The 57,104-nt window shown below is 62.8% G+C and carries 51 protein-coding genes and 2 pseudogenes (1 of these 53 running past the window's edge); 14 read left to right on the forward strand and 39 right to left on the reverse strand.

Translation table 11 applies throughout. The annotated features are described in order from the left end of the window. Positions 1–137, forward strand: a pseudogene (locus BVH06_RS25435) (IS4 family transposase); the annotation flags it as partial. Positions 138–181: 44 nt separating this feature from the next. Here the strand turns inward: BVH06_RS25435 and BVH06_RS13730 are convergent. Next, the gene (locus tag BVH06_RS13730; RefSeq protein ID WP_075929957.1) at positions 182–766 is read right to left on the reverse strand and encodes a YajG family lipoprotein; all 585 of its coding nucleotides are present in this window, start codon (positions 764–766) and stop codon (positions 182–184) included. 143 nt (positions 767–909) lie between these two features. On the opposite strand from BVH06_RS13730, the gene BVH06_RS13735 reads away from it, so the two are divergent. Together BVH06_RS13735 and mqo are read left to right on the forward strand one after the other, a co-directional pair. Beyond that, the gene (locus BVH06_RS13735) at positions 910–1,104 is read left to right on the forward strand and encodes a hypothetical protein (protein WP_075929956.1); all 195 of its coding nucleotides are present in this window, start codon (positions 910–912) and stop codon (positions 1,102–1,104) included. A 480-nt stretch (positions 1,105–1,584) separates the two neighbouring features. Further along, on the forward strand, positions 1,585–3,087 hold the full coding sequence (mqo, locus tag BVH06_RS13740) for a malate dehydrogenase (quinone) (protein WP_075934412.1): 1,503 nt from the start codon (positions 1,585–1,587) through the stop codon (positions 3,085–3,087). Positions 3,088–3,206: 119 nt separating this feature from the next. Here mqo and rpoS read toward each other — a convergent pair whose 3' ends face one another. The 7 genes from rpoS to ispF all read right to left on the reverse strand — a co-directional run bounded on the left by rpoS (position 3,207) and on the right by ispF (position 9,122). Then, positions 3,207–4,217, reverse strand: a complete 1,011-nt coding sequence (gene rpoS / locus BVH06_RS13745) for an RNA polymerase sigma factor RpoS (protein WP_075929954.1) — start codon at positions 4,215–4,217, stop codon at positions 3,207–3,209. A gap of 109 nt (positions 4,218–4,326) precedes the next feature. After that, entirely contained in the window at positions 4,327–5,184 is an 858-nt protein-coding gene (locus BVH06_RS13750; protein ID WP_371915292.1) for a peptidoglycan DD-metalloendopeptidase family protein, read from the reverse strand. 52 nt (positions 5,185–5,236) lie between these two features. After that, entirely contained in the window at positions 5,237–6,166 is a 930-nt protein-coding gene (locus BVH06_RS13755) for a DUF368 domain-containing protein (protein ID WP_075929952.1), read from the reverse strand. A 22-nt stretch (positions 6,167–6,188) separates the two neighbouring features. Then, on the reverse strand, positions 6,189–6,824 hold the full coding sequence (locus BVH06_RS13760; protein ID WP_168172916.1) for a protein-L-isoaspartate(D-aspartate) O-methyltransferase: 636 nt from the start codon (positions 6,822–6,824) through the stop codon (positions 6,189–6,191). A gap of 29 nt (positions 6,825–6,853) precedes the next feature. Then, complete coding sequence (surE, locus tag BVH06_RS13765; protein WP_075929951.1) at positions 6,854–7,606, reverse strand: 5'/3'-nucleotidase SurE; 753 nt, start codon at positions 7,604–7,606, stop codon at positions 6,854–6,856. Next, positions 7,594–8,652, reverse strand: coding sequence for a tRNA pseudouridine(13) synthase TruD (gene truD / locus BVH06_RS13770; RefSeq protein ID WP_075934413.1), 1,059 nt, complete (start codon positions 8,650–8,652; stop codon positions 7,594–7,596). Before truD ends, surE begins: the two co-directional genes overlap by 13 nt. Further along, a complete protein-coding gene (ispF, locus tag BVH06_RS13775) occupies positions 8,649–9,122 on the reverse strand; it encodes a 2-C-methyl-D-erythritol 2,4-cyclodiphosphate synthase (RefSeq protein WP_075929949.1) in 474 nt (157 codons plus the stop codon). Before ispF ends, truD begins: the two co-directional genes overlap by 4 nt. Before the next feature lie 79 nt (positions 9,123–9,201). Between ispF and BVH06_RS25735 the strand changes: the two genes are divergently transcribed. Together BVH06_RS25735 and BVH06_RS13780 are read left to right on the forward strand one after the other, a co-directional pair. Next, positions 9,202–9,342, forward strand: a complete 141-nt coding sequence (locus BVH06_RS25735) for a hypothetical protein (protein WP_168172913.1) — start codon at positions 9,202–9,204, stop codon at positions 9,340–9,342. 30 nt (positions 9,343–9,372) lie between these two features. Next, complete coding sequence (locus BVH06_RS13780) at positions 9,373–9,930, forward strand: Dps family protein (protein ID WP_075934680.1); 558 nt, start codon at positions 9,373–9,375, stop codon at positions 9,928–9,930. Positions 9,931–10,114: 184 nt separating this feature from the next. Here BVH06_RS13780 and fghA read toward each other — a convergent pair whose 3' ends face one another. Further along, positions 10,115–10,960: an S-formylglutathione hydrolase gene (fghA, locus tag BVH06_RS13785; RefSeq protein WP_075934414.1), complete on the reverse strand. Its 846-nt coding sequence runs from the start codon at positions 10,958–10,960 to the stop codon at positions 10,115–10,117. Between the two features lie 59 nt (positions 10,961–11,019). Then, positions 11,020–12,132 carry an S-(hydroxymethyl)glutathione dehydrogenase/class III alcohol dehydrogenase gene (locus BVH06_RS13790; protein ID WP_075929947.1) on the reverse strand — a complete coding sequence of 371 codons (1,113 nt, stop codon included), beginning with the start codon at positions 12,130–12,132 and terminating at the stop codon, positions 11,020–11,022. A 121-nt stretch (positions 12,133–12,253) separates the two neighbouring features. Here BVH06_RS13790 and BVH06_RS13795 point away from each other — a divergent pair, with 121 nt between their 5' ends. Next, on the forward strand, positions 12,254–13,141 hold the full coding sequence (locus BVH06_RS13795) for a LysR family transcriptional regulator (protein WP_075934415.1): 888 nt from the start codon (positions 12,254–12,256) through the stop codon (positions 13,139–13,141). 128 nt (positions 13,142–13,269) lie between these two features. Beyond that, positions 13,270–13,593, forward strand: coding sequence for an HPF/RaiA family ribosome-associated protein (locus BVH06_RS13800; protein WP_075929945.1), 324 nt, complete (start codon positions 13,270–13,272; stop codon positions 13,591–13,593). Between the two features lie 232 nt (positions 13,594–13,825). Here the strand turns inward: BVH06_RS13800 and ispD are convergent, their stop codons facing one another. The 23 genes from ispD to rpsB all read right to left on the reverse strand — a co-directional run bounded on the left by ispD (position 13,826) and on the right by rpsB (position 40,034). Further along, entirely contained in the window at positions 13,826–14,536 is a 711-nt protein-coding gene (ispD, locus tag BVH06_RS13805) for a 2-C-methyl-D-erythritol 4-phosphate cytidylyltransferase (protein ID WP_075934416.1), read from the reverse strand. After that, complete coding sequence (gene ftsB, locus BVH06_RS13810; protein WP_075929943.1) at positions 14,533–14,811, reverse strand: cell division protein FtsB; 279 nt, start codon at positions 14,809–14,811, stop codon at positions 14,533–14,535. The genes ispD and ftsB overlap by 4 nt, the downstream gene beginning before the upstream one ends. Positions 14,812–14,968: 157 nt before the next feature. Then, positions 14,969–16,258, reverse strand: a complete 1,290-nt coding sequence (gene eno, locus BVH06_RS13815) for a phosphopyruvate hydratase (protein WP_075934417.1) — start codon at positions 16,256–16,258, stop codon at positions 14,969–14,971. Positions 16,259–16,399: 141 nt separating this feature from the next. Then, positions 16,400–17,245 (reverse strand): 3-deoxy-8-phosphooctulonate synthase, encoded by an 846-nt coding sequence (gene kdsA / locus BVH06_RS13820; RefSeq protein ID WP_075934418.1) that lies wholly within the window; start codon positions 17,243–17,245, stop codon positions 16,400–16,402. Positions 17,246–17,248: 3 nt separating this feature from the next. Next, positions 17,249–18,880 (reverse strand): CTP synthase, encoded by a 1,632-nt coding sequence (locus tag BVH06_RS13825; protein ID WP_075934419.1) that lies wholly within the window; start codon positions 18,878–18,880, stop codon positions 17,249–17,251. Between the two features lie 291 nt (positions 18,881–19,171). Continuing rightward, positions 19,172–20,482 (reverse strand): tRNA lysidine(34) synthetase TilS, encoded by a 1,311-nt coding sequence (tilS, locus tag BVH06_RS13830; RefSeq protein ID WP_075934420.1) that lies wholly within the window; start codon positions 20,480–20,482, stop codon positions 19,172–19,174. A 75-nt stretch (positions 20,483–20,557) separates the two neighbouring features. After that, positions 20,558–21,508, reverse strand: coding sequence for an acetyl-CoA carboxylase carboxyl transferase subunit alpha (accA, locus tag BVH06_RS13835; RefSeq protein ID WP_075929938.1), 951 nt, complete (start codon positions 21,506–21,508; stop codon positions 20,558–20,560). 241 nt (positions 21,509–21,749) lie between these two features. Next, a complete protein-coding gene (gene dnaE / locus BVH06_RS13840; protein WP_075934681.1) occupies positions 21,750–25,289 on the reverse strand; it encodes a DNA polymerase III subunit alpha in 3,540 nt (1,179 codons plus the stop codon). Positions 25,290–25,365: 76 nt separating this feature from the next. After that, positions 25,366–25,974, reverse strand: a complete 609-nt coding sequence (rnhB, locus tag BVH06_RS13845; protein WP_075934421.1) for a ribonuclease HII — start codon at positions 25,972–25,974, stop codon at positions 25,366–25,368. Then, positions 25,974–27,107 carry a lipid-A-disaccharide synthase gene (gene lpxB / locus BVH06_RS13850; protein WP_075929936.1) on the reverse strand — a complete coding sequence of 378 codons (1,134 nt, stop codon included), beginning with the start codon at positions 27,105–27,107 and terminating at the stop codon, positions 25,974–25,976. Before lpxB ends, rnhB begins: the two co-directional genes overlap by 1 nt. Before the next feature lie 3 nt (positions 27,108–27,110). Then, entirely contained in the window at positions 27,111–27,887 is a 777-nt protein-coding gene (lpxA, locus tag BVH06_RS13855) for an acyl-ACP--UDP-N-acetylglucosamine O-acyltransferase (protein ID WP_075929935.1), read from the reverse strand. After that, positions 27,884–28,324: a 3-hydroxyacyl-ACP dehydratase FabZ gene (fabZ, locus tag BVH06_RS13860; RefSeq protein WP_013792507.1), complete on the reverse strand. Its 441-nt coding sequence runs from the start codon at positions 28,322–28,324 to the stop codon at positions 27,884–27,886. The genes lpxA and fabZ overlap by 4 nt, the downstream gene beginning before the upstream one ends. Before the next feature lie 44 nt (positions 28,325–28,368). Further along, a complete protein-coding gene (gene lpxD / locus BVH06_RS13865; RefSeq protein WP_139315640.1) occupies positions 28,369–29,430 on the reverse strand; it encodes a UDP-3-O-(3-hydroxymyristoyl)glucosamine N-acyltransferase in 1,062 nt (353 codons plus the stop codon). Then, positions 29,430–29,933, reverse strand: coding sequence for an OmpH family outer membrane protein (locus tag BVH06_RS13870; protein WP_075929934.1), 504 nt, complete (start codon positions 29,931–29,933; stop codon positions 29,430–29,432). The genes lpxD and BVH06_RS13870 overlap by 1 nt, the downstream gene beginning before the upstream one ends. A gap of 48 nt (positions 29,934–29,981) precedes the next feature. After that, a complete protein-coding gene (gene bamA / locus BVH06_RS13875; protein WP_075934422.1) occupies positions 29,982–32,342 on the reverse strand; it encodes an outer membrane protein assembly factor BamA in 2,361 nt (786 codons plus the stop codon). Positions 32,343–32,415: 73 nt separating this feature from the next. After that, a complete protein-coding gene (gene rseP, locus BVH06_RS13880) occupies positions 32,416–33,768 on the reverse strand; it encodes a sigma E protease regulator RseP (RefSeq protein WP_075934423.1) in 1,353 nt (450 codons plus the stop codon). Continuing rightward, entirely contained in the window at positions 33,765–34,958 is a 1,194-nt protein-coding gene (gene ispC, locus BVH06_RS13885) for a 1-deoxy-D-xylulose-5-phosphate reductoisomerase (protein WP_075934424.1), read from the reverse strand. The genes rseP and ispC overlap by 4 nt, the downstream gene beginning before the upstream one ends. Further along, positions 34,955–35,770, reverse strand: a complete 816-nt coding sequence (locus tag BVH06_RS13890; protein WP_075934425.1) for a phosphatidate cytidylyltransferase — start codon at positions 35,768–35,770, stop codon at positions 34,955–34,957. Before BVH06_RS13890 ends, ispC begins: the two co-directional genes overlap by 4 nt. Then, complete coding sequence (uppS, locus tag BVH06_RS13895) at positions 35,770–36,534, reverse strand: polyprenyl diphosphate synthase (RefSeq protein ID WP_075929929.1); 765 nt, start codon at positions 36,532–36,534, stop codon at positions 35,770–35,772. The genes BVH06_RS13890 and uppS overlap by 1 nt, the downstream gene beginning before the upstream one ends. Before the next feature lie 16 nt (positions 36,535–36,550). Further along, positions 36,551–37,108 (reverse strand): ribosome recycling factor, encoded by a 558-nt coding sequence (frr, locus tag BVH06_RS13900; protein WP_075929928.1) that lies wholly within the window; start codon positions 37,106–37,108, stop codon positions 36,551–36,553. After that, the gene (pyrH, locus tag BVH06_RS13905; protein ID WP_013792516.1) at positions 37,105–37,848 is read right to left on the reverse strand and encodes a UMP kinase; all 744 of its coding nucleotides are present in this window, start codon (positions 37,846–37,848) and stop codon (positions 37,105–37,107) included. The genes frr and pyrH overlap by 4 nt, the downstream gene beginning before the upstream one ends. A 450-nt stretch (positions 37,849–38,298) precedes the next feature. Then, positions 38,299–39,162, reverse strand: a complete 864-nt coding sequence (tsf, locus tag BVH06_RS13910; protein WP_070884114.1) for a translation elongation factor Ts — start codon at positions 39,160–39,162, stop codon at positions 38,299–38,301. Positions 39,163–39,290: 128 nt separating this feature from the next. Further along, positions 39,291–40,034, reverse strand: coding sequence for a 30S ribosomal protein S2 (gene rpsB / locus BVH06_RS13915; RefSeq protein ID WP_075929927.1), 744 nt, complete (start codon positions 40,032–40,034; stop codon positions 39,291–39,293). A gap of 263 nt (positions 40,035–40,297) precedes the next feature. On the opposite strand from rpsB, the gene map reads away from it, so the two are divergent. Both map and BVH06_RS13925 read left to right on the forward strand, forming a co-directional pair. Then, positions 40,298–41,098 (forward strand): type I methionyl aminopeptidase, encoded by an 801-nt coding sequence (map, locus tag BVH06_RS13920; RefSeq protein ID WP_075934426.1) that lies wholly within the window; start codon positions 40,298–40,300, stop codon positions 41,096–41,098. A 37-nt stretch (positions 41,099–41,135) separates the two neighbouring features. Further along, positions 41,136–43,832, forward strand: coding sequence for a [protein-PII] uridylyltransferase (locus BVH06_RS13925; RefSeq protein WP_075934427.1), 2,697 nt, complete (start codon positions 41,136–41,138; stop codon positions 43,830–43,832). Between the two features lie 171 nt (positions 43,833–44,003). Here BVH06_RS13925 and BVH06_RS26325 read toward each other — a convergent pair whose 3' ends face one another. Both BVH06_RS26325 and BVH06_RS26330 read right to left on the reverse strand, forming a co-directional pair. Further along, positions 44,004–44,768 carry a methyl-accepting chemotaxis protein gene (locus BVH06_RS26325; protein ID WP_371915295.1) on the reverse strand — a complete coding sequence of 255 codons (765 nt, stop codon included), beginning with the start codon at positions 44,766–44,768 and terminating at the stop codon, positions 44,004–44,006. 90 nt (positions 44,769–44,858) lie between these two features. Further along, positions 44,859–45,896 (reverse strand): annotated as a pseudogene (locus tag BVH06_RS26330) (cache domain-containing protein); the annotation flags it as partial. Positions 45,897–46,241: 345 nt separating this feature from the next. Between BVH06_RS26330 and dapC the strand changes: the two are divergent. Then, a complete protein-coding gene (dapC, locus tag BVH06_RS13935) occupies positions 46,242–47,438 on the forward strand; it encodes a succinyldiaminopimelate transaminase (RefSeq protein ID WP_075934428.1) in 1,197 nt (398 codons plus the stop codon). Between the two features lie 45 nt (positions 47,439–47,483). On the opposite strand, the gene BVH06_RS13940 is transcribed toward dapC, so the two are convergent. The 4 genes from BVH06_RS13940 to BVH06_RS13955 form a co-directional block, all read right to left on the reverse strand. After that, a complete protein-coding gene (locus tag BVH06_RS13940; protein ID WP_075934429.1) occupies positions 47,484–48,440 on the reverse strand; it encodes a class I SAM-dependent methyltransferase in 957 nt (318 codons plus the stop codon). Positions 48,441–48,457: 17 nt separating this feature from the next. Then, positions 48,458–49,834 (reverse strand): iron-containing redox enzyme family protein, encoded by a 1,377-nt coding sequence (locus tag BVH06_RS13945; RefSeq protein ID WP_075934430.1) that lies wholly within the window; start codon positions 49,832–49,834, stop codon positions 48,458–48,460. A gap of 254 nt (positions 49,835–50,088) precedes the next feature. After that, positions 50,089–52,491: a hybrid sensor histidine kinase/response regulator gene (locus BVH06_RS13950; protein WP_075934431.1), complete on the reverse strand. Its 2,403-nt coding sequence runs from the start codon at positions 52,489–52,491 to the stop codon at positions 50,089–50,091. Between the two features lie 147 nt (positions 52,492–52,638). After that, positions 52,639–53,490: an ABC transporter substrate-binding protein gene (locus BVH06_RS13955; RefSeq protein ID WP_075934432.1), complete on the reverse strand. Its 852-nt coding sequence runs from the start codon at positions 53,488–53,490 to the stop codon at positions 52,639–52,641. Between the two features lie 263 nt (positions 53,491–53,753). Between BVH06_RS13955 and BVH06_RS13960 the strand changes: the two genes are divergently transcribed. The 4 genes from BVH06_RS13960 to BVH06_RS13975 form a co-directional block, all read left to right on the forward strand. Next, the gene (locus BVH06_RS13960) at positions 53,754–54,587 is read left to right on the forward strand and encodes a bifunctional hydroxymethylpyrimidine kinase/phosphomethylpyrimidine kinase (RefSeq protein ID WP_075929918.1); all 834 of its coding nucleotides are present in this window, start codon (positions 53,754–53,756) and stop codon (positions 54,585–54,587) included. Then, positions 54,587–55,228 carry a thiamine phosphate synthase gene (gene thiE, locus BVH06_RS13965; RefSeq protein WP_075929917.1) on the forward strand — a complete coding sequence of 214 codons (642 nt, stop codon included), beginning with the start codon at positions 54,587–54,589 and terminating at the stop codon, positions 55,226–55,228. Before BVH06_RS13960 ends, thiE begins: the two co-directional genes overlap by 1 nt. A 24-nt stretch (positions 55,229–55,252) precedes the next feature. Beyond that, positions 55,253–56,542: a glutamate-1-semialdehyde 2,1-aminomutase gene (hemL, locus tag BVH06_RS13970; protein WP_075934433.1), complete on the forward strand. Its 1,290-nt coding sequence runs from the start codon at positions 55,253–55,255 to the stop codon at positions 56,540–56,542. A gap of 245 nt (positions 56,543–56,787) precedes the next feature. Continuing rightward, positions 56,788–57,104: the 5' portion of a tetratricopeptide repeat protein gene (locus BVH06_RS13975; RefSeq protein ID WP_075929915.1), read on the forward strand. Its footprint extends 232 nt past the window's final position; only the first 317 of its 549 coding nucleotides appear in the window; the start codon lies at positions 56,788–56,790; its stop codon lies beyond the right edge, outside the window.

Consider the following 57,104-nt stretch of genomic DNA (forward strand, 5'->3'; position numbering starts at 1 on the left):
GCAGAAGGTTGGCTGAGCTGCGGGGAGGTATCGGAGGAATGTTTCTGGATCACCGTCCAAGGCCGGGAAGACCCAGGACGGTGAAGATTTCCAAAACCCGATATCCAGTGGATCGTAAGGCTGCTCCGCTTAAGTGAACAGCATTACGACGTGTCGGGGCTTTTTCTTGTCTGCCGTCAGATCACTGACCGCTGAGAATCTGCCCCAGGGTCGGATCCTTGAAGGCTCGGGTCAGGGCATCGCTCAGCACGTCGCTGACCAGCTTGGTGTTGGTTTCCTGGTTAGGCGCCATGCCGAAACGCTGGTTCAGCGAAGCGCCATAACGGCCACTGTAACGACGGTTGCTGTTCTGCACATCGGCACGGAAGCTGGCGGTCATATCGGCCTCTGTCACGTACATGCCTTCCTTGGGCGACTGATACTTCAGTTCGGCCAGGGTCAGGGTCAGTTGCGGCGCGTTGTAGGCATTGGCCGACGGGGTGAAGCCCAGTAGGCGTACGGCTGCCTCGGCCTGAGCCTGCAGCTTGGGCAACACGTCCTGGCCCGATACGCTGATGGCGCTGGTCTCCGGATACAGACCGCCGCGAGTGCCCAGTACCGGAGAAGGACGCCCATCCACCACGCGCACCACCACCGGCTGGCCTTGGCCAACGGGAGTAAGTGACCCAATCAGCCTGGGCTGTGGGCTGAGCTGTTGCGGGCTGTGGGCACAACCGACAAGAGCCAGACTGATAACGGCAACCAGACCAAACAACAGGCGATTCATACTCGGTTCTCCATGAGGGGCGCTTAAGGCTCGCGAAGTATAACGAATCGACCTGCAAACGGTGAGCGCGGTTCCGCGTCACGCTCTCGTCACATGCTGGAGGTATAAGACTTTGGTCGCTTTGCATGAACGGAGCTTGTTTGATGCGCGCACTTCTGCAGAAATTTGCCGCCACCCCGAACCCACGCATTTACGCCTGCCTGGATGAGCATGGCATCTGCCGCGCGTTTCGCCAGAGTGCCCAGCCACCGGGCCCCGCGGGCTGGCACGAGGTCAAGGAGCAGCGTCTGACCTGGCTCGGCGCGCCCTTGCCGAAAAGCGCATTTGCCCGCCATTGAGCGCCAGCTCGGGCATCCGCCTGCTTCGCTGCATGTGCAATAAAAGTCACACGCACCTGATCACTTCCCCCGCTTTCGCCTTATAATCGCGCCCCGATTATAAGGACGCCTCCTGATCGGCATCGCCGTACCGCTGATGCAGTCATGCCATCGGCAACGCCACAGAGAGTCGCCCACTTCGTGCTGCTCGATATCGAAGGCCCTCCTCCATGCGATGGCCGCGTTTTCGCGGAACATCTGCCGGCTGGAACGGCCCAACAGGCACATGAACTTTTGAGGTTCGCGTTCCAAAAGGACGTGAAAAAACGGTTTCAATAACTTCACAAGAGTGTGGCGAACATATGAATCATCTTGCGGCAGGACACGGCGACCTCCTCCCGTTATCCCAATCCTCAATACAGCTCGGCAACCGCTGACAGGCGCCTTTGCCGCCCAGGCCGACGGCCTATGACTGGACGCTGATTTTTTGGAGATGTGGTAATGGCGCAGAACGATTACGAAGCTGTAGATGTAGTGCTGGTCGGTGCCGGCATCATGAGCGCAACGCTGGCGGTGCTGCTCAAGGAGCTCGATCCGGGTATCAAACTGGAAGTCGTCGAGGCAATGGACTTCGGTGCGGCAGAGAGTTCCAATCCGTGGAACAACGCGGGTACCGGGCACGCCGGCCTGTGCGAACTCAACTACACCCCCGAGTCTGCCGACGGCTCCATCGATATCAAGAAGGCAGTGAGCATCAACGCGCAGTTCGAGGAGTCCAAACAGTTCTGGGCCTACCTGGTCAAGAAAGGCACCTTCGGCTCGCCCAAGTCCTTTATCAATCCCGTTCCGCACTTGAGCTTCGTCCGCGGCCAGAAAGGCATCGACTACCTCAAGAAGCGCTTCGAGGCGCTGCATGTGCACCACGCCTTCGAAGATATGGTGTACAGCGAAGACCGCGCCACCATGAACGAATGGATGCCGCTGATGATGCCGGGCCGCGACCCGAACGAGCCAATCGCAGCAACCCACGTGGCCAACGGCACGGACGTCAATTTCGGCGCGCTCACCAAGAGCCTGCTCGACCATCTGGTTCAGCAGAACGAGGCTCGGGTGACCTTCAACCAGCGCGTTACCGACCTCACTCGTAATGAGCACGGCTGGCGCGTGAGCACCAAGGATCAGAAGAGCGGCAATCACCGCCAGATCCAGGCCCGCTTCGTGTTCCTCGGCGCTGGCGGCGGCGCTCTGCCCCTGCTGCAGATGTCCGGCATCGCCGAAGGCAAGGGTTTCGGCGGTTTCCCGGTCAGCGGACAGTGGCTGCGCTGCGACAACCCGGAAGTGGTGAACCAGCATCAGGCCAAGGTGTACAGCCAGGCTGAAGTCGGCTCGCCGCCCATGTCGGTGCCGCACCTGGATACGCGCGTGGTCGACGGTAAGAAATCGCTGCTGTTCGGGCCCTATGCCGGCTTCACCACCAAATTTCTTAAGAAGGGCTCGTTCCTCGACCTGCCGATGTCGGTGCGCCTGAACAACATTGGCCCGATGCTGGCGGTGGCCCGCGACAACTTCGACCTGACGCGTTACCTGGTCAAGGAAGTCATGCAGTCCCAGGAGCAGCGCCTCAATACCCTGCGCGGCTTCTACCCGCAGGCCAAGGCCAGCGACTGGCGCCTGGAGATTGCCGGCCAACGCGTGCAGATCATCAAGAAGGACGCCAAGAAAGGCGGCATCCTGCAATTCGGTACCGAGCTGGTGGCCGCCCAAGATGGCTCCATTGCCGCCCTGCTCGGCGCTTCCCCTGGCGCCTCGGTGACCGTCTCGATCATGCTCGACCTGATCCGCCGCTGCTTCCCCGAGCAATCGGCGTCAGCTGAGTGGAGCAGCAAGCTGAACGAGATGTTCCCGGTACCCGCCGCGACGCTTGTCAGTGACGCCGAGCAATACCGCGCCGTTCAGGCACAGTCGGATACGCTGCTGCAGTTGCGAGATGCCCTGCCGGCCTGATCAAGGCCTGTCGAAAACGGCGCCCTGGAGGCGCCGTTTTCATTTCTTCAGTTCAGTGCCCGCGACAATAAAAAAGCCAGTCAGCAAGCTGACTGGCCGAGGGCCTGGCAGGCCGGGTGTTACTGGAACAGCGAGTCGGCGGAAAGGCCGTTCTTCTCGAGTATCTCGCGCAGTCGCTTGAGTGCTTCGACCTGAATCTGCCGCACGCGCTCACGCGTCAGGCCGATCTCCTGGCCAACCTCCTCGAGCGTGCAGCTTTCGTGGCCACGCAGACCGAAGCGTCGTACCACAACCTCGCGTTGCTTCTCGGTCAGCTCCGACAGCCATTGGTCGATGCTCTGGGATAGATCGTCGTCCTGCAGCAACTCGCAAGGATCGGTGGGGCGATCATCGGTAAGGGTGTCGAGTAGCGTCTTGTCGGAGTCTGGCCCCAGGGATACATCCACCGAAGACACCCGCTCGTTGAGGCCAAGCATGCGCTTGACCTCGCCCACCGGTTTTTCCAGGAGATTGGCGATTTCCTCGGGGGAAGGTTCGTGATCGAGCTTCTGGGTCAGCTCCCGCGCAGCACGCAGGTAGACGTTGAGTTCCTTGACCACATGAATGGGCAAACGAATGGTGCGGGTCTGATTCATGATCGCCCGCTCGATGGTCTGCCGGATCCACCAGGTGGCGTAGGTGGAGAAGCGGAAGCCGCGCTCCGGGTCGAATTTCTCGACGGCGCGAATCAGGCCGAGATTGCCTTCTTCGATCAAGTCCAACAGCGACAACCCGCGATTCACGTAGCGCCGGGCGATCTTCACCACCAGCCGCAGGTTGCTTTCTATCATGCGTTTGCGCCCGGCGGGATCGCCCTTCTGCGCCAAACGCGCGAAGAACACCTCTTCTTCAGGAGTGAGCAGTGGAGAGAAACCGATTTCGTTGAGGTACAGCTGAGTGGCGTCGAGCGCCCGGGTGTAGTCGATGTACTTGTGCTGCTTGCTGCCGGTAGGCTGCTTGGCCTTGCTACGCGTGGCGACCTTGGCAGTAGCCGCCTTGTCGTTAGCCTCGTCAAGATCGATGTCCGGCTCCATCAGGAGCACTTCGTCATCGATGTCAAACTCCGGCGCTGCCTTGGTATTGAGTGCCATTTTATTGTTCCGTCCCTTGCTGAGTTCGACCAGCAAGCTCCGATGTGCGCTTGTCCTTGGCAACATCAGAGCCCGTCCATCCCACGTGAGCGGGTGAACGAGCGACAGATCAACGACGTGGCAGGTATTGCATTGGATCTACAGGCTTACCCTGGCGGCGAATTTCGAAGTGAAGCTTCACCCGGTCAGTTCCCGTGGAACCCATCTCGGCAATCTGTTGCCCGACTTTGACCTGCTGCCCCTCACGTACCAGCAGCCTGCGGTTGTGACCGTAGGCACTCACGTAGGTATCGCTGTGCTTGATGATCACCAATTCGCCGTAGCCCCGTAACCCACTCCCGGCGTAGACAACGGATCCACCAGACGCAGCAAGGACAGGCTGTCCCAATTCACCTGCTATATCAATGCCTTTATTCAAACTACCGTTTGAGGAAAAACGGCCGATAATCGCACCGCTCGCCGGCCACGCCCAACCTGTTGCGGAACGCTGAACCGGCTCCACGGGGGTGGTGGCAGGAGTCGTCACGATCGGCGTCGTTGGACGAGTGGTGGTTTGTGCCGGAGGCGCTTGCACCGGCGTGGAAGGCCGACCTGGCGTGGTTGCGACGGGTCTCGAGGCAGGCGGCGTGGAGGCGGTGACGGGCCCGCCAGAACTGCCGGAACCGAAGCGAATCACTTGGCCCACGCGGATCATGTACGGAGGCGCGATGGCATTGTGCGCAGCCAGTGCTTTCCAGTCCCATCCATAGCGGAAGGCGATGGAGTAAAGTGTGTCCCCACGTTGCACTCGGTATTGGCCAGAGGTGACCGGCTGGCGCTGCGAAGCAGCGCTATTGCGATCGACGACCTGCACACCACCCGATGGCGAGCTGGCGCAGCCGGCCAGCAGCGCACCTACGGCAGTCATCACCAGCAGGTTGCGCAGCATGCCCGAGGAACGATGTCCTTGTTTGGCTGTGGAACTCACCCCAATCTCCCTTGCAGACGGCCTCGAGCGACCGGTAAAGAACGCCGAAACGTCACACCTCTTCAACCTGGCGGCGGCGCGCCAGCCACTCAACGCCCAATACCAACGCGATAGCGCACAGGCTCAACACGATGGCCAGCAGCAATTGCGCGTCGTCTCCACTGACATCGGCGAACTGCCACGGCAATAGATTGACCTGTTCGAGTGGAAACGATTCACCATGACGATTGGTTTGCCATGTGAGGGTTTGTTTCCAGGGCCAGACCTTGACCAGCGAGCCGAGCATCAACCCGGCCAGAAAGGCCATGGTCAGGTCGCGCATGTTGGCGAGCAGCCAGCTCAACACCTTCGAGAAGGTCAGCAGACCTAGCACGCAACCGGCGCAAAACACCGCCAGCACGGCCAGATCGAAATTCTTCACGGCCCCTAGCACTACCGGGTAAAGACCGAGCAGCACCAGGATGAAGCTGCCCGAGATACCCGGCAGGATCATCGCGCTGATGGCGATGGCACCGGCGAAGAACAACATCAGCGGGTCGGCGGACAGTTGCATGGGCACTGCGAGGGTAATCCACAATGCGAATGCCAGGCCGACGGCAAAGCCGACCAACCGGTTACCGCGCCAGGCCTGCACCTCGCGCCCCACCAGATAGACGGATACCAGCACCAGCCCGAAGAAGAACGCCCAGAGCGGCACCGGGTGCTCGTTCATCAGGTAGCTGATGGCCCGAGCCAGGGTGAAGATACTGCTGAGAATGCCCAGCAAAACCACCAGCAGAAAACTGGCATTGCAAGCCTGCCACGCCGCGGCGATGCGCCCGCGTGCGAGCAGCATCAAGGCCTGGGGCATGGCGGCGAACGAGGCGAGAAGCTTGTCGTATATACCGGTGATCAGGGCAACGGTGCCGCCGGAGAAACCAGGCACTACATCGACCGCGCCCATCGCCATTCCTTTGGTATACAGCAGCAAGGTCTTCTTCATGCATCCTTCCGTTCGATTCGAATCAGGCCAGCGGGCCGTTAAGCAGGGGCACGAACCGTACTGCGTCGAGTACGTGCCGGGAGAAACCCTGCTCCTCGCGAATGATCAATAACAATTGCTGAACGTCACCTGAACCGACGGGAATCACCAGACGGCCGCCTGGAGCCAGCTGATCCAGCAGCGCCTGGGGCACTTCCGAGGCCGCGGCGGTAACGATGATCCCGTTGTAGGGCGCCAGCGCCGGCCAGCCTTCCCAGCCATCGCCCCAGCGAAAGACCACGTTGCGCAGGCTGAGTTTGACCAATCGTTCCTTCGCCCGTTCCTGCAGCCCCTGAATGCGCTCGACGGTGAACACCCGCTCGACCAGTTGCGCCAGGATGGCCGTCTGGTAACCGGAGCCCGTACCGATCTCCAACACCTTGTCCAGCGGGCCGGCGGCGAGCAGCAGCTCGCTCATGCGCGCCACCATGTAGGGTTGCGAGATGGTCTGGTTGTGCCCAATCGGCAGCGCCGTATCTTCATAGGCGCGATGGGCCAGGGCTTCGTCGACGAACAGATGACGCGGCGTGCGCCTGATCACCTCGAGCACGCCGGCGTTGGACAAGCCTTCTTCGTAGAGTCGCTGGATCAGGCGTTCGCGCGTGCGCTGCGAGGTCATGCCAATCCCGTGGCGGTCATGCTCCCGATTCATTTCATCAACCCCTCCAGCCAGGGTTTGAGGCGGTTGAGTCCATCCTGATAAGTGCGGTCGAGCTGCAACGGCGTGACCGACACGTAGCCCTGCATGACGGCGTGGAAGTCGGTGCCTTCAGCGCCATCCTCGACATCCCCGGCAGCAGCGATCCAGTAGCCGGCCTTGCCTCGCGGGTTGACGTCCTTGACCGGTGCGGCGGCGCGGGCACGATGGCCCAGGCGGGTCAGCTGCACACCACGGATACGCTCGAGCGGCAGGTTAGGCACGTTGACGTTCAGCACCGTACGAGGCGGCAGATCGAGCTGTTCGTGAGCCTCGACCAGCTTGCGGGCGAAATGAGCCGCGGTGGGCAGATTCTCGGCCGAACGGGAGACCAGCGAAAAGGCGAATGCCGGGCGGGCTAGAAAGCGGCCCTCGAGCGCGGCGCCTACGGTGCCGGAATACAACACGTCATCACCCAGATTGGCGCCCATGTTGATGCCCGACACGACCAGATCCGGCACATCGGGCAGCAGGCCGTTAATGCCCAGGTGCACGCAGTCGGTGGGCGTGCCATTGAGGCTGATATAGCCATTGGCCTGGGTGCAGGGGTGCAGCGGGCGATCCAGGGTCAGCGCGCTGCTGGCGCCGCTGCGGTCGCCGTCGGGGGCGATCACCGTGCAGTCGGCGTAATCAGCCAGCGCAGCGTGCAACGCGGCGAGGCCCGGTGCGGCCACGCCGTCATCGTTAGAAATCAGAATACGCATGGGTTGTCCGTCTGCCCTGCCGGTAAAAGCTCGACGATTTCGCGCACCAGAGCGGTGGCGAAACATCCAGCCGGCAGGACGAATTCCAGTTGCAGAATGTCAGGCTCGGGATAATGCCACGTCAAACCGCTAATGGGGAGGCGCAGGATACGCCGTTCGTGCGCCATGTCCGCTTGTGCGAGCCAGTGCGTGAGCTGTGCCTCAGCAGTGGCGATACGCTGTTCGAGATCGCCCGTCGCGCCCTGAGCAGGCGAAGCGCCCTCACCCCATAAAGGCCCGGTGGAATGCAGATCGAGCGCATCCAGGCGGGGATCCTTGCATTCGGCCTCACCAGCGGCGAAAAAGCTGCGGCTGTCGGTGAACGCCAGAAGATCGCCAGGCAACGCCTGGTTCCAGGTGCCGGCTGCAACACGCTCGGCGAGCACCCGATTGAACACGAAGCTGCGCGCCGCCGAGAGCACCCGCGAACGCACGTTACGCTTTTCCGGCAACTCACCGCGCTCGGCGAAATGCCGCGCATGGGCCACGTTGCCGCCGTCGAAACCGAAGCGCTGGGCACCATAGTAGTTGGGAATGCCCTGCTCGCGAATGATGTGCAGGCGCTGGTCCAGGGTGGCCTTGTCGGCCTGCAACCCGGTCAGGCGCAGAGTGAAGCCATTGGCGGCATGAGCACCGCGCTGCAGCTTGCGGGTATGTCGCACCTGCTTGAGGATCGCCAGGGTTTCGTCCTGAGCCGTCGCCAAGTCAGGGTCTTGCTTGCCCGGCAGATGCAGGCTGAACCACTGCCGGGTCAGCGCCTGTTTGTCCTTCAAACCGGCGTAACTGATCATCCGGATCGGCACACCTGCGGCCCGCGCCAGGCGACGCGCAGCATCCTCGGTATTCAGCCCGCGCTTTTCGACCCACAGCCACAGGTGCTCGCCCACCCCGGACAACTCGATGTCGAGCACCTCGTCGACCTGAAAATCCTCGGCGGTGGCCTTGAGCACGGCATGCCCGCAGGGTTCGCCATGGGCGCGCGGGCCGAGCAGTTCCAGTTCCGTCATGCGCTGACCAGCAGCGCGACGGCGTGTACGGCGATGCCTTCCTCGCGGCCCACAAAACCTAGCTTCTCGGTCGTCGTGGCCTTGACGTTGACCTGATCGAGCTCGACCTGCAGGTCTTCGGCGATCAACGCACGCATGGTCTCGATGTGCGGCGACATCTTCGGCGCCTGGGCTTCGATGGTGGCGTCGACATTGCCGACCTTCCAGCCCTTGGCATGCACCAGACCAAGCACATGGCGAAGCAGCACACGGCTATCGGCGCCCTTGAAGTTCGGGTCGGTGTCGGGAAAATGCTTGCCGATGTCACCGAGCGCCACGGCGCCAAGCAACGCATCGCTCAGCGCGTGCAGCACCACGTCGCCATCGGAATGAGCGACCAGGCCGAACTTGTGGGGAATGCGTACGCCGCCCAGGGTGATGAAATCCCCGTCGCCGAAGCGATGCACGTCGTAACCATGGCCGATCCGCATGAGCCGTTGCCCTCGCAAAAAGGTCGATTCTACCCGAAACCGCGGGCCGAGGCGGACTTGCCCGGCAAGCGAGGAGGCCATGAACCTGGAAATCTCCGGCCGCCGGCGATCTGCCGGCAAGCGCGGCGCCATCAGCCCGCACCTACGCCATACGCCGCGAATGGGCCACGATGAAAAACATGGGAATGTTTTGCCGTTTGCAGGAGTCGACAAGAGGTAGCAGAGATTTCCCGCAACCATGGAGAACATCATGGCCGTAGCAAAGAAACCGGCAGTAGCTAAACCCAAGGCAAAAGCAGCGCCGAAAACCGCACCATCGAAACTCAAGGGCGATGGCCTGAGCATCAACACCAGCGTCGACCGCGGTGCGCGCGAGAAAGTCGCCGAGGCTCTGACCAAGGCAGTGGCCGACAGTTACACCCTGTACGTGAAGACATTGGGCGTGCACTGGAACGTGCAGGGCGGCAACTTCTATGGCCTGCACAAGCTGACCGACGAGCAGTACAACGAGCTACACCAGGCCGCCGACGAGATCGCCGAACGCATTCGTGCGCTGGGCAAGCTGGTACCGACTGGCGGGGAAACCTTCCGCTCGCTGACGGTGATCGACAACGAGGCGCCCCACGGCACCACGCCGCAGATGATCAAGCAACTGGTGCTGGACAACGAGACCCTTGCCAGACGCATGAGCGAGTTTGCGGAGTTGGCCGAAGAGGCTGGCGACCTGTTCACACATGACATGCTGGTAGCGCGCATCGGCGTGCATGAACAGAACGCCTGGATGCTGCGTTCTAGCCTGGGCGAATAATCGTCCGGCGATAGAAAAAGGGCGCTGCAGATCTGATCTGCAGCGCCCTTTTTTCGTTCTATGCCTTCGCTATCGCTTCGCGCGCATGGTGCACTCCCACAAAAGCCACTCAGCAACAATCTGTGGGAGCGGGTGGGGACGCCTATTTCATGCCCGAGAAAGTCTCTCCTATCGAAGAACTACTTCAGCCAGCCAACGCTTCGGCATGGTGACGCAAATGATCCTCGATGAAGCTGGCAATGAAGTAATAGCTGTGGTCGTAACCCGGCTGCAGGCGCAGCGTCAGCGGGTGATTCGCTGCCTTCGCCGCCGTTTCGAGCGCATGGGGTTTTAGCTGGCCGTCGAGGAAATCATCGCGATCGCCCTGATCAACCAGAATCGGCAGCTTCTCCGAGGCCTCGGCGATCAGCACGCTGGCATCCCACTCGCGCCAGCGCGAGCGGTCCTCACCCAGGTAGTTGCTGAAGGCTTTCTCGCCCCACGGGCAATTGACCGGATTGGCGATCGGTGAAAACGCCGAAACCGACCGATAGCGCCCCGGATTCTTCAGCGCACAGATCAGCGCGCCGTGGCCACCCATGGAGTGACCGGCGATACCGCGTTTGTCCGAAACCGGGAAGTTGGCCTCAATCAGCGCCGGCAATTCCTGCACGACATAGTCATACATGCGGTAATGGCGGGCCCAGGGCTCCTGGGTGGCGTTGACATAAAAGCCGGCGCCAAGGCCGAAGTCATAAGCACCATTGGCGTCATCCGGCACGCCCTCGCCCCGCGGGCTGGTGTCCGGCGCGACGATGATCAACCCCAGCTCGGCGGCCATGCGCTGGGCGCCGGCCTTCTGCATGAAGTTCTCGTCGGTGCAGGTCAGGCCGCTCAGCCAATACAGCACCGGCAACCTGGCGCCCTGCTCGGCCTGGGGCGGCAGATAGACGGCGAACACCATGTCGCAGTTGAGGCTGGAAGAGCGGTGCTTGTAGCGCTTGTGCCAGCCGCCGAAGCTCTTGTTACTGGATACGATTTCCAAAGTCATGGCAAATCCTCACGGGCGGTGGGCAAGCCGTCCTGGGACGGCGTTGCCTACCCCACTGATCAGTAGTGGATGACGGTGCGGATGCTCTTGCCTTCATGCATCAGGTCGAAGGCGTCATTGATCTTGTCCAGGCCCATGGTGTGGGTGATGAACGTATCCAGCGGAATCTCGCCGCTCTGCGACTTCTCGACGTAGGTCGGCAGCTCGGTACGGCCTTTGACGCCACCAAAGGCGCTACCGCGCCAGACGCGACCGGTCACCAGCTGGAACGGACGGGTGCTGATTTCCTGCCCAGCGCCGGCCACGCCGATGATCACGCTCTCGCCCCAGCCCTTGTGCGCGCACTCCAGCGCAGCACGCATCAGTTGCACGTTGCCGACGCACTCGAAGCTGTAGTCCACGCCGCCGTCGGTGAGCTCGACGATGACGTCCTGGATCGGCTTGTCGTAATCCTTGGGATTGACGAAATCGGTCGCACCCAACTCCCGAGCCACGTCGAACTTAGCCGGGTTGATGTCGACGGCGATAATGCGCGAGGCCTTGGCCATCTTGGCGCCGATGATGGCCGCCAGGCCGATGCCGCCCAGGCCAAAGATCGCCACGGTGGCGCCCTCTTCCACCTTGGCGGTGTTGAGCACGGCGCCAATGCCGGTGGTCACGCCGCAACCGAGCAGGCAGACCTTTTCCAGCGGCGCTTCTTTCGGGATGACGGCCAGGGACACTTCCGGCAGCACGGTGTACTCGGAGAAGGTCGAGCAGCCCATGTAGTGATAGATCGGCTCGCCGTTGTAGCTGAAACGCGTGGTGCCATCGGGCATCAGGCCCTTGCCTTGGGTGGCGCGCACCGAACTGCACAGATTGGTCTTGCCGGACAGGCAGAATTTGCACTTGCGACATTCGGCGGTATACAGCGGGATCACATGATCGCCGACAGCCACCGAGGTCACGCCCTCGCCGATGGCTTCGACGATGCCGCCGCCTTCATGGCCGAGGATAGACGGGAACACGCCTTCGGAGTCAGCACCGGACAGGGTGTAGGCATCGGTGTGGCAAACGCCGGTGGCGACGATGCGCACCAGCACTTCGCCGGCCTTTGGCGGCTCGACATCCACTTCGACGATTTTCAACGGCTCATTGGGGGCGAAGGCTACAGCGGCGCGCGACTTGATCATGTTCCGGCTCTCCAGATGAATTGCGATAGCGACGAGTGTAGTAGAGCCATCGACTGAGATAATCAGGCAGAATGCAAAACATTATTGCCCTACAGGGATAATCCATGAAGCGAGAGATGCGTTGAACCGCTGGGAAGGGCTGGATGAATTCGTCGCCGTTGCCGAATGCGGCCAGTTCACGGCAGCGGCAGAACGCCTGGGCTTGTCGTCCTCACAAGTGAGCCGGCAGATCGCCCGCCTCGAAGAACGCCTGCACACCCGCCTGTTCTACCGCACCACGCGCAAGGTGGCCTTGACCGAGGCCGGCCATACCTTCTTGCAACACTGCCAGCGCTTGCAGGACGCTCGCGAAGAAGCGTTGAACGCTATGGGCGATCTAGGCAGCGAGCCCAAAGGCCTGCTGCGCATGACCTGTGCGGTGGCCTACGGCGAGCGCTTCATCGTGCCGCTGGTGACCGCATTCATGGCGCTTCACCCGCGTCTTTGCGTGGAAATCGAGCTGAGTAATCGCACTCTCGATCTGGTGCAGGACGGTTTCGACATCGCCATTCGCCTGGGCCGCCTGCAGGACTCGCGCATGCTGGCAACCCGACTGGCGCCAAGGCGCATGTACCTGTGCGCGTCGGCGGACTACCTGCAACGCTACGGACGCCCGCACAGCCTGTCGGAACTGGCTCGGCACAATTGCCTGATCGGCAGTAGTGACGTCTGGACCTTCCAGCTGGAAGGCCGCGAAGCTTCACAGCGAATCAATGGCAACTGGCGCTGCAACAGCGGCCAGGCCGTTCTGGATGCTGCGCTGGCTGGGCTCGGCCTGTGCCAGTTGCCGGATTACTACGTGCTCGAGCATCTGCGCAGCGGCGCCCTGGTTTCGCTGCTCGACAATCATCAACCGCCCAACACCGCAGTGTGGGCGCTGTATCCCCAGCAGCGGCACCTGTCGCCCAAGGTCAGGCAACTGATCGACGCATTACGTTACGGTCTCGCTCAGCGCCCGGAATACGCCTGAAAGCCTGGTTTCGCGCACCGCGCTCATAGAATGTCACAACCGCCAGCGAACCCTGCCGGTGAGGTTCCGTCGTAACCCATGAGGCCCCTTTTCGGGTCGATGCGAACCCCCAGCATGAGGACATGGTTATGCAAGTCATGGTCAACAGCGGAAAACACGTCGACACCTCAATGGCATTCAAGACTGACATTCGCAGTCGAGTGCGCGACAAACTCCAGCGCTACGAAGAGCATCTCACCCGGGTGGAAATCCACCTCTCGGACGAAAACGCTCTCAAAAGCGGCCCCCAGGACAAGCGCTGCAAGGTCGAAGCACGAATGAAGGGTCGCGACCCGATGTCGGTTTCCTATGACGCCTGCGAGCTGCAGCAGGCCATCGATGGCGCCATGAACAAGCTGACGTCGGTGCTGGAGCGCAACATCGGCAGGAATGCCAAGAAATGGATTCACTGAGAGCGGTCCACCTGCGCCTACAGGAGCGTCGCCCCGGTACTAATTGAAGGAGGCTTTGCCGCATTTCGGCGCCGCCTGCACCATTCGCCCCGGGACGGAGCTCCTACAAGATAGAGCAGCGGTGATTGCGTGAGAGCGTCGCCCTCGGCGCGAATCGGTGGAGGCCTTACCGCGGTGCCTGCGTCGCCTGCACCATTCCGAGGGTAGGGATCCTACAAGTAGGGCAGCGGCGTCAGTGACGGCCTCGCCAGAGGCGCTCCAGGTAATGCAAGTCTTCCGGGCGGGTGACCTTAAGGTTGTCCGCCCGGCCTTCGATCAGCCGCGGCGACTGCCCCGCCCACTCCATGGCCGAGGCCTCGTCGGTGACCGCCACATCCGACACCAAGGCTTCGGCCAGTGCCTGATGCAGGGCACCGAGACGGAACATCTGCGGCGTATAGGCTTGCCAGATAACTGAACGATCGATGGTCTCACGCACGCGACCATCACTGCCCACGCGCTTGAGCGTATCGCGGGCCGGCACGGCGAGCAGCCCGCCCACGGCATCGTCAGCCAGTTCGGCGAGCAGAAGGTCGAGGTCGGCTTGCGCCAGGTTAGGCCGGGCGGCGTCGTGCACCAGCACCCAGTCCTGTTCACCGGCGCCCAGTTCGGTCAAGCGCAACAAGGCGTTGAGCACCGAGTCGGCGCGCTCGGCACCGCCGGCGGCCGTATGGATTCGCCCGTCACGGGCGTATTCGAGCGATGGCCAGAAGGGATCGTCCTCGGCCAGGCTGACCACCACGCCATGCAGGCATGGATGACCTAGAAAACAGTGTAGGGTGTGTTCGAGAATGCTCTTGCCGGCCAGTTGCAGATACTGCTTGGGCCTGTCGGCACGCATGCGGCTACCGATGCCGGCGGCCGGAATCACCGCCCAGAACGACGGCAGATCAGGTTTGTTCATTCTGCCAACTGATAGAGGGTTTCGCCGTCCTTGACCATACCCAGCTCATGGCGGGCACGCTCCTCGACGGTCTCCATGCCTTTCTTCAGCTCCATCACCTCGGCTTCGAGGATGCGGTTGCGTTCGAGCAGGCGTTCGTTTTCGCCTTGCTGATCGGCAATATCCTGCTGAAGCTCGGTTACCTGCGCCAAGCTGCCCTCACCCACCCACAGACGGTACTGCAAGCCAGCAAGCACGAGGATCAGAACGAGAAACAGCCAGTAAGGACTACGCATGGCAGGTGATGCACTCGGGTAGGAAATGGTCGCTGCGGCGGACATCCGTGGATTCTCCCTGCGTCATCGATATCCGGCAAGGCCGCCAGTGAGACCAGCGGAGCTCCAGAGAAGCCCGCGCGGCGACAGATACTCATCTGCGCCGCGCGCCCCCGACTCAGCCGCGGAACTCGCTGCGACCGCGGTACGGCGCCTTGGCGCCCAGTTGCTCTTCGATACGCAGCAGCTGGTTGTACTTGGACACGCGGTCGGACCGGCACAGCGAACCGGTCTTGATCTGACCAGCGGCAGTACCAACGGCGAGGTCGGCGATGGTGCTGTCTTCGGTTTCGCCCGAACGGTGAGAGATCACCGCGGTGAAGCCGGCGGCCTTGGCCATCTGGATGGCTTCCAGGGTTTCGGTCAGCGAGCCGATCTGGTTGAACTTGATCAGGATCGAGTTACCGATGCCTTTGTCGATGCCCTCCTTGAGAATCTTGGTGTTGGTCACGAACAGGTCGTCGCCGACCAACTGGACCTTCGCGCCGATCTTGTCGGTGAGGATCTTCCAGCCCGCCCAGTCGGATTCGTCCAGGCCATCTTCGATGGAGATGATCGGGAAACGCTCGGTCAGGCCCTTGAGATATTCGGCGAAACCTTCGGCGTCGAACGATTTACCTTCGCCGGAGAGGTTGTACTTACCGTCCTCAAAGAACTCGGAAGCCGCGCAGTCCAAGGCCAGGGTCACGTCGCTGCCCAGTTTGTAGCCAGCATTGGCCACGGCTTCGGCGATCGCGGACAGAGCGTCTTCGTTGGACGCCAGGTTCGGCGCGAAACCGCCCTCGTCGCCCACCGCCGTGTTCAGGCCACGAGCCTTGAGTACGGCCTTGAGGTGATGGAAGATTTCGGTGCCCATGCGCAGGCCGTCGGAGAAGGTCTTGGCGCCAACCGGCTGCACCATGAATTCCTGGATGTCGACGTTGTTGTCGGCGTGCTCGCCGCCATTGATGATGTTCATCATCGGTACCGGCATGGAGTACTGGCCCGGGGTACCGTTGAGGTTGGCGATGTGCGCGTACAGCGGCAGGTCCTGATCTTGAGCGGCAGCCTTGGCGGCGGCCAGGGACACGGCGAGAATGGCGTTGGCGCCCAGCTTGGCCTTGTTCTCGGTGCCGTCGAGATCGATCATGGTCTTGTCGAGGGCTTTCTGGTCAACCGGGTCCTTGCCCAGCAGCGCATCGCGGATCGGGCCATTGATGTTGGCCACGGCCTTCAGTACGCCCTTGCCCAGGTAACGGCTCTTGTCGCCATCACGCAGTTCCAGCGCTTCGCGCGAACCGGTGGAGGCACCAGACGGCGCACAGGCGCTGCCAACGATGCCATTGTCGAGGATTACGTCCGCTTCCACGGTGGGGTTGCCACGGGAGTCGAGAACCTCACGACCCTTGATGTCGACGATCTTTGCCATTCTTGTAAGCTCTCCAGAAGTTATCGAAAACGCACTGCAGCATTCGGCGCCCGCCAACGGCCATGCTCGATGGCGGTCAGGCGGACATACAAACCCGGCCAACAGGCCGGGCGGTGGAACAGACGAAACCGGGAAACGCCATCAGGCGGTTTCGATCGGATCCTGACTCTTGATCAGATCATCCAGCTGCTTGAGCTGGGCGAGGAAAGGCTCCAACTTGTCCAGGCGCAGCGCACAAGGGCCGTCGCACTTGGCGTTTTCCGGATCCGGATGCGCTTCGAGGAACAAACCTGCCAAGCCCTGGCTCATACCGGCCTTGGCCAGCTCGGTGACCTGGGCGCGACGCCCACCGGCGGAGTCAGCTCGGCCGCCCGGCATCTGCAGGGCGTGGGTGACATCGAAGAACACCGGGTATTCGAAGGCCTTCATGATGCCGAAGCCGAGCATGTCCACCACCAAGTTGTTGTACCCGAAAGAGGAGCCGCGCTCGCAGAGGATCAACTGATCGTTCCCGGCTTCGACACATTTGGCGAGAATATGTTTCATCTCCTGGGGAGCGAGAAACTGCGCCTTCTTGATGTTGATCACCGCGCCGGTCTTGGCCATGGCGACAACCAGGTCGGTTTGCCGGGACAGGAAGGCCGGTAGCTGGATGATGTCGCAGACATCGGCCACCGGTTGCGCTTGGTCGGGTTCGTGAACGTCGGTGATCACCGGCACACCGAAGGTCTTCTTCACTTCCTCGAAGATCTTCATGCCTTCTTCCAGGCCAGGGCCGCGGAAGGAAGTCACCGAGGAGCGGTTGGCCTTGTCGAAACTGGCCTTGAACACGTAAGGGATGCCGAGCTTGTCAGTGACCCGCACGTACTCTTCGCAGGCACGCATGGCCAGGTCACGAGACTCCAGCACGTTGATGCCGCCGAACAGCACGAAAGGCTTGTCGTTGGCGACGTCGATCTTGCCGACACGGACGGTCTTCTGTGCCATGGATCAGGCCTTCTTCGCTTGATGGGCGAGCGCCGCGTTGACGAAACCGCTGAACAGCGGATGACCGTCACGGGGCGTGGAAGTGAATTCCGGGTGGAACTGGCAGGCCACGAACCACGGATGGTCGGCGCTCTCCACCACTTCGACCAGCGCGCCGTCACCGGAGCGGCCGGTCACCTTGAGGCCCGCTTCGATGAGCTGCGGCAGTAGGTTGTTGTTCACTTCGTAGCGATGGCGATGGCGCTCGACGATCACGTCCTTGCCGTAGCAGGCATGCACCTGCGAGTTCGGCAGTAGCTGGCAATCCTGGGCACCCAGGCGCATGGTGCCGCCCAGATCGGAGGCCTCGGTGCGCGACTCGGTGACGCCGGTCGCGTCCTGCCATTCGGTAATCAGGCCGACCACCGGGTGGCCACTGGCGATGTCGAATTCGGTGGAGTTGGCGTCGCTCCAGCCCAGCACGTTACGGGCGAATTCGATCACCGCCACCTGCATGCCGAGGCAGATGCCCAGGTACGGAATCTTGTTCTCACGGGCATATTTGACCGTGGTGATCTTGCCTTCCACGCCGCGCAGGCCGAAACCGCCCGGCACCAGAATCGCGTCGACGCCTTGCAGCAGATCGGTGCCCTGGTTCTCGATGTCTTCGGAATCGATGTAGCGAAGGTTGACCTTGGTGCGGTTCTGGATGCCAGCATGGCTCATCGCTTCGATCAGCGACTTATAGGCGTCCAACAGCTCCATGTACTTGCCGACCATGGCGATGGTGACTTCGCTCGAAGGGTTCAGCTTGGCATCCACCACGCGGTCCCACTCGGAAAGGTCGGCGCCGCGGCAATCCAGGCCGAAACGTTCGACGACGAAGTCATCCAGGCCCTGGGCATGCAGCACACCCGGGATCTTGTAGATGGTATCCACGTCTTCCAGGCTGATCACCGCACGCTCTTCGACGTTGGTGAACAGGGCGATCTTGCGGCGCGACGACACATCGATCGGGTGATCGGAGCGGCATACCAGTACGTCGGGCTGCAGGCCGATGGAGCGAAGCTCCTTGACCGAATGCTGAGTCGGCTTGGTCTTGGTCTCGCCGGCGGTGGCGATGTACGGCACCAGGGTGAGGTGCATCAGCATGGCGCGCTTGGCGCCCACTTCCACGCGCAGTTGGCGGATGGCTTCCAGGAACGGCTGGGACTCGATGTCACCGACCGTGCCGCCAATCTCGACCATGGCCACGTCGGCGTCGCCAGCACCCTTGATGATGCGGCGCTTGATCTCGTCGGTGATGTGCGGGATTACCTGGATGGTCGCACCCAGGTAATCACCACGGCGCTCCTTGCGCAGCACGTCTTCGTAAACGCGGCCGGTGGTGAAGTTGTTGCCCTTGGTCATGGTGGTGCGGATGAAACGCTCGTAGTGACCCAGATCGAGGTCGGTCTCGGCGCCATCGTGGGTGACGAACACCTCACCATGCTGGAACGGGCTCATGGTGCCCGGATCGACGTTGATGTACGGATCCAGTTTGAGCATCGTGACCTTCAGGCCCCGCGCCTCCAGGATTGCCGCCAAGGATGCCGAGGCGATGCCTTTCCCCAATGAAGAAACAACACCACCCGTGACGAAAATGAAGCGCGTCATGAAAAACCCTAAGAAGTCAGCAGTGGCGGTCGAGCCGCCGGGGAGCAGAGAAGGCCTTGGTTCACCTTAGCAAACATGGCGAACCATGCCGGCAAATAGCAAACATCCACCGCTTCTGGAAGAAGCAGCGAATACCTGAATAGAGACGGGAGCGTAGTCTACCGGAAACGTGCTGAGGGGGGAAGAACGGCAAGCCAGTGCAGCGCTAAAACGGCTGCCGACAGAATACGGATTTCGCAGGAAATACCCAGCGAATCAAAACCTTGCATGCTGACTCGAGCTGTTCCGTGATCAGCTTGACGCGACTGGCCGCACCCACGATAAAAACTGCCAACGCAGTTCACCGCAAGCGGGATCGAGCGGCAAATTGGCGACCGCTATCACCTGACCATCGCGCCGCAACAACGGCAGCCGGGGTCGAATGAACCCGGGTATACCGGCCTCCTGCAGCAAGCGCTTGAGATCACGCCGACCTCGCCCCGGAAGATCGAGCACCTCACCACCCTGCCGGTAAGCGATGCTCAACCGCCCAGCAGGAACCTGCCCGATAAATTCGACCATGCCGTTGCCGGGCAACTGGAGCGGCTGCCGACCATCCAGCCAAGGTTGCTCCTGGTTCGCCCAGGGAGCGTTCCACGCTGCCTCCAGCCACAACAACCGCTCACCATGGCGACGCAGCTCGCCGCTTTCCAGCCGCCAGACCGGCGACGCATCCGCAGCAGCATCACGCAAATCAGCCCAACCCTGCCAATGCCGGCTGTCCGGCAGGCGAGTCCGGTCGCCCAGCCAGTGCCTGAGCAGATTGCGCTGGCGAGCCTCGGAGAGTTGGCGAAGCAGCTGCAAGTCGAGACAGGGGATGCTCAACCATGGAAGACCGAGCGAAGCGCATGAACGCTGCAGATCGATGTCAGCGAGCTCATCGAGCAGAGCCTGGGCCTCGGCCTGGTGGGCTGCCGCACGGGCCAGCACCGTAGACGCGCCAGGCCAGTGGCCGGCCAGACGCGGCAGAATGTCCTGACGCAGGAAGTTGCGGGCGAAGCCACTGTCGCCGTTCGAGGGGTCTTCCACCCAGTGCAGCCCATGACGAGATGCATAGGCCTCGAGCGTCTTGCGGGGCACATCCAACAGCGGCCTCACGGCATGCCCCCGCCCCAGCGGACGACTCTGTGCCATGGCCGCCAGCCCACGCACCCCGGCTCCGCGCAGCAGCCGATAAAGCAGGGTTTCCGCCTGGTCATCCTGATGCTGGGCCAGCACAAGCGCCTCGCCCGGCACCATGAGCGCGGAAAAAGCCGCATAGCGCGCCTCGCGAGCGGCGCGCTCCACGCTGGCGCCCGGCTCGACCTGTACATGCCGGACATCCAGGGCGACACCCAGGCTGTCGCACACCCGCTGACAGTGCGCAGGCCACTGCTCGGCAGCCGCCTGCAACCCATGATGAACATGGACAGCGCGAATGGTTGGCAGACCATGGCGCCGGGTAGCACTGGCCAGCACGTGTAACAGGACTGTGGAGTCGAGCCCACCAGAGAAGGCTACACGCCAGGCAGGTGCATCTCGCCACGCCTCGAGGCGTGACAGCACGGCGGATTCGAGAGACATGCAGAGATCAGTGAAGCGACCCCGCAAGCATGGCGGCCATCGGGGCGATTGGCCTGCTTGCGGGGTGAAACGGCATCAGGCGATACCGTAGCTCATCAGGCGCTCGTAACGACGGGCCAGCAGCGCGTCGGTATCGAGTTTGTTCAGGTCCTCGAGCTGAGCGACCAGTGTCTGACGGATCGATTCGGCAGCGGCGGCCGGATCACGGTGTGCGCCACCCAGGGGCTCGGCGATCACCTTGTCGACGATACCCAGGCCTTTCAGGCGCTCGGCGGTGATGCCCATGGCTTCGGCGGCTTCCGGCGCCTTCTCGGCGGTCTTCCACAGAATCGAGGCACAGCCTTCCGGCGAGATCACCGCATAGGTCGAGTATTCGAGCATATTGAGGTTGTCGCACACACCGATGGCCAATGCGCCGCCGGAGCCGCCCTCACCGATCACGGTGGAGATGATCGGCGTTTTCAGGCGTGCCATGACGCGCAGGTTCCAGGCGATCGCCTCGCTCTGGCCACGCTCTTCGGCGTCGATGCCAGGGTAGGCGCCCGGGGTGTCGATGAAGGTCAGGATCGGCATCTTGAAGCGCTCGGCCATTTCCATCAGGCGGCAGGCCTTGCGGTAACCTTCCGGGCGCGGCATGCCGAAGTTGCGGCGCACCTTCTCGCGGACTTCGCGGCCCTTCTGATGGCCGATGACCATCGCTGGCTGACCATTCAAACGCGCGACGCCACCGACGATGGCCGCGTCGTCGGAGAAGTGGCGGTCGCCATGCAGCTCGTCGAACTCGGTGAAGATGTGCTGCAGGTAATCCAGGGTATACGGACGCTGCGGATGACGCGCGAGGCGAGCGATCTGCCAGCTGGTCAGATTGCTGAAGATGCTCTCGGTGAGCGTGCTGCTCTTGTCCTGCAGGCGGGCGATTTCGTCGCCGATGTTCAGAGAGTTGTCGTTACCAACCAGACGAAGCTCTTCGATCTTGGCTTGCAGGTCGGCAATCGGCTGTTCGAAATCGAGATAATTCGGGTTCATAGGCATCCGTCATGCGTCGACGGCCAAAAAGGCCGGGGAGCGTGTATCCAATTGGCGCCTACCTTATAGGAACAGGCGCCTTCAGGTCGACACCTGCTGTGCACTTCCGGCGAAAATGCCGGCAAATGCGCCAGGCATTCGCTCGGCAGCCAGATCACGCGGATCTGGTCGCAGCGGAGGCAAGCATGCGGTGTCAGGGCCGAAAGACAGGGCCTGAGCCCGGACTTTCAGCGCCGCTATTCTAGCGGTATTGCAGGAAGACGTTTTCTCGCCCGAACTGGTCACGCAAAGCTTGAATCAAGCTGTCGGCCGGGTCGATTCGCCAGTCCTCACCGAACTGCAGCAGCGCCTTGGCATCGGCGCCGGTGTAGTCCAGGGTGATCGGGCAGGCACCGCGATGGCGCTGGCACAACTCGCCCAGCCAGCGCAGCCGGTCGCCCTTGAGCGCCGTGGCCTGCACCTTGACGCGCAGGCTTTCGGCCAGGCCGGTACGCGCTTCTTCCAGGCTCATCACCCGCTTGGCGCGCAGGCGCATGCCACCGGAGAAGTCGTCGTTACTGACCTCGCCCTCCACCACCACCAGGGCGTCGCTCTGCAACAAGGCCTGGTTGCTGGCGAAGGCATCGGCGAACAGCGAGGCTTCGATACGCCCGGAGCGGTCGTCCAGGGTAATGAAGCCCATCTTGTCGCCCTTCTTGTTCTTCATCACCCGCAGGTTGACGATCAGACCGGCGATCGTCTGGGTGTCACGGGCCGGTTTGAGATCGACGATGCGCTGGCGAGCGAAACGCCGCACCTCGCTTTCGTATTCGTCGATCGGGTGGCCGGTCAGATACAGGCCCAGGGTGTCCTTCTCGCCCTTGAGGCGCTCCTTGAGGGACAGCTCGCGCGCCTTGCGATGGTTGGCATAGACGTCCGCTTCGGGGCTGGCGAACACGCCACCGAACAGGTCCATATGGCCGCTGTCGTGGCTGCGTGCGGTCTGCTCGGCGGCCTGTACCGCCTCTTCCATCGCCGCCAGCAGCACGGCACGGTTGCGGTCGATGTTGGCTTGGTAGGCCTTGATCTCGTCGTGGAAGTGCGGGCCGAGGCGATCCAGCGCGCCGCTGCGAATCAGCGCCTCCATGGTGCGTTTGTTGATGCGTTTGAGGTCGACACGCGAGCAGAAGTCGAACAGGTCCTTGAACGGGCCGTCCTGACGAGCCTCGACGATGGCCTCTACCGGGCCTTCGCCCACACCCTTGACCGCGCCGAGGCCATAGAGGATGCGCTGGGTCTGATTCGCGTCGTGGCTGACAGTGAACTTGAACTCCGAGGCGTTCACATCCGGCGGATCGATGCGCAGCTTCATGCTGCGGCATTCCTCGATGAGGATCACCACCTTGTCGGTGTTGTGCATGTCCGCCGACAGCACCGCGGCCATGAAGGGCGCTGGGTAATGCGCCTTGAGCCAGGCGGTCTGGTAGGACACCAGGCCATAGGCGGCGGAGTGGGATTTGTTGAAGCCGTAACCGGCGAACTTTTCCACCAGGTCGAAGATGTTACCCGCCAGATCGGCATCGATACCGTTATTGGCGCAACCTTCGATGAAGCCGCCGCGCTGCTTGGCCATTTCCTCGGGCTTCTTCTTGCCCATGGCGCGGCGCAGCATGTCCGCCTGGCCGAGGGTGTAACCGCCCATGACCTGGGCAATCTGCATGACCTGTTCCTGGTAAAGGATGATTCCGTAGGTCGGCTTGAGCACCGGCTCCAGGCCCGCGTACTGGTAATCAGGGTGCGGATAGGACAGCTCGGCGCGACCGTGCTTACGGTTGATGAAGTCGTCCACCATGCCGGACTGCAACGGGCCGGGGCGGAACAGCGCCACCAGTGCGATCATGTCTTCCAGGCAGTCGGGCTTGAGCTTCTTGATCAGCTCCTTCATACCGCGCGATTCGAGCTGGAAGACTGCCGTGGTCTCGGCCTTCTGCAGCATCTGGTAAGTCGGCTTGTCATCGAGCGGGATGAAGTCGATGTTGACCAGATCCTCTTCGGCGACGCCGACCGCGCGCTGGTCGCGGTGAATGGTTTCCAGTGCCCACTTGATGATGGTCAGGGTGCGCAGGCCGAGGAAGTCGAACTTCACCAGACCGGCCTGCTCGACGTCGTCCTTGTCGAACTGGGTCACCAGGCCGGCGCCCTCCTCGTCACAGGCGATCGGCGCGAAATCGGTCAGTTTGGTCGGCGCGATCACCACGCCGCCGGCGTGCTTGCCGGTACCGCGCACGATGCCCTCGAGTTTGAGGGACATGTCCCAGATCTCGGCGGCCTCTTCGTCGACCTTGAGGAAGTCGCGCAGCGGCTCTTCCATCTCGAAGGCCTTTTCCAGAGTCATGCCGACTTCGAAGGGGATCATCTTCGACAGGCGATCCGCCAACCCGTAGGACTTGCCCTGCACCCGCGCAACGTCGCGCACCACCGCCTTGGCCGCCATGGAACCGAAGGTGATGATCTGGCTCACCGCATTACGCCCGTACTTCTCGGCAACGTAATCGATGACCCGGTCGCGACCGTCCATGCAGAAGTCGACGTCGAAGTCGGGCATGGAAACCCGCTCGGGGTTGAGGAAGCGCTCGAACAGCAGGTCATAGGCCAGCGGATCGAGGTCGGTGATCTTCTGTACGTAGGCCACCAGCGAACCGGCACCTGAACCACGTCCCGGCCCAACTGGCACGCCATTGCTCTTGGCCCACTGGATGAAGTCCATCACGATCAGGAAGTAACCGGGGAAGCCCATCTGGATGATGATATCCAGCTCGAAATTCAAACGGTCGATGTACACCTGCTTCTTGGCGTCGTAATCCGGCGTGTCCTTGGGCAGCAGTACCTCAAGGCGCTCCTCGAGGCCGTCGAACGAAACCTTGCGGAAATACTCATCGATGGTCATGCCTTCCGGTACCGGGAAGTCCGGCAGGAAGTATTTGCCCAGCTGCACCTCGATGTTGCAGCGTTTGGCAATCTCGACGGTGTTCTGCAGGGCGTCGGGCAGGTCGCTGAACAGCTCGGCCATTTCCTCTGGCGATTTCAGGTACTGTTGGTCGGAGTAGATGCGCGGGCGGCGTGGGTCGTCGAGGATGCGCCCCTCACCGATGCACACGCGGGTTTCGTGAGCTTCGAAATCGCTCTGCTTGAGAAAGCGAACATCATTGGTGGCCACCAGCGGCGCGCCGGTCTTGTCGGCCAGGGCCACGGCGGCGTGAAGGTGTTCTTCGTCATTGACACGGCTGGTGCGCTGTACCTCAAGGTAGAAGCGCTCGGGAAACACTGCCTGCCATTCTTGCAGCAGCGCTTCGGCCTTGGCCGACTCGCCATCGAGCAGCTCATGGCCAATCTCGCCTTCCTTGGCGCCGGACAGGGCGATCAACCCTTCGCTGGCGGCTTTCACCCAGTCGCGCTGGATGATCACCAGGTCGTTGCTCTGCCCCTCGCTCCAGCCGCGCGAGATCAGTTCGGTCAGGTTGCGGTAACCCTTGGGATTCATCGCCAGCAGGGTCATGCGCGTCAGCGGGCCGTCTTCGTAGGCGCTGGCCAGCCAGATGTCGGCACCGCAGATCGGTTTGATGCCGGCGCCCATGGCCGCTTTGTAGAACTTCACCAGCGAGCACATGTTGCTCATGTCGGTGACCGCCACGGCGGGCATGCCGCCACCGGCCACGGCTTTGACCAGAGGTTTGACGCGAACCAGGCCATCGACCAGGGAGTACTCGGTGTGCAGGCGAAGATGAACGAAGGAAACAGCCATGAAGAAGCCCTGCAGGAAAAGCGACAAAACGCGGATTGTACCGTAACTGGAAGGATGGACAGCGGCCTGAGTACGCTCAGTTGTCGCTCGTGGCTTCCAGCAGGCGGCGGACCGGCGCGAAGGAGCGCCGGTGGATGGGAGTCGGCCCCAGACGGGTCAGGGCCTCAAGGTGAACGGGCGTCGGATAGCCCTTGTGCAGCGCAATGCCGTACCCCGGGTAGAGGGCGTCCAATTCGCGCATTTCGCGATCGCGGCTGACCTTGGCGAGGATCGAAGCCGCAGCGATGGCTGGCACCTGAGCATCGCCGCCGACCACCGGCGCGCTGGGCACCGAGAGTTTAGGGCAACGATTGCCGTCGATCAGCGCCAGTTTCGGCTGCACGCTCAGACCTTCGACCGCGCGCTGCATGGCCAGCATGGTGGCGTGCAGAATATTGAGCCGATCGATCTCTTCCACCTCCGCGCGTGCGATGCACCAGGCCAACGCCTTTTCGCGGATTTCATCGAACAGTTTCTCGCGCCGCGCCTCGGTCAGTTTCTTGGAGTCGTTGAGCCCGAGGATCGGCCGCGCCGGGTCGAGAATCACCGCAGCGGTCACCACCGCACCACAGAGCGGGCCGCGGCCCACTTCGTCGACGCCGGCAACCAGCTCCTCGACGGTAGCGAAATCCAGCCCCAGCTGCATCAGCCACGCCCCAGCAGATCGAGCACCGCCGCCGCAGCACGCTCGGACGCGTCACGGCGCAGGGTACGGTGGATGGCATCGAACCCTTCGGTCTGCACCTCGCCGTCCACCAGCAGCGGCGCCACCGTCTGCGCCAGGGCATCGGCAGTAGCCGCGTCCTGGATCAGCTCGGGGACCAGCAGCCGCTGGGCGAGTAGATTGGGCAGCGAGATGTACGGGCTCTTCACCAGACGCTTGAGAATACTGAAGGTCAGCGGCGCCACCCGATACGCCACCACCATCGGTCGCTTGTAAAGCAGTGCCTCGAGGGTCGCGGTGCCGGAAGCGATCAGCACCGCATCGCAGGCGGCCAGCGCCTCGTGAGAGCGGCCATCGAGCAATTGCAGCGGTAGATCGCGATCGCCAAGCATCTGTTCGAGCTGCTGGCGACGTTCCGGGCTGGCACAGGGCAGTACGAAACGCACGCCGGGACGCAGCGCCCGCAATCGCTCGGCAGCATCGAGAAACAGGCTGCCCAGGCGCGACACTTCGCCCCCCCGGCTGCCTGGCAGCAACGCCACCACCGGCGCATCGACCGGCAGGCCCAGCTGTTCCCGGGCTGCAGTGCGATCAGCCTGCAGGGGAATCGCATCGGCCAGGGGATGGCCTACGAAGCAGACCGGCACCTGATGCGCCTCGTAGAACTGCGCCTCGAAGGGAAACAGGGTGAGCATCAGGTCGCAGGCATCGCGGATCTTCAGTACACGCTTCTGCCGCCACGCCCATACCGACGGGCTGACGTAGTGCACGGTGCGAATGCCGGCCTGACGCAACTTGAGCTCGACGCCCAGGGTGAAATCCGGCGCATCGATGCCAATGAACACATCGGGCTTGCGCTCGATCAGGCTGGCAATCAGGCGGCGGCGGCGCGACAGCAGCTCGGGCAGCCGACCCAATACTTCGACCAGGCCCATGACCGCCAGGCGCTCCATGGGGAAATCGCTGACCAGCCCCTCGGCCTGCATGCGCGGGCCGCCCACGCCGATGAACTCGACGCTTGGGTGTTTGATCTTGAGCGCCTGCATCAGGCCTGCACCGAGAATGTCGCCGGATGCCTCGCCGGCAACCAGCGCGACACGCAATACCTCAGCCATGGTTCAGCGAGTAATGCCGCGGCTGGACGTCAGGATCGAATCGCGGAAAACCGCCACTTCGGAGAACTGGGCAGCCACTTCTTCCAGCTCGACCAGCGCTTCTTCGATGGTGAAGCCCTGGCGGTAGACGATCTTGTAGGCACGGCGCAGCGCCTGCATCGACTCGGCACTGAAGCCACGACGGCGTAGGCCCTCGAAGTTCATGCTGCGCGCTTCGGCCGGGTTGCCGGATACCGTCACGTAAGCGGGGACGTCCTTGCCGATCGCCGCGCCCATGCCGGCAAAGGCATGCGCGCCGATGTGGCAGAACTGGTGCACCAGGGTGTAGCCGGACAGAATCGCCCAGTCGCCGATGTGCACGTGCCCTGCCAGGGCCACGTTATTGACCAGAATGCAGTGATTGCCGACCACGCTGTCGTGGCCGATATGGGCATAGGCCATGATCAGGTTGTGGTCACCGATGGTGGTTTCGTCACGATCCTGAATGGTGCCGCGGTGCATGGTCACGCCTTCACGGATGATGTTGTGATCACCAATGACCAGGCGCGTAGGCTCGCCCTTGTACTTGCGATCCGGGGTGTCTTCACCCAGGGAGGCGAACTGGTAGATCTTGTTGTGCTTCCCGATCCGGGTAGGGCCCTTGATGATCACATTGGGACCCAGCACGCAGCCCTCGCCAATTTCTACGTCGGGCCCAATGATCGACCAAGGGCCGACGACGACGTCGTCTGCCAGCTTGGCGCTGGGATCGATGATGGCGCGAGGGTCAATCAAACTCATAACTTGCGTTCCGCACAGATGATTTCGGCCGAGCACACTTCTTTACCATCGACCGTGGCCTTGCATTCGAACTTCCAGATGCTGCGCTTGCTGCTGAGGAACTTGGCCTCGAGGATCAGCTGGTCGCCAGGCACGACCGGCTGACGGAAGCGTAGCTTATCGGAGCCGACGAAGTAGTAGAGCGTGCCATCGGCAGGCTTCACGTCCATCATCTTGAAGCCGAGGATACCGGCCGCCTGAGCCATCGCCTCGATGATGAGAACGCCCGGCATGATCGGGTGCTCGGGAAAATGGCCGTTGAAGAATGGCTCGTTGACGCTGACATTCTTATAGGCACGAACGCATTTGCCTTCAAGATCCAGATCCGTGACCCGATCCACCAGCAGGAACGGATAACGGTGCGGCAAGTACTCGCGAATTTCGTTGATTTCCATCATTTCCAGAGAAGCCCGTAATAAAAAGAAGAGAGCCAGCCATTGGCTCAGGCATCAGATGAGGCATTCCCGCTCGAGGTCACGGCAGCGAGCTGTTTTTCCAACTGCTTCACACGCCGCGCCATGTCGTCCAGCTGGCGGATACGCGCCACGCTTTTCTTCCACTCGGCTGCAGGTTGCATGGCGGTACCCGATGAATAGGCACCGGGCTCGGTGATCGAACGCGTGACCATGGTCATGCCGGTCACGAATACGCCATCACACACATCGATATGACCGACCATGCCGACGCCGCCGGCGATCATACAGTTCTTGCCGATCGACGTGCTGCCGGAAATCCCGACGCAGGCAGCCATCGCCGTGTTGTCGCCGACCTGTACGTTGTGCGCGATCATGATCTGGTTATCCAGCTTCACGCCATTGCCGATACGCGTATCGGACAGCGCACCGCGATCGAGGGTGGTGTTGGCGCCGATTTCGACGTCATCACCGATGCTCACGCCGCCGATCTGGGCGATCTTCTGCCAGACGCCCTTCTCGTTGGCGAAGCCGAAGCCCTCACCACCGATCACCGCACCGGACTGGATGACCACACGTTTGCCGATACGCACGTCGTGATACAGGGTGACCCGCGGCGCCAACCAGCCGCCCTCACCGATTTCGGATCGCGCACCGACCACGCAATGGGCACCGACGGTGACACCGGCAGCGATCTTCGCGCCCGCCTCGATCACCGCGTACGGACCAATCGCGGCGCTCGGGTCGACCTGCGCATCGCCGGCGACCACGGCCGTCGGGTGAACACCCGGCGCAGCCTTAGGCTTGCGATCGAACAGGTGGGACAGCGACGCGTAGGCCAGGTAAGGGTTGGCGACAATCAGCGCATTGCCAGTGAAGCCTTCCGCATCCGCCGCCGTCAGCAGCACCGCCGCCGCCTGGCAACTGCCCAGGTGCTTGCGATACTGCGCATTGGACAGGAACGTCAGCTGAGACGGGCCGGCATCCTGCAAGGTTGCCAGCCCGTCGACCATCTGATCAGCCGCGCCGCGCAAGGTGGCGCCCAGCTGCTCGGCCAACTGGCCGAGCGTGAATACTGGTGTGGACATCATCAACGCATCTGGTTCATGCGCTCGATAACTTGGCGGGTGATGTCGAACTGCGGTTTGACATCGATGACCGCGCCGCGCTCGAGCACCAGGTCGAAGTTGCCATTCTTGATGACTTCTTCAACGGCCTTGTCCAGGTTGGGTTTGAGCTTCTTGAGCATGTCGCGATCGGCAACGGCCTTGGCTTCGTTCAACTCCTTGGACTGGAACTGGAAGTCACGGGCTTTTTGCTTGAAGTCCAGCTCGAGACGCTCGCGCTCGGCGGTCTGCATCTTCTCGCCATCTTTGACGATGCGATCCTGAATGCGCTTTGCGTCGCTTTCCAGCGTCTTGAGCTTGTTCAGTTGCGGGCCGAATTTCTTCTCGGCGTCGACGGCGTAGCGCTTGGCCGCGTCGGACTCGAGCAGGGCCATCTGGTAGTTGAGCACGGCGACCTTCATTTCCGCGAAGGCCGGAGTGGCCAGCATGGTGACGCTTAACAGAACCAATTGAGTCAACTTACGCACGGTGCAACTCCTGCAGAAAAACTGTCTTGGTGATTCGTGAGCAGACGCTTAGAACGTCTGGCCGAGGGAGAACTGGAATACCTGGGTATCGGCATCGTCCGGCTTCTTGACCGGCATCGCCAGGCTGAAACTCAGCGGGCCGAGTGCCGTGATCCAGGTAACGCCAACACCCACCGAGCTGGCCAGGTTGCCGAAATCGATGTCGCAGCTGTCGCCACGGCGCTTCTGGCCGGCGCTGCAATCGGTGTCGAAGACGTTACCCACGTCCCAGAACAGCGCGGTACGCAGCGAACGCTGATCCTTGACGAACGGCAGCGGGAACAGCAATTCGGCGCCGCCCTGGATCAACACGTTACCACCGAACGGCAGCGGATCCTGATCCGGGTCAGCCAGCGTACCCGGATTGGTACCGGTACTTGGCGTACTGCGTGGGCCCAGGCTGCTGTCCTCGAAGCCACGTACCGAGTTGAAGCCACCAGCGTAGTAGTTCTCGTAGAACGGCAGCTTGTCGGTCGAACCGAAGGCGCCACCGTAACCCAGCTGCGTGTGGAAGCGCATGGTGTAGGTGTCGGTCAACGGCTTGAAGACCTGGCCGCGATAATCGAGCTTGTAGAACGACAGGTCGCTACCCGGCACGGTGGTCTCGAAGACCAGGCTCTGGGAATGACCGCGGTTGGCCAGTACGCCACGGTTCAGGGTGGACTCGGACCAACCGACGGAGGCCTTGAAGTTGAGATACTTCTCGCCTTCCTGACGGGTGAAGTCGAAGATTTCGTCGACGGTGTAGCGGCCGGTGTTGATTTCGTCCTGCTGCACGGTCAGGCCGTAGGTCAGGCGCGCGGTCTCGCTGATCGGGTAACCGATGTTGATGCCGGCGCCGAGGCTGTCGACCGAGTAGCTGGATACGTCGACATCGAGTTCGTCGTAGTCGGTGGTGCGATAGAAGGCGTTGTAGCCAAGGCTCACGCCGTCTTCGGTCCAGTACGGGTCGGTGAACGAAAAGTTGTAGCGGCTCTGGTATTCGCTACGGGTCAGGCCGAGGCTGACGCGGTTACCGCTACCCAGGAAGTTGTTCTGGGTGATCGAACCGCCGAGGATCAGACCGGCGTTCTGGGCGAAACCCACGCTCGCGGTGATCGAGCCGGACGCCTGCTCCTCGACGCTGTAGTTGACGTCGACCTGGTCGTCGGTGCCCGGCACTTGCGGGGTTTCGACGTTGACTTCCTTGAAGAAGCCCAGACGCTCCAGACGCGTCTTCGACTGGTCGATCAGGTAGGTCGATGCCCAGCCGCCTTCCATCTGACGCATCTCGCGGCGCAGCACTTCGTCTTCGGTCTTGGTGTTGCCGCGGAAGTTGATGCGGTTGACGTAGGCACGCTTGCCCGGATCGACGACGAAGGTGATCGATACCGAGTTGTCGTCGTTGTGCGGCTCGGGCACGCCGTTGACGTTGGCAAAGGTGTAACCCTCGTTACCCAGGCGGCGGGTGATCAGTTCGCTGGTGCTGGTCATCACCTTGCGGGAGAAGACCTGGCCCTCTTTGACCAGCAGCAACGCGCGCACTTCTTCTTCCGGCACCTTGAGGTCGCCGGACAGCTTCACGTCACGAACGGTGTACTTCTCGCCTTCATCGATATTGACGGTGATGTAGACGTGTTTCTTGTCCGGCGTGATGGATACCTGGGTGGAGGTGATATCCATGTTGATGTAGCCGCGGTCCAGGTAATAGGAACGCAAACGCTCCAGGTCACCGGAGAGTTTTTCGCGGGCGTACTTGTCGTCGTTGCGGAAGAACGACAGCCAGTTGGTGGTCTTCAGCTCGAACAGGTCCTGCAGGTCTTCATCGGAAAAAACCTTGTTGCCGACCACGTTGATGTGCTGAATGGCCGCGACACTGCCTTCATTGATATTGATCTTCAGTGCCACGCGGTTGCGCGGCTGAGGAATCACTTCGGCATCGATCTCGGCGGAGTAACGGCCCTGGGCCACATATTGGCGCTGCAGCTCGTTACGCACGCCTTCGAGGGTCGCACGCTGGAAGATTTCGCCTTCGGCCAGGCCGGACTGGTTCAGCCCCTTGAGCAGATCATCGCTGCTGATGGCCTTGTTGCCTTCGATCTCGATGCTGGAGATCGACGGGCGCTCGACCACGGTGATGACCAGCACGTTACCGTCGCGGCCCAGTTGAATGTCCTGGAAGAAGCCGGTCTTGAACAGTTCGCGCGTCGCTTCGGTGAGCGTGCGATCATCGGCCGACTCGCCGACGTTCAGGGGCAGTGCGCCAAACAGGCTGCCCGCGGACACGCGCTGCAGGCCGTTAACGCGAATATCGGAGATGGTGAAGGACTCGGCGTGAACTTCGGCGATCATCAATGCGGAAAGAACCGCAGGTAGCAGCAGACGTTTCATGAAGTCCTTTCTTATTCCAACTAACGATAAGAAATCAGTCGTTCGAGACGAAAGATATATAATTCAGCTGAGCTCACAGGCGACCAAGGTCGTTGACCAGAGCCAACAGCATCACCCCGATCACCAGGCTGATACCAATCTGCATCCCCCAACCCTGCACCCGTTCGGACAGTGGGCGGCCTCGCACCCACTCGACCAGGTAATAAAGCAGATGTCCGCCATCCAGAACCGGGATGGGCAGCAAATTGAGAACGCCGAGGCTGATACTCAGGTAGGCGAGGAAATTCAAAAAGTCCCCAAGGCCCGACTCGGCCGAAGCGCCCGCCACTTTAGCAATGGTTATCGGCCCGCTCAAGTTTTTTACCGAGAGCTCACCGAAGAGCATTTTCTTCAATGAATCGAGGGTCAGAAGGCTCATCGTCCAGGTTCGCGCGCCCGCCTCACTGACCGCCTCGAGTGGCCCATAGCTGATTTCGCGAAGCATCTGCGCCGGCCATTGTGCCGGCGCCACGCCGGCGCCGAGGTAACCGTTGGCCGCTTCGCCCTCGCCTTTCGAGGCCAGGGTCACGGGTACATCCAGGCGCTGACCATCACGCTCCAGGGCGATGCTTACCGACTTGCCCGGCAGCCCGCGTACGCGATCAACCAGATCCTGCCAATCGCTCAGGGATTGCCCGTCCAGCGCCAGCAGGCGATCACCGACTCGCAGGCCGGCGGCCTGGGCCGGCCCTTGCGGGTCGAATTCGGCGAGCACCGGCGCCAGGCTCGGACGCCATGGACGGATGCCCAGCGAGGCGATCGGATCAGGCTCATTGGCGCCGCGCAGCCAGTTGTCCAGTTCGACGCGATGGGCCGTGTCGGCACCACCATCGGGATGCCGCGTAGTGATCAGCAGCTCACCACTTTCACCGAGACGACGCACCAGTTGCAGGTTGACCGCCGACCAGCCCGTGGTGGCCTTGCCGTTGACCGCAACGATTTCCTCACCTGCCTGCAGGCCGGCAACCTGAGCAAGGCTCCCCGCCTCCACAGCGCCGATGACCGGCCGCACTTGCTGACTGCCGAGCATGGCCACCAGCCAGAAGAACACCAGCGCCAAGGCGAAGTTGGCCGCCGGGCCCGCAGCCACGATGGCGAAGCGCTGCTTGACGGTCTTGCGATTGAACGATTGCTCGACCAACTCCGGCGGCACGTCGCCTTCGCGCTCGTCGAGCATTTTCACGTAGCCGCCCAGTGGGATGGCGGCGATCACGAACTCGGTGCCCTGGCGATCATGCCAGCGCACCAGCGGCGTGCCGAAACCCACGGAGAAACGTAGTACCTTGACGCCGCAGCGGCGAGCTACCCAGAAATGGCCGTATTCATGGAAGGTCACCAGCACCCCAAGCGCGATCAGGGTGCCAACGATCATATAGAGTGCGCTCATGCCACTTCTCCGCGATTCAACCACTGCCCGGCCAGCTCCCGCGCACGGCGGTCGGCTTCGAGCACGGTATCGAGGCAATCCACCGCAACGACCGGCTCGGCCTCGAGAACGCCGCCAATGATACGCGCGATATCGGTAAAGCGAATCCGCCGCTCGAGAAATGCCGCTACCGCCACTTCGTTCGCGGCATTGAGCATCGCCGGCGCGCTGCCGCCCGCCTCCGCCGCCTCACGGGCCAGACGCAGGCAGGGAAAGCGAACGTCGTCCGGGGCCTGGAAATCCAGGCGCGCCACGGCGAGCAGATCCAGCGGTGCGACGCCCGAGTCGATACGCTGCGGCCAGGCCAGGGCGTGGGCGATCGGCGTGCGCATATCGGGATTGCCCAACTGGGCGAGCACCGAGCCGTCGACGTAATCGACCAGGGAATGGATGACGCTCTGGGGATGGATCAGCACCTCGACCTGCTCGGGGCGTGCGTCGAATAGCCAGCAGGCTTCGATCAGTTCCAGACCCTTGTTCATCATGCTGGCCGAGTCGACTGAAATCTTGCGACCCATCGACCAGTTAGGGTGGGCACAGGCCTGCTCGGGCGTTACCGCATGCAGCGCCTCGGGTGAGGACTGACGGAACGGCCCGCCGGAAGCGGTGAGCAGGATGCGTCGCACGCCGACCGGCTGCAGACCGCGCGCGTAATCCTGAGGCAGACACTGGAAGATCGCATTGTGCTCGCTGTCGATCGGCAGCAGGACGGCGCCACTCTGACGCACCGCGCGCATGAACAGCGCGCCGGACATCACCAATGCTTCCTTGTTGGCAAGCAGCACCTTCTTGCCAGCTTCGACAGCCGCCAGGGTCGGCTTGAGCCCCGCCGCACCGACGATGGCCGCCATCACGGCGTCCACCTCGGCATGGGCGGCGACCTCGCACAATCCGGCCTCGCCAGACAATACGCGAGTATCCAGCCCAGCCTGCTTCAGGCGCGTTTGCAGATCGGCTGCCGCTACGGCATCGGCGACCACGGCGAAACGCGGACGATGGATGACGCAAAGCGCTTCCAACTCGGCCAGGCGACTGAAGGCGGTCAGGGCAAATGCCTGGTAACGCGACGGATGGCGCGCGATGACGTCGAGGGTGCTCAGGCCGATTGAACCGGTAGCCCCCAAAACGGTGATCTGTTGAACCTGGCTCACAATGCGCCCCAACCAGCCAGCCACAGCAACATGGCGAATACGGGAACCGCCGCCGTCAGGCTGTCGATGCGGTCGAGCACACCACCATGGCCAGGCAGCAGGTTGCTGCTGTCCTTGATGCCGGACTGGCGCTTGAACATGCTCTCGGTAAGATCACCGACCACCGAGATCAACACCACCAGCGCAGCGGCCGGCAGCGCGAGAAGAAACTGCGCGAACGACCAATCGCGATAAAAGCCCACCACTACCGTCAGCAGTAAACTCAGCAGCAGGCCACCGACCAGGCCTTCCCAGCTTTTGCCGGGGCTGACCCGCGGTGCCAGCTTGCGCTTGCCGAAACGCTTGCCGGAGAAATAGGCGCCGATGTCCGCCACCCAGACCAGCGCCATCACCGCCAGGATCAGCCAGTTGGCCAGCTGCCATTGCTTGATCACCACCAGTCCTTGCCAGGCCGGCAGCAGAATCAGCAAGCCGATCGCCAGGCGCCCCAGCAGGCCGCCCCAGTAGCGGCTGCTATCCGGGTAATTGAGCACCAGAAAGGTCGCGAAGGCCCACCACAGCACGCCAGCGACCAGCAGCCACGGCGCCAGCACGGGGGCGCTGTAAAGCAGATAAAGCAGTACAGCCACCAGGGCGGCATAGGCGACACGCAACGGCTGAGCTTCGAAGCCCGCCAGACGGGCCCATTCCCAGGCACCGAGCACGACCACGACGGCGATGAACAGCGCGAACGCGCCACCTTCGAGCAGGAAGAACCCTGCCAGGGCGACCGGCAGCAGGATCAGCGCCGTAATGATTCGTTGCTTGAGCATCAGGCGCGGGCCTCGGCTTCGACTTGTTCACTGGTTTTGCCAAAACGTCGCTGACGCTTGGCGAAATCGGCCAGCGCCGCGCGCATGGCGTCGTGCTTGAAGTCCGGCCACAGCAGGTCGGAGAAGTACAGTTCACTGTAGGCCATCTGCCAGAGCAGGAAATTGCTGACCCGATGTTCGCCGCCCGTGCGAATGCACAGATCCGGCAGCGGTAACTCACCGGTAGCCAGGCAGCCCTGGAGCAGGCGCGGGGTGATGTCCTCGGGTTGCAGATGACCGCCCTGCACTTCACGCGCCAGACGCTGCGCGGCCTGGGCGATATCCCACTGACCGCCGTAGTTGGCGGCGATCTGCAGGATGAAGCGTTTTTCGCCGGCCACGCCAGCGGTCGCCGCTTCGGCTTCGCGCATGGCGGCCTGCAGCTCGGGATGGAACCGCGAGCGGTCGCCGATGATGCGCAGGCTGATGCCGTTCTCGTCGAGCTTGCGTGCCTCGCGACGCAAAGCGCTGAGGAACAGCTCCATCAACGCACCGACCTCATCGGCCGGGCGCTGCCAGTTCTCGCTGGAGAAAGCGAACAGGGTCAGCACTTCCACGCCCGAATCGGCGCAGACCTCGATGACCGCTCTTACCGCATCGACGCCCGCCTTGTGCCCGGCCACACCGGGCAGCAGGCGCTTGCGCGCCCAGCGGTTGTTACCATCCATAATGATCGCCACGTGCCGTGGAACGGCCATCACGGCACCGACTTTGGAATTGTCCATGGCGACTTCCTGGCCGTCAGACGGCCATCAGGTCCGCTTCTTTCTGCTTCACGGCGACGTCGATCTCGGCCACGAACTTGTCGGTCAGCTTCTGTACGTCGTCAGCAGCGCGACGTTCTTCGTCTTCGCTGATTTCCTTTTCCTTGACCAGATCCTTGAGCTGGCTCATGGCGTCGCGACGGATGTTGCGCACCGCAACACGGGCGTCTTCGGCGGCATCACGGGCCTGCTTGGTGAAGCCCTTGCGGGTTTCTTCGGTCAGTGCCGGCATGGTGACCAGCAGCAGCTCGCCCAGGTTGGTCGGGTTGAAGCCCAGGCCGGAGCTCTGGATGGCCTTGTCGACCGCGCTCAGCATGCTGCGCTCGAACGCCACGACCTGCAGGGTGCGCGAATCCTTTACGGTTACGCTGGCGACCTGGTTCAGCGGGGTGTCCGCGCCGTAGTAAGGCACCATCACGCCGCCGAGGATGCTGGGGTGAGCCTGACCGGTACGAATGCGGCTGAATGCGTGAGCCAGCGATTCCAGGCTCTTCTGCATGCGAACCTGGGCGTCCTTCTTGATTTCGTTGATCATTCTTTACCTTCCTCGACCAAAGTTCCTTCGGCGCCGCCCACCACGACATTGAGCAGGGCACCCGGCTTGTTCATATTGAAAACACGCAGCGGCATGTTGTGATCACGGCACAGGCAGATGGCCGTCAGATCCATCACGCCCAGCTTGCGATCCAGCACCTCGTCATAGGTGAGGCGATCGAATTTTTCCGCATGCGGATCCTTGAATGGATCGGCAGTGTACACACCATCCACCTTGGTTGCCTTCAGCACCACATCGGCGTCGATTTCGATACCGCGCAAGCAGGCGGCCGAGTCGGTGGTGAAGAACGGATTACCAGTGCCAGCGGCGAAGATCACCACCTCACCGGTTTTCAGATGGCGCATCGCCTTGCGGCGATCGTAGTGGTCGGTAACGCCGACCATGGAGATGGCCGACATGACCAGCGCGGGAATGTTCGAGCGCTCCAGGGCGTCACGCATGGCCAGAGCGTTCATTACCGTGGCCAGCATGCCCATGTGGTCACCGGTGACCCGATCCATACCGGCGGCGCTCAGCGCTGCACCACGGAACAGGTTGCCACCGCCGATCACCACACCCACCTGCACGCCGATACCGACCAACTGGCCGACTTCCAGCGCCATGCGATCGAGCACCTTGGGATCGATGCCGAAATCTTCCGAGCCCATCAGGGCCTCGCCGCTGAGTTTGAGCAGAATGCGCTTGTAGCGCGGTTGACGACCACTCACCTGCTGAGCCATTACCATTCTCTCCTGCGGCGTAAGAAAAACCTGCGAACCGAGTGGCTCGCATATCGAGCGCTTCGACAGCGCTCACGACCGTGAGTGCCACGGGCACCAACCATCGTTTCGAAAAAAATCCCCTTTGAAAAAGAGGCCGCGCGCGTGAGCGGGCAGCCTCTTCTGGGGCGCTAGCGAGGGTCTGTTGCCATTTCAACGCGAGCCGCGTTGCCGCGAGAAATCTCGCCAGGCGAGGCGGAGGACGCAGGGAATGGTGTTCCCTTTTCAAGTCCTCCAACGACGCATGGCGAGATTTCTCGCGCAACCCGAAGGGCCGGGCTCGTTTTGCCGCGATACTGCGTTTCTCGCCGGCTCATTTGGCCAGCCAAACTTCGCGGCTCGTGCCTTGCCTCGCGGCAAAACGGGCGCCGGCGCGGCCGTGCGTGAAACGGCAACAGACCCTAACAGCTATCACTGCTTGCTGGCAGCAACCTGAGCAGCAACTTCGGCAGCGAAGTCGGTCTCGGCCTTCTCGATGCCCTCGCCCACTTCGTAACGAACGAAGGAAACGACTTCGGCACCGGCTTTCTTCACCAGGTCGCCGACCTTGACTTCAGGATCCATGATGAAGGCTTGCTCGACCAGGCTGGCTTCAGCCAGGAACTTGGCGATACGGCCCTTGACCATGTTCTCGACGATGTTTTCAGGCTTGCCGGCGATCTTCTCGGCGTTCAGCTGCAGGAAGATTTCCTTTTCCTTGGCAACCAGCTCCTCGGAAACCTGGTCGGCGGAAACAACGGCCGGGTTGGACGCAGCAACGTGCATGGCAACGTGCTTGGCCAGCTCGTCATTGCCGCCCTTCAGGACGACCAGAACACCGATGCGGTGGCCGTGCAGGTAGGCACCAACGGTGTCACCGGAAACAGCGGTCAGACGACGAATGTTGACGTTCTCGCCGCACTTGGCAACCAGGGCTTCACGAGCGGATTCGCGCGAGGCGATCAGCGGAGCGGCTTCGGTCAGGTTCTTCTCGAAGGCTTCATCCAGGCTTTCCTTGACGAAGGCCTTGAAGTCGTCCTGCAGAGCCAGGAAGTCGGTCTGCGAGTTGACTTCGATGATCAGGCCGCGGTTGCCTTCGACGCGAACGGCGATGGAACCTTCGGCAGCGATGTTGCCAGCCTTCTTGGCAGCCTTGATGGCACCCGAAGCGCGCATGTCATCGATCGCTTTCTCGATATCGCCACCAGCGGCAACCAGGGCCTTCTTGCACTCCATCATGCCTTGGCCGGTACGCTCGCGCAGTTCCTTGACCAGTGCTGCAGTAATCTCTGCCATCTTGAAAATCCTCTTGGTAGGTCTTCAACCATCACCCGCAAGGCGGGCGATCAAATCTTTGAGTGACAAAAAGGGGGCCTAGCCCCCTTTTTGCGCAGCGCATAACACTAGATGCTCTGCGTTACCGCTTAGCCTTCGGCAGCTTCTGCAGCCGGAGCTTCTTCGACGAACTCTTCGGTAGCGCCGCCGGTGTTGCTGCGACCACGGATCACGGCGTCGGCCATGGCACCCATGTACAGCTGGATGGCGCGAATGGCGTCGTCGTTACCCGGGATGATGTAGTCAACGCCTTCCGGGCTGCTGTTGGTATCGACAACGCCGATGACCGGGATGCCCAGCTTGTTGGCTTCGGTGATCGCGATGCGCTCGTGATCGACGTCGATGACGAACAGAGCGTCCGGCAGACCGCCCATGTCCTTGATACCGCCCAGGCTGCGATCCAGTTTTTCCAGATCACGGGTGCGCATCAGGGCTTCTTTCTTGGTCAGCTTGCTGAAGGTACCGTCCTGGGACTGTACTTCCAGATCGCGCAGACGCTTGATCGAGGCACGGATGGTCTTGTAGTTGGTGAGCATGCCGCCCAACCAGCGGTGATCGACGAACGGCGAGTTGCAACGAGCCGCTTCTTCGCGAACGATCTTGCCAGCGGAACGCTTGGTGCCGACGAACAGGATCTTGTTCTTGCCAGCAGCCAGCTTTTCAACGAACGACAGCGCGTCGTTGAACATCGGCAGGGTCTTTTCGAGGTTGATGATGTGAATCTTGTTGCGCGCGCCGAAAATGTACTTGCCCATTTTCGGGTTCCAGTAACGGGTCTGGTGGCCGAAGTGCACACCGGCCTTCAGCATATCGCGCATATTGACTTGGGACATGATAGTTCCTTGATAAGTCGGGTTAGGCCTCCACGCATCCCAATTTCCAACCCTTGCGGGCACCCAGGAAATCGTGTCGATACGTGTGTGGGGTTAGGCTTTCGGGGTCTACCCCGCAAAGCGGCGCGTTTTATACCATGAAAACCGGATTTGGGCTACATGCACATTCGGTATCGATGATCGGCCCCGCCAGGCGCGGGCGCTTCAAGGTTGCCGGCGCAAACTGTTAACATGCTGCCCTTTACAGAGCTACCGAGATCACCATGACCGTCACCCTCAAGACGCCCGACGAAATCGAGAAAATGCGCATCGCCGGTCGCCTGGCCGCCGACGTGCTGGAGATGATCGCCGAGCATGTCAAACCCGGCGTCACCACGGACGAACTCAATACCATCTGCCACAATTATATCGTCGACGTGCAGAAGGCCATCCCCGCCCCGCTCAACTATGGCGCAGCACCGGGTCGTCCGGGTTTTCCGAAATCCATCTGCACCTCGCTCAACCATGTGGTGTGCCACGGCATCCCCAACGACAAGCCGCTCAAGGAAGGTGATGTGATGAACATCGACATCACCGTGATCAAGGACGGCTACTACGGCGACACCAGCCGCATGTTCCACGTCGGCAAGGTGCCGGAGTGGGCCGAGCGCCTGTCGCGCGTCACCCAGGAATGCCTCTATAAAGGCATCGAAGCGGTGCGCCCTGGCGCGCGCCTCGGCGACATCGGCGAAGTGATCCAGAAGCACGCCGAGAAGAACGGTTTCTCGGTGGTTCGCGAGTTCTGTGGCCACGGCATCGGTTCTGTGTTCCACGAAGACCCGCAAGTACTGCACTACGGCCGCGCGGGCACCGGCATGGAGCTCAAGGAAGGCATGACCTTCACCATCGAGCCGATGATCAACCAGGGCCGCCCGGAAACCCGTGTACTGGGCGACGGCTGGACCGCGATCACCAAGGATCGCAAGCTGTCCGCCCAATGGGAGCACACCCTGTTGGTCACCGCCGACGGCTACGAGATCTTCACCCTGCGCAGCGACGACACCATCGCCCGCACCTCAGCCTGATACGAGCCCCCACCTATAGATGAAGGAAGGCCGCCGCATGTCGCTGCTAGACGCCGAATTGTTCGATCGCGGCCAGTTCCAGGCGGAACTGGCCCTCAAGTCCAGCCCCATCGGCGCCTTCAAGAAAGCCATCCGCCGCGCCCACGAGGTGCTCGATGCGCGCTTTCGCGACAACCGTGACGTGCGCCGCCTGGTCGAGGATCGCGCGCGCTTCACCGACCAGATCCTGCTCGAAGCCTGGAACCGGTTCACCTGGAGCAGCGAAGCGGAAATCGCCCTGCTGGCAGTGGGCGGCTATGGCCGTGGCGAACTGCACCCCTATTCCGATATCGACCTCCTGATCCTGCTCGGCGGTGACGATCAGGAAACCTTCCGCGAGCCCATCGAAGGCTTTCTCACCCTGCTCTGGGACATCGGCCTGGAGGTCGGCCAGAGCGTGCGTTCGGTGGCCGAGTGCGGCATCGAGGCCCGCGCCGACCTGACCGTCATCACCAACCTGATGGAAAGCCGCACCATCGCCGGCCCCGAACACCTGCGCGAGCGCATGCAGGAAGCGACCTCTACCGCCCACATGTGGCCGAGCAAGGCGTTCTACCTGGCCAAGCGCGAGGAACAGAAGGCCCGCCATGCCAAGTACAACGACACAGAGTACAACCTGGAGCCCAACGTGAAGGGCTCGCCGGGCGGTTTGCGCGATATCCAGACCATCCTGTGGGTGGCGCGGCGGCACTTCGGCACCCTCAACCTGCACGCCATGGTCGGCCAGGGCTTTCTGCTGGAAAGCGAATACGCCCTGCTCGCCTCCTCCCAGGAGTTTCTCTGGAAGGTGCGCTATGCCCTGCACATGCTCGCCGGGCGTGCCGAGGACCGGCTGCTGTTCGATCACCAGAGCAAGGTCGCCGAACTGCTGGGCTACAACGAAAGTGACACCAAGCGCACCATCGAGCGCTTCATGCAGAAGTACTACCGCGTGGTGATGGCCATTGCCGAGCTGAGCGACCTGATCAACCAGCACTTCGAGGAAGAAATCCTCCGCGCTGGCGACAGCACCCCGGCCAAGCCGCTGAACAGCCGCTTCCAGGTGCGCGACGGCTACATCGAAGCGACCCACGCCAACGTCTTCAAGCGCACGCCGTTCGCCATCATCGAGATCTTCGTGCTGATGGCCCAGCATCCGGAGCTCAATGGCGTGTGCGCCGATACCATCCGCCTGCTACGCGACCATCGTTACCTGATCGACGACGAGTTCCGCCGCGATATCCGCAACACCAGCCTGTTCATCGAGTTGTTCAAGTGCGAGCAGGGCATCCACCGCAACCTGCGGCGCATGAACCGCTACGGCATCCTGGGGCGCTACCTGCCCGAATTCGGCCATATCGTCGGGCAGATGCAGCACGACCTGTTCCACATCTATACGGTCGACGCCCACACCCTCAACCTGATCAAGCACCTGCGCAAGTTCAAGTGGCCGGAGCTGGCGGAGAAGTTTCCGCTGGCCAGCAAGCTCATCGACAAGTTGCCCAAACCCGAGCTGATCTACCTGGCCGGGCTTTATCATGACATCGGCAAGGGCCGCGGCGGTGACCATTCGGAGCTCGGCGCCCTGGACGCCGAAGCCTTTGGCCAGCGCCATCACCTGCCCGCCTGGGACACCGGACTGATCGTCTGGTTGGTGCAGAATCACCTGGCAATGTCGACCACCGCCCAGCGCAAGGACCTGTCCGACCCGCAGGTGATCAACGACTTCGCCGCCTTCGTGGGCGACCAGACGCATCTGGATTACCTCTACGTGCTCACCGTGGCGGACATCAACGCCACCAACCCGACACTGTGGAACTCCTGGCGCGCCAGCCTGATGCGCCAGCTTTACACCGAAACCAAGCGCGCCCTGCGCCGTGGCCTGGAGAACCCGGTGGAACGCGAGGAACAGATCCGCCTGACCCAAAGCGCCGCGCTCGACACCCTGGTCAATGGTGGCACTGACCCGGATGACGTCGAGCAGCTGTGGTCGCAGCTGGGTGATGACTACTTCCTGCGCCACACCGCCAGCGACGTGGCCTGGCACACCGACGCGATCCTCCAGCACCCGGACGATGGCGGGCCACTGGTACTCATCAAGGAAACCACCCAGCGCGAGTTCGAAGGCGGCACGCAGATCTTCATCTACGCACCGGATCAGCACGATTTCTTCGCGGTAACGGTGGCGGCCATGGCGCAGCTGAACCTGAACATCCACGACGCGCGGATTCTCACGTCAACCAGCCAGTTCACCCTCGACACCTACATCGTGCTCGAGGCCGAAGGCGGCTCGATCGGTGACAATCCCAAGCGCATCCAGCAAATCCGCCAGAGCCTGGTCGATACCCTGATGCACCCGGACGAGTATCCGAACATCATCCAGCGCCGTGTCCCGCGCCAGCTCAAGCACTTCGCCTTCGCGCCTCAGGTGACCATTCACAACGATGCCCAGCGGCCGGTCACCGTGGTGGAACTGACCGCGCCGGATCGCCCAGGCCTGCTGGCCAAGATCGGGCGCATCTTCCTGGACTTCGACCTGTCGGTGCAAAACGCCAAGATCGCCACCCTGGGCGAGCGCGTGGAAGACGTGTTCTTCGTCACCGACGCCAACAACCAGCCGCTGTCCGACCCCGAGCTGTGCGCGCGCCTTCAACAGACCATCATCACCAAGCTATCAGCGACCAGCAGCACCAGTCCGTTACAGATCAGCATCTGACGACAGGAGCGGCGCCCGCCGCACACTTCAGTGTGGGAGCGTCGCCCTCGGCGCGAATGGATACCAGGTCATTGAGCAGGAGCAGCGACATGGCCGCCATTCGCCGCGGGGGCGCTGCTCCTACACGAGGGCATTTGCACCGAGCGCGGCGCGAGCCCGGTGGTCACCAGATCAGATCCGGAAGCTGTCCACCAGTTGCTTGAGCCGCCCGACCTGCTGATCCAGCTCGGTACAGGCACTCAGGCTGGCCTGCAGGTTGCGTACTCCATCCTGGTTCAGCGTGTTGATCTCGGTGATGTCCATGTTCAGGCTTTCGATCACCGAGGTCTGCTCTTCGGTGGCGGTGGCCACGGACTGGTTCATGCCATCGATCTCGCCGATTCGGCGGGTCACACCACGCAGGTTCTCACCGGCCTGGCCGCCGATGCGCACGCTGTCGTCGCTGAAGCGGCGGCTCTCGCCCATGGTCGCCACGGCGTCGCGGGCGCCGGCCTGCAACTGCTCGATCATCTGCTGGATTTCCTGTGCCGAGCTTTGCGTACGCTGGGCCAGGTTGCGCACTTCGTCGGCCACCACGGCGAAACCGCGGCCCGCCTCGCCGGCGCGCGCCGCTTCGATGGCCGCGTTGAGCGCCAGCAGGTTGGTCTGCTCGGAAATGCCTTTGATGACATCGAGGATCTGGCCAATGTCGTTGCTCTTCTCGCTCAGCAGTTCGATATGGCTGCCCGATGCCTGGATCTTGTCCGACAGGTCGCCCATCGAACCCAGGGTGCGCTCGACCATGCCCTGACCTTCTTCGGCATCGCGACGCGCCTCGCTGGCCTGCACCGACGCATCGGCGGCGTTGCGGGCGATTTCCTGGGCAGCGGCGCCAAGCTCGTTGATCGCCGCAGCGACGCTGTCGGTGCGCGCGGCCTGCTCGCTGGAGTTGCCCATGGACGCGTTGGATGCCTGCACCACGGTGCTGACCCGGGCATGCACCTCGCGGGTGGCCGACGCTACCTCGCGGATCGACTCGTGGATGCGTTCGACGAAACGGTTGAAGGCCCCGGCCAGTTCGCCGAATTCGTCGCCCGAGTCGATCTTCAAGCGCTGGGTCAGATCGCCCTCGCCCTCGGCGATGCCGCTCATGGCATGGCTCATCACGTGCAGCGGGCGCAGCAGGATGCGGATCAGGGCACCGAGCAGCAGCAGGATGGCGATCACCCCGATGACCGTGGAGGTCAGCGCCGAGATGCGGAACTCATGCAGCGCCGCGAACGCCTTGCCCTCGTCGACCGACAGGCCGACGTACCAGCGCACGCCTGCCAGGCCCTGCACCGGCAGGAAGGTGACGATGCGCGCACTGCCGTCGGCAGCCGAAACGTCCTGCAGGCCGGGCTCCAGGCGCGGCGCACCGCTCGGGAACAGGTCGGCGAGTTTCTTCAGCACCAGGCTCTTGTCCGGGTGAACGAACACCGTGCCCTTGTCGTCGACGAGGAAGGCATACCCCATGCCGCCCAGGTCGAAGGAGTTGAGGATGTCGTCGATGGTCTGCAGCTTGAGGTCACCGCCGACCACGCCTTGCAGCGTGCCGCCGACGCTGACCGGACGGGTGATGGTGATCAGCAGGCCGTCACGCGGGTCGGCTGCCAGGTAGGGCTCGGTCAGGCCCGGGCCACTGCTGCCCGCGGCACTTTTGTACCAGGGGCGCTGACGCGGATCGTAGCCGGCCGGCAGCTCGCTGGGCGGAAACTGGGTGTAGGTGCCGTCGTTCTGGCCGTAGTAGGCATACAGAAAAGCCGAGGCGACGCTGCGGTGCTGCAGGTTTCTGGCCAGCGGCGCTGGCGAGCTGTCGTCCTGCACCGACTCGGCCAGATTGTCGAGCAACTGCATGCGCCCGGAGAGCCAGTGCTGGATGTTGCCGGTGGAAACCTGGCCAACATCGTTGAGGTAGTTGGCCAGGTTGTCGCGAATCGACGTGCGCTGCAGGTAGTCGTTGTACAGCGCGAAGGATGCGAAGGCCGCAATGACCACCAGGGAAGCAGCCAGCATGATCTTGTGGCTGAATTTGAGGGTGCGCATGAAGGAGCTCTCGCTGAAAGGGATGCCGGGAGGGATTACCCACAGGCTATCGACCCGAAGCGGTGCGTCTTTAGCGTGTCTGATGAAAAATCTGACCACCGCGTCAGCCAAAATAATGGCGACGGGAAAGCGCGCTCTTGAGCGCCGCACGCGCGTTTTCGCTGACCAATTCCGCCCGGATCGATAGCTGCCAATCCATTGCCTGCTAACAGGCGACTCGCCGCGTGTTTACGACTCCATCGGCCGGTAAACGCCTGTCGCACCGATAAGCAATTTTCCTCGGCCGGCCCACGTGCTAGTGTCGACAACTTTGTCGTCGCCTCACAAAGGACCCGTCGGATCATCATGAACCACGCCCTCGCCCAGCTGCAGCCCTACCCCTTCGAGAAACTGCGTGCCCTGCTCGCCGGCGTCGCCCCCGCTGCGGATCGCTCGCCCATCGCCCTGTCGATCGGCGAACCCAAGCACCGTTCGCCGGCTTTCGTCGCCCAGGCCCTGACCGACAACCTCGACCAGATGGCGGTCTACCCGACCACCCTGGGTATTGCGGCGTTGCGCGAAGCCATCGCCGCCTGGTGCGAGCGACGCTTCAAGGTACCGGCCGGCTGGCTGGACGCCGCCCGCCACGTGCTGCCGGTCAACGGCACTCGCGAAGCGCTGTTCGCCTTTACCCAGACCGTAGCGCAGCGCGATGTGGACAGACTGGTGGTCAGCCCCAATCCGTTCTACCAGATATACGAAGGCGCAGCGCTGCTCGCCGGCACCCAGCCCCATTACCTGCCGTGCCTGCAGGAACATGGCTTCAACCCGGACTTCGACGCCGTGGCGCCCGACGTCTGGCAACGCTGCCAGATTCTCTTCCTGTGCTCGCCGGGCAACCCGACCGGCGCCCTGATCCCGCTGGAGACCCTGAAGAAGCTGATCGCCCTGGCCGACCAGTACGACTTCGTGATTGCCGCCGACGAGTGCTACAGCGAGCTGTATTTCGATGAGCAAAATCCACCTGCCGGCCTGCTGACCGCCTGCGCAGAGCTGGGCCGCAGTGATTTCAAGCGTTGCGTGGTGTTCCACAGCCTGTCCAAGCGCTCCAACCTGCCGGGCCTGCGCTCGGGGTTCGTGGCCGGTGATGCGGAGATTCTCAAGGCCTTCCTGCTGTACCGCACCTACCATGGCTGCGCCATGCCGGTGCAAACCCAGCTGGCCAGCATCGCAGCCTGGCAGGACGAAGAGCACGTGCGCGCCAACCGCGACCTGTACCGCGAAAAATTCGATGCCGTGCTGGCGATCCTCGAAGGCGTGATGGACGTGCAGCGCCCTGACGGGGGCTTCTACCTGTGGGCCAGGACACCAGGCGATGATGCCGAATTCACCCGCGCGCTGTTCGCCAAGGAACACGTCACCGTGGTGCCGGGCTCGTACCTGTCTCGCGACGTGGATGGCTTCAACCCGGGCGCCGGGCGCGTGCGCATGGCGCTGGTCGCACCACTGGCGGAATGCGTGGAGGCGGCGCAGCGCATTCGCCGCTTCATCGAAAACACCTGATACGTGGGGTGCTGAGGGCAAGCGAAGGCCCTCAGCGCCACGCCGTCAACCTGCCGTACGGGTAACGGTCAGCACCACCGCCGCAATGCGCTCGACCTGCTCGTAGCCGGGCTTGAGCAATTCCTCGCCGAACACGTCCGGATCCACTTCTTCGTAACGCCAGGCCAGCGACGCATCGCCCAGGGTGCGCTCGATATAAGCCAGAAATGGGTCGCCTGCCGCGGTCATCGCCACGCCGGTGTACAGCAACAGGCTGCCACCTGGTGCCAAGCGGCCAATCGATGCTTCGACGATCGCCTTGGAAAGCCCGGCGCCCAATTCACCACCGCCATCGCGATAGGCACGGCTGTCGGCATCGAGCATGTAGGGCGGATTGGCGACGATCAGGTCGAACTGGCCGTCGACGTTTTTCAACAGATCGCTGTATTGCGCCTCGACGTTGTCCACCCCGGCCAGCGCTGTATTGATTCGGGTGAATTCCAGCGCCCGCGGGTTGATGTCCACCGCCAGCACCTCGGCGGCGGGCCTCGCCTGGGCGATGCACAGGGCGCCCGGCCCTGCGCCGCAGCAGATATCCACGGCCCGCGATACGGTCGCAGTCGAGGGCGTGGCGAGAAAGGCGTCGATGGCGCGCACGAAGCGATACGTATCCGGCCCGAAGAACACGGCGTCGGCCTGTACGGTCGGGTAACCCGAATGCACGAACAGATTGTCACCGAGGCTTGACCAACGTACTGCGCTGGACAGCTGATGGCCCTGCGACTGCAAGACGCCGCCCACGCGCATCAGCTCGAGCAACTCGCCACCCACCACCTGTGCCTCGAACGGCCTGCTCCATCCGAACACACCTGCCAGATCCTGCGCCTGCCGGTTTTCGGCACGGGCGTTGACCCGCTCGTGGGTCAACGGCGTACCGGTGGTGAATCGATAGCCCTGTTGCCCGAGGGCCTGACCAAGGCTCAAAAGTGCCTGCCGTTGTGCGGTGTTCTGCTCGCTATGCATCGATGCCCCGGACATGGTTATTGGAGATAAGCGTTGAACAGCCGTGTGGCCAGCAAGCCTGCCGGCGTGAAGTGGCTGGCGGGCGACATCAGCCCGATCAGCTTGCTGGCCTGCTGCTGAGGCGGCAGAGCACGAAGTGCGGCGTGCAGCGCCTGCGCTTCATCATCCAGGCCCCCGGCCTGCTCGGTGCTGGCCGCTGCCGGGCGGCGACGCGGCCGACCACGACCCCGTGCGGGTGCCCAGCTATCAGCGATCCAGTCGTGCAGCAATTGCTGTTCGTAGCTGCTGAACACCCCGAACATGGCCGCGCGATCGCCCTGCACCAACTGCCAGAAACGACTGTTCTGGGGGTCTTCATCACGGCGAATCCAGCCACGCTTCTGAAGTGCCTCGAGAAAGGCGCGCACCTGGCCGGGCTCGCTGAGCCATTCGTTGACGGTACGCCCCTCGATTCGGCAGTAATCGGAGTGCACCTGGGTAGCCACTTCACGCTTGCGCTCGAGCATGGCGCAGACTTCGTCCTCGAGATCGAAAGCGGCGATCACTGCCGTAGAGCCGATGCCCAGCTCGTTGAGCTGATAGCCGCGGATCACGCGGCGGTAGAAGTCCTCGCGATCGCCGACCAGCGGCAGATTTTCCAGCACGGCCTGCACGGCTTTCTGGGCATGGCCGGTGCTGGCGTTGTCGATGGTCACGTGCAGCTGGAAATAATAGGGGTCGATATCCAGCTCGGTCAGCTCATAGCTAGTGATCAGCAGATGCAGTGGCAACTGCTCGTAGCCCAGGTTGTAGCCGATCACTTCAGGCAGGTAATCATCGGCCAGATGACCGAGCGCCAGTTGCTGGGCGCCCTGCAGAAAATGCCCGTCTTCCAGTTCGGCCAACTCGTCGCAACCGTGCTGGGCCAGTAGCTGCTTGTACAGCACAACATGATTCATGACGGGAACGCCGTCGCCCAGTTCTTCGAGATAAGTGCGCAGCAACGGCCGCAAGCGCTGCTCCTGCCAATGCCGCAACAGCCCGTATAGCCAGGCGCCGTCGACCAGTTTGGTGGGCGCGACATGGCGTAGAAAATACAGGGCATGGGCTCGATTGCGGAAATAGCGCCGCGGCGCGCCCTGGCGTCGCGCCTGCAAATATTGCCCATAGGCCTCGGTGGTGCGCTGGGCGGCGGTACGCATCCAGTCGAGCAGCGCCTCGGGCTGGGTGGGAACGTCACAAGGCAGCTCCTGGGTCTTGGCCAGCTGGCCATCCAGAAAGCTGCGCGCCTCGCCTAACGCCCCCTCGTCCAGTTCGGGCTGCATCAGTCGCTCGTACAGCACGCGTGCCGGGCCGGCCTGGAGAAAATTGCAGCGCTGGCTGGGCGTGGTGAAAATCGGCATCAAAGTCGTCATGGTCGGGGCCTTGCGTGGGCAGTTCGGAGGCGCCGTGAAACGAGGTGGCGCTCAAACGATTCTTGGAATGGCCGGCGACGCGCCATGGCCTTATGGAATAGGGAGAATGGCGCGCGATAAAAGATTCAACCTGAAGGATCAGCGGCAGCTAGCCCATTGCCTCAGGCACGAAAAAGCCAGGCCGAGCAACGCTCGCCTGGCTTCATCATCAGGTTTTCTGGAGATTGGTAGCTATGAGCGGGTAATTGACCCTGTCAAACCGTGCGGCACAGCACCCAATCGTGCAGCAGCACGCGCAGTTCGTCGAATTTCACCGGTTTGGCCAGGTAATCGCTCATCCCGGCCGCCAGGCACCGCTCACGATCCCCTGACTGGCTGTGGGCAGTGATCGCCAGCACCGGTAACGCGGTACACGCCGGCAACTGACGTATGGCGCGGCAAGTGGCGAAGCCGTCCATCACCGGCATCTGGCAATCGAGCAGCACCGCGTCGATGGCCTCGCGCTGCAGGCACTCCAATGCCTCGTTGCCGTTATCCGCGGTGCGCACGCGGTAACCGAGCTTGAGCAGCATGCCGCGAATCACCAACTGGTTGATGGCGTTATCCTCGACCACCAGCACCGTGCACTGCTCGGGCGCACGCACCGCCGTGCCGGCGCTACGCCGCACGGTGGGTTCTTCGGCGAGCGTCTTTACAGGTAGTGCCAGCGAGAGATCGAGGCGGAAGATGCTGCCGCCCGCTCCGGCGCGATTGGGCTCGTAGGCGAGACTGCCGCCCAGTAGATCGACCAGTTGCCGGCAGATGCTCAGGCCGATGCCCAAGCCGCCGTATTCACGGGTCATCGAAGTGTCGAGCTGATGAAAACGCCGATACAGGTCGGTCTCGCGGACGTTCTCCAGACCGATGCCGGCATCGATCACCTCGAAGCTCAGCGGCAGGCTGTCCGCGACCTGAGCATTGCTGCGCACGCGCAGGCGAACCTTACCCACTGCGGTGAACTTGATGGCGTTATCGAGCAGGTAGCCCAGCGCCTGCGCCAACTTCTGCCCGTCGCCCTCGACGGTATCGGGCAGACGCTCGTCGAGGTCCAGCTTGAAGTCCAGCCCCTTGGCGCGGGCCCGGCCCTCGAAGTTCGCGCACAAGCCGTCGAGCAGCCCGCGCAGGCTGAAGGTTTCCCGCCGCGGATAGAGCCGGCCGGCCTGCAGTTCGGTGAGCGCCAGAATGTCGTTGACCATCTGCATCATGTCCCGCGCAGAACGGGTCGCGGTCTTCTGATATTGCTCGACCTCGGGGTCCAGACGCAGGGTCTGCATCAGTTCCAGCGAGCCGATCACGCCGTTCATCGGCGTGCGCAGCTCGTGGGTGACGGTGGCCAGGAAGTCATCCTTGAGGCGGTTGCTGTCGGCCAGTTCGTGGTTGAGCATCTCCAGCTTTGCGCTGGCGCTCTGCAGGATGCGCGCGCGCTCCTCTTTCATGCCGTTGATACGGTCGGCCAGGGCCAGGGACAGCAGCGCCACCTCGATGGCACTGCCGATCTGGCTGGCGTACATGGTCAGGAACACGTTGGGCAGGTAGCCGAGCACCATCAGCGTATTGACCACCCCGCCGAGCAGGAATGCCGCCCAGGCGATCAGGAAATATCGCGCCACCCGCATGCCGCGCCACCAGGCCAGTGCGCCGGCGATCGGCACCACCAGAGTGAACACCAGGGCCAGCACCGTGGCCAGGCGCAACGACAGGGCATAACTGACGCACAGCGCCAGCACCATCACCAGGGCACCCCAGAGCATCAGCAGCAACAGGCTGCGGTCGACCCACGGGCTGTGCTCGCGGGTGTGCAGGAAGCTGCGCGCGAACTGGCAGCCGAACAGCGCCGTGGCGCCGATCAGAAACGGCGTGGCGGTGTTGGCCCACCAGGGATTGTCCGGCCAGAAGAACTCGATGCCGGCCCCATTTACCGACACCTGATACAACCCGAACGAGGCGATGTAGAAGATGTAATAGAGGTAGCTGGTGTCCCGCACGCTGATGAAGATGAACAGGTTGTAGATCGCCATCACCAGCAACACGCCGTAGATGATGCCCAGCACATAGATACGCGCCGGCTGTTCTTCCAGGTAGGCGGCTGGCGACCACAGGCTCAGCGGCGCCTGGATCGAACCCTGGCTTTCCAGGCGCAGGTAGACGCGGCGCACCTGCTCGGGCTGGAACTCGAGGGCGAACAGGTAGTTGTTCTGGCGGATCTCGCGGCTGGAGAACGGCAATGCATCGCCGGTGCGATGAGTTAAGCGAAAGCGGCCATCGGCACCCTCTTCATAGAGTTCCAGATGATCCAGCGGCGGGTAGGCCAGTTCCAGCAGCCAGCTCTGCGGGTTGACGCTGGCCGCGCCGCGAGGCTGGTACCGAAGGTCGATGCGCAACCAGAATGCCGAACGCGAGTAGCCGGCATTCAACACTGCCTTGTCGTGCTGCCGGAAGCTACCCTGCAGGGCGCTGGAGGTCACGTCGTCGATGCTCTTGTCGCCGCGCACGTCCTCGAATACCGCGATGTGCTCGCCGAGCGGTAGGACGCGAGTGCGCTCGTCGAAGACCGCCGGCCCGGCCGCACTGGCCAGCAACGGGCAAAGCGCCAGAAGAAGGATCAGGAAAGAACGCATGCAGCCCCGCAGATGACCATGTTATGCGATATCGGAAGGCCCCACGCCTTCGAGATGACAACGCCGTTCACAGCTCGACATATGAATGCCGGCAACTCTAGGGTTCTGGCTTGCGCATCGCAAGGGCGATGACGACCAAACGTCAGGTCAGGGCGCCGGCAGGCTCAACAGCGCCTTGGTGATGGCCTCGGCCAGATACTGGATGGAAAACACCCCGCCGTGGGCCCAGGTATCGGGCATCGCCGCGAAACGGTCGGCACGCACGAACGGCATGGCCCGCCACTCGCGCGTCGCGAACAGCTGCGCCTGCCCGGCGAACGGCTCGATGTACAGCACCACGCCCTCCTCGATGCTCGCCAGGGCCTGCACCGGTAACAGCGCCTCACGCGGCTGCGGGTAGGCAGGCTGCAGATGCAGTTGCTGCAGGGCGTGGTCGATCATCGAGTCGCCGCCGTCGACGCGAACCGTGCTCGCCGATTTGAAACGGATCACCGCCACCTTGGGCAATCGACCGCGAAAGTGCTCGACCAGTTGGCGATGCAGCTCATCGACCTGCACCTGCATGGCCGCCAGTTCGCGCAGCGCGTGATCCTCACGGCCGAAGCGCTGGGCCAGCGCCAGGTAGTCGTCACGGGCGACCAGATAACTGTCGTGCTCCTGGGACGGGCTGCCATAGGCGGTGACGGGGGCGATGCGCGCCAACTTGTCGCGCATGCCTTCCAGCGGCTCGCCGATGACGATCAGGTCCGGCTTGAGTGCCGCCACCCGCTCGAGATCGGGCGCACGCTGCGGCCCTGCGCTGGGTACCTCAGCCGGCAACGGCGGGCGTGCCACCTGGGCGCGATACCGATCGGCATCGGCCACGGCGACCGGCGTGATGTCGAGTTTGAGCAGATGCTCGGTGGCCTCCCAGCTCAGCGCCACCACCCGCGGCTCGGCCTGGGCGAGGCCCGCCAGCAGGCAAAGCGACAATGAGACGCCACGCAACAGATTGTTCATGTCAGGCGCCTTCTTCCCTGTCGATACGTAAAAGTGCAGGCCTCGCGATCCGCGGGCAAGGCCATCCTACAAACACCCCTGGCGGGCCTCAAGACCATCGCGTGCCCGGTGCCCCGACCGCCGAACCGGCCTGGCCTCATCGCCGCCCATAAAATGATAAGCTCGCGCCCCATCCAAATGCCGCCTGCCATGTGCCGGTGCGAGCCCGATCAACCCGGTACCGCGGCCACCGCCGTACCCGTAAACCGGAACCCGCGACACAGATGATCGACTTTGGCCTCCCCGATTACCCCCGCAGCACCGCCCGCCTCGCTCCATCGCGCCCCGTGGTGCTGTGCCTGTCCGGTCACGACCCGAGCGGCGGCGCCGGCCTGCAGGCCGACATCGAAGCGCTGCTCGCCCAAGGCTGCCACGCAGCCCCGGCAGTCACCGCGCTGACCGTGCAGGACACCGTCGACGTCAGCGACTTCCGAGTGCTCGACCGCGACTGGGTACTGGCCCAGGCCCATGCGGTGATCGCCGACATGCCGGTGGCCGCGGTCAAGCTGGGTATGCTCGGCTCGGTGGAGATGGTCGACACCGTGCTCATGATCATGGCCAAGCTGCCCGGTATCCCACTGGTCTGCGATCCGGTGCTGCGCGCTGGCGGCGGCGGCGCCCTGGGCAAGGAGGATGTCGGCTACGCCATGCGCGAACGCCTGTTCGCCGCCTCCACCATCGCCACGCCGAATCTGCCCGAGGCGCGCATTCTCGCCGAGCTGCCCGATGGCAACGCTGACCAGTGCGCTGAAAAGCTGCTGCCCCATATCGAGCACTTGCTGATCACCGGCGGTCACGGCGACGAAAGCGAGGTCCATAACCGCCTGTACCTGCGCGACGGCAGCCGCCATGATTTCACCTGCCCACGCCTGCCCGGCAGCTACCATGGCTCGGGCTGCACCCTGGCCAGCACCCTGGCCGGCCGCCTGGCCCTCGGTCAGGATCTGATCGGCGCCGTGCAGACCGCCCTGGATTACACCTGGCGCACCCTGCGCGATGCCGAACAGCCAGGGCGCGGCCAGTTCGTGCCGCGCCGCCTGCCACTGGATCTCAACTGATGGCCACGCACGGCAAACTGCGCGGCCTCTACGCGATTACCGACAGCCAATTGCTCGCCGGCGGCAAGCTGCTGCCCTATGTAGAGGCCGCTTTGGCCGGTGGCGCACGACTGTTGCAATACCGCGACAAGTCCACCGACGAAGCACGCCGCCTGCGCGAAGCCGAGGCACTGCGTACGCTGTGCGAAAACCACGGCGCCGAACTGATCATCAATGACGACGCCGAACTGGCGGCGCGCCTTGGCGTCGGCCTGCACCTCGGCCAGCAGGACGGTTCGCTGGCAGCAGCCCGCGCCCTGCTCGGCCGCCAGGCGATCATTGGCGGCACCTGCCACGCCCAACTCGCCCTGGCCGAACAGGCGGCCGGCGAAGGCGCCAGCTACGTGGCCTTCGGCCGCTTCTTCAATTCACTGACCAAACCCGGCGCCCCAGCCGCCACGCTGGATCTGCTCGAGGCCGCCAAAGCCCGCGTGGCCCTGCCGATCGTCGCCATCGGCGGCGTCGACCTGCACAACGCCGCCCCGCTGATCGAACGTGGCGCCAGCATGATCGCCGTGATCCACGCCTTGTTCGCCGCCGATTCACCCGCCGAGGTCGAGCATCGCGCGCGTGCCTTCAGCGCCCTGTTCGAATCGAACTGACTGACCTTTTTTCAGGAGACCCCAATGTCCCGCTCCGAAACGCTATTCGCCAACGCCCAGAAACACATTCCCGGCGGTGTGAACTCGCCCGTGCGCGCCTTCAAGAGCGTGGGCGGCACGCCACTGTTCTTCAAGCACGCCGAAGGCGCCTACGTCACCGATGAAGACGACAAGCGCTACGTCGACTACGTCGGCTCCTGGGGCCCGATGATCCTCGGCCATAGCCACCCGGACGTGCTCGACGCCGTGCGCCGCCAGCTCGACCACGGCCTGTCCTACGGCGCGCCGACCGCCATGGAAACCGAGATGGCCGACCTGGTCTGCTCGATCGTGCCGTCCATGGAGATGGTGCGCATGGTCAGCTCGGGCACCGAAGCGACGATGAGCGCCATCCGCCTGGCCCGCGGCTACACCGGCCGCGACGCGATCATCAAGTTCGAAGGCTGCTACCACGGCCACTCCGACAGCCTGCTGGTCAAGGCCGGCTCCGGCCTGCTGACCCAGGGCGTACCCAGTTCGGCGGGTGTACCGGCGGATTTCGCCAAGCACACCCTGACCCTGCCGTTCAACGATATCGCCGCGGTCGAAAAGACCCTGAGCGAAGTCGGCCAGACCGTCGCCTGCATCATCGTCGAACCGGTGGCCGGCAACATGAACTGCGTGCCGCCAGCGCCGGGCTTCCTCGAAGGCCTGCGCGAGCAGTGCGACCAGCACGGCGTGGTGCTGATCTTCGACGAAGTGATGACCGGTTTCCGCGTCGCCCTCGGCGGCGCTCAGGCCCACTACGGCGTCACCCCGGACCTGTCGACCTTCGGCAAGATCGTCGGCGGCGGCATGCCGGTGGGTTGCTTCGGTGGCAAGCGCGCGATCATGGAGCGCATCGCGCCGCTCGGCCCGGTCTACCAGGCCGGTACGCTGTCGGGTAATCCGCTGGCCATGGCCGCTGGCCTGACCACCCTGAAACTGATCAGCCGCCCGGGCTTCCACGCCGAGCTCGCCGACTACACAAGTCGCCTGCTGCAGGGCCTGCAGGATCGCGCCGATGCCGCCGGCATCCCGTTCGTCACCACCCAGGCAGGCGGCATGTTCGGTCTGTACTTCAGCGGCGCCGACGATATCGTTACTTTCGATGACGTGATGGCCAGTGACGCCGAGCGCTTCAAGCGCTTCTTCCACCTGATGCTCGACGGTGGCGTGTACCTGGCACCGAGCGCCTTCGAGGCCGGTTTCACCTCCATCGCCCATGGCGAAGCCGAGCTGAAACTGACCCTGGACGCGGCCGAGCGCGCCTTCGCGGCCCTCAAGCAGGCGTGAGCGAAGTGGCGCCGTTCGGCGCCTGAGGTGAACGGCAGGTGGCCCGAATGGTTCTCTGGTAGGCCACCGCCGCGCATCGACGCACTCTATCGGGCACCGGTAGCGACTGCCCTTGCGCCAGCTTGGGGCAGAAAAGCCGGCAAACACTTTGTAAGAACGGTGTCGCTTATTTCATAATGTGATGCCGAGCCCAATTGGCTTCGTCATCCATCCACCTGTCAGCCTGTCGAGGTATCCGGATCTTCATGAAGCGCACCGGCCGCACCCTGTCCCTGGGCTGCCTGTTGCTCCTGCTGCCAACGCTCGGCGTGGCGGATGGAAACTCATTGCTGATCCCGGCGACCGGGAGCTGCTCGCTCAACGTCGCCGCCGAAGACCTGCCCGCCGCGCTGCAAGCCTGCCAACAGAGCGCCGAAGGTGGCGATGCGCAGGCTCAGTACGAGCTGGGTGAATTCTACTACGAAGGCCGCTCCGGCGAACGCGACCTGCCCCAGGCGCTGAGCTGGTTCGAACACGCCTCCCTGCAGGGCCATGCCCAGGCGCAATATCGCCTGGGCATGAT

The organism is Pseudomonas sp. PA27(2017) (genome assembly GCF_001945445.1).
Lineage (GTDB): Bacteria > Pseudomonadota > Gammaproteobacteria > Pseudomonadales > Pseudomonadaceae > Aquipseudomonas.

Excerpts from the sequence above, each read along its gene's own strand:
- BVH06_RS13730 (WP_075929957.1), bottom strand. The coding sequence starts at position 766 with ATGAATCGCCTGTTGTTTGGTCTGGTTGCCGTTATCAGTCTGGCTCTT.
- BVH06_RS13735 (WP_075929956.1), top strand. The coding sequence starts at position 910 with ATGCGCGCACTTCTGCAGAAATTTGCCGCCACCCCGAACCCACGCATT.
- mqo (WP_075934412.1), top strand. The coding sequence starts at position 1,585 with ATGGCGCAGAACGATTACGAAGCTGTAGATGTAGTGCTGGTCGGTGCC.
- rpoS (WP_075929954.1), bottom strand. The coding sequence starts at position 4,217 with ATGGCACTCAATACCAAGGCAGCGCCGGAGTTTGACATCGATGACGAA.
- BVH06_RS13755 (WP_075929952.1), bottom strand. The coding sequence starts at position 6,166 with ATGAAGAAGACCTTGCTGCTGTATACCAAAGGAATGGCGATGGGCGCG.
- BVH06_RS13760 (WP_168172916.1), bottom strand. The coding sequence starts at position 6,824 with ATGACCTCGCAGCGCACGCGCGAACGCCTGATCCAGCGACTCTACGAA.
- surE (WP_075929951.1), bottom strand. The coding sequence starts at position 7,606 with ATGCGTATTCTGATTTCTAACGATGACGGCGTGGCCGCACCGGGCCTC.
- truD (WP_075934413.1), bottom strand. The coding sequence starts at position 8,652 with ATGACGGAACTGGAACTGCTCGGCCCGCGCGCCCATGGCGAACCCTGC.
- ispF (WP_075929949.1), bottom strand. The coding sequence starts at position 9,122 with ATGCGGATCGGCCATGGTTACGACGTGCATCGCTTCGGCGACGGGGAT.
- BVH06_RS25735 (WP_168172913.1), top strand. The coding sequence starts at position 9,202 with ATGAACCTGGAAATCTCCGGCCGCCGGCGATCTGCCGGCAAGCGCGGC.
- BVH06_RS13780 (WP_075934680.1), top strand. The coding sequence starts at position 9,373 with ATGGCCGTAGCAAAGAAACCGGCAGTAGCTAAACCCAAGGCAAAAGCA.
- fghA (WP_075934414.1), bottom strand. The coding sequence starts at position 10,960 with ATGACTTTGGAAATCGTATCCAGTAACAAGAGCTTCGGCGGCTGGCAC.
- BVH06_RS13790 (WP_075929947.1), bottom strand. The coding sequence starts at position 12,132 with ATGATCAAGTCGCGCGCCGCTGTAGCCTTCGCCCCCAATGAGCCGTTG.
- BVH06_RS13800 (WP_075929945.1), top strand. The coding sequence starts at position 13,270 with ATGCAAGTCATGGTCAACAGCGGAAAACACGTCGACACCTCAATGGCA.
- ispD (WP_075934416.1), bottom strand. The coding sequence starts at position 14,536 with ATGAACAAACCTGATCTGCCGTCGTTCTGGGCGGTGATTCCGGCCGCC.
- ftsB (WP_075929943.1), bottom strand. The coding sequence starts at position 14,811 with ATGCGTAGTCCTTACTGGCTGTTTCTCGTTCTGATCCTCGTGCTTGCT.
- eno (WP_075934417.1), bottom strand. The coding sequence starts at position 16,258 with ATGGCAAAGATCGTCGACATCAAGGGTCGTGAGGTTCTCGACTCCCGT.
- kdsA (WP_075934418.1), bottom strand. The coding sequence starts at position 17,245 with ATGGCACAGAAGACCGTCCGTGTCGGCAAGATCGACGTCGCCAACGAC.
- BVH06_RS13825 (WP_075934419.1), bottom strand. The coding sequence starts at position 18,880 with ATGACGCGCTTCATTTTCGTCACGGGTGGTGTTGTTTCTTCATTGGGG.
- tilS (WP_075934420.1), bottom strand. The coding sequence starts at position 20,482 with ATGTCTCTCGAATCCGCCGTGCTGTCACGCCTCGAGGCGTGGCGAGAT.
- accA (WP_075929938.1), bottom strand. The coding sequence starts at position 21,508 with ATGAACCCGAATTATCTCGATTTCGAACAGCCGATTGCCGACCTGCAA.
- dnaE (WP_075934681.1), bottom strand. The coding sequence starts at position 25,289 with ATGGCTGTTTCCTTCGTTCATCTTCGCCTGCACACCGAGTACTCCCTG.
- rnhB (WP_075934421.1), bottom strand. The coding sequence starts at position 25,974 with ATGCAGCTGGGGCTGGATTTCGCTACCGTCGAGGAGCTGGTTGCCGGC.
- lpxB (WP_075929936.1), bottom strand. The coding sequence starts at position 27,107 with ATGGCTGAGGTATTGCGTGTCGCGCTGGTTGCCGGCGAGGCATCCGGC.
- lpxA (WP_075929935.1), bottom strand. The coding sequence starts at position 27,887 with ATGAGTTTGATTGACCCTCGCGCCATCATCGATCCCAGCGCCAAGCTG.
- fabZ (WP_013792507.1), bottom strand. The coding sequence starts at position 28,324 with ATGATGGAAATCAACGAAATTCGCGAGTACTTGCCGCACCGTTATCCG.
- lpxD (WP_139315640.1), bottom strand. The coding sequence starts at position 29,430 with ATGATGTCCACACCAGTATTCACGCTCGGCCAGTTGGCCGAGCAGCTG.
- bamA (WP_075934422.1), bottom strand. The coding sequence starts at position 32,342 with ATGAAACGTCTGCTGCTACCTGCGGTTCTTTCCGCATTGATGATCGCC.
- rseP (WP_075934423.1), bottom strand. The coding sequence starts at position 33,768 with ATGAGCGCACTCTATATGATCGTTGGCACCCTGATCGCGCTTGGGGTG.
- BVH06_RS13890 (WP_075934425.1), bottom strand. The coding sequence starts at position 35,770 with ATGCTCAAGCAACGAATCATTACGGCGCTGATCCTGCTGCCGGTCGCC.
- uppS (WP_075929929.1), bottom strand. The coding sequence starts at position 36,534 with ATGGACAATTCCAAAGTCGGTGCCGTGATGGCCGTTCCACGGCACGTG.
- frr (WP_075929928.1), bottom strand. The coding sequence starts at position 37,108 with ATGATCAACGAAATCAAGAAGGACGCCCAGGTTCGCATGCAGAAGAGC.
- pyrH (WP_013792516.1), bottom strand. The coding sequence starts at position 37,848 with ATGGCTCAGCAGGTGAGTGGTCGTCAACCGCGCTACAAGCGCATTCTG.
- tsf (WP_070884114.1), bottom strand. The coding sequence starts at position 39,162 with ATGGCAGAGATTACTGCAGCACTGGTCAAGGAACTGCGCGAGCGTACC.
- rpsB (WP_075929927.1), bottom strand. The coding sequence starts at position 40,034 with ATGTCCCAAGTCAATATGCGCGATATGCTGAAGGCCGGTGTGCACTTC.
- map (WP_075934426.1), top strand. The coding sequence starts at position 40,298 with ATGACCGTCACCCTCAAGACGCCCGACGAAATCGAGAAAATGCGCATC.
- BVH06_RS13925 (WP_075934427.1), top strand. The coding sequence starts at position 41,136 with ATGTCGCTGCTAGACGCCGAATTGTTCGATCGCGGCCAGTTCCAGGCG.
- BVH06_RS26325 (WP_371915295.1), bottom strand. The coding sequence starts at position 44,768 with ATGGGCAACTCCAGCGAGCAGGCCGCGCGCACCGACAGCGTCGCTGCG.
- dapC (WP_075934428.1), top strand. The coding sequence starts at position 46,242 with ATGAACCACGCCCTCGCCCAGCTGCAGCCCTACCCCTTCGAGAAACTG.
- BVH06_RS13940 (WP_075934429.1), bottom strand. The coding sequence starts at position 48,440 with ATGCATAGCGAGCAGAACACCGCACAACGGCAGGCACTTTTGAGCCTT.
- BVH06_RS13945 (WP_075934430.1), bottom strand. The coding sequence starts at position 49,834 with ATGACGACTTTGATGCCGATTTTCACCACGCCCAGCCAGCGCTGCAAT.
- BVH06_RS13950 (WP_075934431.1), bottom strand. The coding sequence starts at position 52,491 with ATGCGTTCTTTCCTGATCCTTCTTCTGGCGCTTTGCCCGTTGCTGGCC.
- BVH06_RS13955 (WP_075934432.1), bottom strand. The coding sequence starts at position 53,490 with ATGAACAATCTGTTGCGTGGCGTCTCATTGTCGCTTTGCCTGCTGGCG.
- BVH06_RS13960 (WP_075929918.1), top strand. The coding sequence starts at position 53,754 with ATGATCGACTTTGGCCTCCCCGATTACCCCCGCAGCACCGCCCGCCTC.
- thiE (WP_075929917.1), top strand. The coding sequence starts at position 54,587 with ATGGCCACGCACGGCAAACTGCGCGGCCTCTACGCGATTACCGACAGC.
- hemL (WP_075934433.1), top strand. The coding sequence starts at position 55,253 with ATGTCCCGCTCCGAAACGCTATTCGCCAACGCCCAGAAACACATTCCC.